The sequence below is a fragment of the Acidobacteriota bacterium genome (assembly GCA_030697165.1).
In the GTDB taxonomy this organism is placed as follows: Bacteria; Acidobacteriota; Vicinamibacteria; order Vicinamibacterales; family UBA2999; genus 12-FULL-67-14b.
The window spans coordinates 1-46678 of sequence record JAUYQQ010000005.1 but is presented as its reverse complement, the minus strand read 5'-3'; the positions used below and the strand labels follow the sequence as shown (position 1 = coordinate 46678).

Genomic DNA, 46678 nt, shown 5'->3' with positions numbered 1-46678 from the left:
GGTTCAATCACGGGGGTTCAATCACGGGGGTTCAATCACGGGGGTTCAATCACGGGGGTTCAATCGCGCGGGTTCAACGCGGCAGTTCGCGGGGTAAGATCGCGCCATGCTGGTGATTCGCGTCGTTCTGGTCGCGCTGGCGGTGCTGGCCCCGGCGTTGAGCGAAGGCGGGCAAACGGCGGCCGCCACCGTGGACGACCCGAAGGCGCGGGCCTTCTACGAATTCCTGATGGCGCGGCGGCTCGAAGCGGCCGGTGACAGCGCCGGCTCGATGGCGGCCTTGCAACGCGCGCAGGAGCTCGATCCCAATTCCGCCGAGATCGCCGCGGAAATGGCTGGTGCCCATGCGCGGCAGGACCAGGCGCGGTCGGCCATTCTGCAAGCCGAGCGCGCCCTCAAGCTGGATGCCGCCAACGTCGAGGCGCACTTCGTGCTCGCGCAGCTCTACGCCGAGTGGGCCGAAGGGGCGTCGCCGCCGGCCGGCGAGACCGCCGCCGGCGCGAGAGACAAGGCCATCGAGCACCTGGTGGCCATTCAGAAGTCTCCCGTGATGGCCGTCGATCCCAACCTGCAAATGACGCTCGGCCGGCTGCAACTGCGCGCCGGCCGCACCGCCGACGCCCTGCCGATTCTCGAACGCGTGGCGGCGCAGGCGCCGTGGGCCGCCGAGCCGCTGGTGCTGCTCTACGAGGCCTACGCGACCAGCGGCCGGTTCGATGAGGCCGAGAAGGCGCTCGTCGGCGCCGCCGAGATCAACCCGCGATTCGGGGCGCAGCTCGGGCAGTACTACGAGCGGCGCAGTCAATGGGTGGAGGCTGCCGGCGCGTACGACGAGGCGCTCAAGCGCACGCGGCAACCGAGCCGCGACCTGCAGCTGCGCCTGGTGACGGCGTTGCTCAATGTCGAGGACGGCGCGCCGCGCGCGCGGGTCGTGCTCGCCGATCTCCTGAAGGCCAACCCGAACGACGTGCGCGCGCTGTACCTGATGTCGAGCGTGGAGCGGGCCGGTGGCGACATGAAGGCCGCCGAGGCCGCGGCGCGCAAAATCATGGCGGCCGATCCCGCCAGCGTCACCGGCCTGTACGCGCTGGTGCAGATCCTGTTCGATCGCTACGACTTCAAGCAGGTGGTCGAGGTCGTCGCGCCGTTCGCCAGGGAACCGGTCAGCCGTTCCAAGGGCCGGGAGATGGAAGGCGCCGCGGTCCTGGTCCAACTGGGCATCGCGCAACAGCAGCTGGCGCAGTGGGATGCCTCGATCGCGGCGTTCATGTCGGCCAAGGCGCTGACCCCGCGCGATCCGGAAATCGACGCGTACCTGGTGCAGGCGCACCTTGCGGCGCGGCGCTTCGATCGCGCCGAGACGCTCGCGCGCGAGAACCTGGCGCGCAACCCCGAACAGCCGCGCATGATCCGGCTGCGCGCCCAGGCCCTGAGCAAGGGCGGCAAGCCGGCCGAAGCGCGGCACCTCATGGAGGCCGGCGCCGCCAAGAACCCGGCGAGCCGCGAGTACGTGGTCGGCCTCGCCGACCTCTACACCGATCAGAAGCGCGCTGACGATGCGGTGCGCATGCTGGAACAGGCGCGCAAGACCTTCGGCGATGACGAGGTGTTGACCATGCGCATGGCGACCGCCTACGAAGTGGGCGGCAAGCTGGCCGAGGCCGAGCAGGAGCTGCGCCGGCTCATGGCGGAGGACCCGTTAAACGCCAACGCGCTCAATTCCCTGAGCTACATGCTGGCCGATCGCGGCCTGCGGCTGCCCGAGGCCGTGGCGCTCGCCGAGCGCGCGCTCACGATCGAACCCGACAACCCGTCCTATCTCGACACGCTCGGTTGGGCGCTGTTCAAGCAGGGCAAGGCCGATGAAGCTGATGCGCCGCTGGCCAGGGCCGCCGCCACGCTGACCGGCAACTCGGTGATCCAGGATCATCATGGCGACGTGCTCGCGCGCCGCGGCCGCCATGCCGAGGCGGTGGCCGCCTGGGAACGCGCCCTCGCCGGTGACGGCGAGCAGATCGATCGCGGCGCCATCGAGAAGAAGATCAAGGCCGCTCGCGCGAAGGCCCGATGAGCCGCCTGTTCGCCGCGCTGGCCACGGCGCTGGCACTGACCGCGTGCGCGGCGCGGCTGCCCACCCGTCCGGCCGGCAGCCCCGGTCCCGACCCTGCCGCCCTTGACGCGTTTACCACGGCGACCGCGGCGTGCCGCGGTTTCCGGTCCATGACCGGCGAGTTGTCGTTGTCGGGTCGTGCGGCCGGTGAACGCATTCGCGGCCGGGTGATTGCCGGGCTCGAGTCCGGCGGGTCGGTTCGCCTCGAAGGGGTGGCGCCATTTGGCCCGCCGGTGTTCATCCTGGCGGGCACGGCCGAGCGGGCCACGCTGCTGCTGCCGCGCGAGCACCGCGTGCTCCCGGACACGGCGGTGTCGGCAGTGCTCGAACGGCTCACCGGTCTCGCGTTAAGCGCCGATGACCTGCGGCTGATGGTGTCGGGCTGCCTTGCCGACAACGCGACGCCGACGGAAGGGAAGCAGTGGCCCGGCGGCTGGCAGGCGGTGACGCTGGCCCCCGATCGCACGGCCTACCTGCGCGTGCAACAGGGGCGGCCGGTGGTCGTGGCCGCTGACTATGGGCCGTGGCACGTCGATTATTCTGAACACCTGAGCGGCTATCCGCGCGTCGTGCGGGTGCGCCGGGCGGGTGATGCGACCACCGACGTCACGGCGCGGGTCGGTGAACTCGAAGTGAACACCACGATCAACCCGCTCGCGTTTACGCTTGAAGTACCATCGGACGCCGAGCCGATGACCCTCGACGAGTTGCGATCGGTCGCTCCGCTCGTTCCCAAGGAACCCTGATGGCATCGGTCAGTCTGCCCGCCTTCGCGAAGATCAACCTCGATCTCCGCATTCTCGGCACGCGCCCCGACGGCTATCACGATCTGCGCACGATCTTTCAAAGCCTGGCGCTGTTCGACAAGGTGACCGTGTCCCACCGGCGTGGGCCGCTCCAGATCGTGTGCGATCAGGAAGACGTCCCGACCGACCGCCGCAACCTCGTCTGGAAGGCGGCGTCGCTGCTGCACCGCGTGGCGACCGGCAAGACCACGGTGCCGCAGGGCGTATCGATTGACCTGCGCAAGCGGATCCCGATGGAAGCGGGCCTCGGCGGCGGCAGCGCCAATGCGGCCATGACGCTGCTGGCGCTGAACAAGCTGTGGCGGCTGAAGTTCGACCTCGCGATGCTCACGCGCATTGGCGCCCGGCTCGGTGCCGACGTGCCGTACTTCCTGGTGGGCGGCACGGCGCTCGGCCTGGGCCGCGGCGACGATATCTACCCGCTGACCGACCTGCCGACCGTGCACGTGGTCATTCTGCGCCCCGGGTTTGGGGTCGCGACGGCCGACGCGTACCAGTGGTTCGATGAGGAAACCCGCCGCACCCGGGAGCCCGCGCCCCGGCCGTACGCGGCCGGTTGGCCCTCGTGGGCGGCCGCACTTCGCAACGACCTGGAGGCGCCGGTGATGCGGCACCATCCCGCAATTGCACGGATTCGCCAGTCCTTGCTCGACGCGGGGGCCAATTTCGCGGCCATGTCGGGGTCGGGATCGGCCGTGTTCGGGCTGTTCGAACGGGCCGACGCCGCGCGCCGCACGGCCAACGACCTGGCCCGGCCGGGCTGGCTGTCACTGCATACCCGCACGATGTCCCGCCGCGAATACGGTCGCCGGGTTGCCGCCGGCCTGTAAACAGTGGTCCGGCTAGCCGCCTTCGCCAAGGCTTCGGCGGGCCAAGAAGCCGGACGCCACCTGTAGCATCCGCCTTTAGGCGGATTCACGGGTTGCCCAACTCCCGTAAACTCGGCTACGATAAGAGTTTCCCCGGGGTGTTGGGGCGTGGCCAAGCGGTAAGGCGCCGGCCTTTGGAGCCGGTATTCGAAGGTTCGAATCCTTCCGCCCCAACCAGTTTGTCAGGCTTCGCCCCGAGCTCCTTTGTGTGGCCCAGCCTCCGGCGGGCACTGTTGATATGCGACCAACCGGTTTTGGTGAACTGAAAATCTTCTCGGGCAACGCTCATCCGCAACTGGCGGCGGAGATTGCCGAGTTCCTTGGCGTGCAGCTTGGGCAGGCACGCCTGCGCCGGTTTCCCGACACCGAAGTCTCGTTTCAGATCGACGAAAACATCCGCGGCACCGACGTGTTCATCCTCCAGCCGACCTGCGCGCCGGTGGATCCCCACCTGATGGAGCTGATGCTCATGACCGACGCGTTCCGCCGGTCGTCGGCGGCGCGCATTACCGCGGTGATCCCGTATTACGGCTATGCCCGGCAGGACCGCAAGGACAAGCCGCGGGTGCCGATTTCCGCCAAGCTGGTCGCCAACGTGCTGACCGCGTCGGGCGTGAACCGCGTGCTGACCATGGACCTGCACAAGGCGCAGATCCAGGGCTTCTTCGACCTGCCGGTGGACCACTTGTTCGCCGCGCCGGTGATCATCGATTACCTTTCGCGCCAGTCGTACGAGAAGCTGACGATCGTGGCGCCCGACGCCGGCGGCGCCGAGCGCGCCCGCGCCTACGCCAAGCGTCTCGACGCTGAACTGGCCGTGATCGACAAGCGCCGCAGCGAAGACGGCACCGCCGAGGTCATGAACGTGATCGGCGAAGTGGCCGGCCGCACCTGCGTGATCGCCGACGACATCATCGACACCGCCGGCACCATCCAGAAGGCGGCGCAGGCGCTGAAGGACAACGGCGCTGAGCGCGTGCTCGCCTGCGCGGTCCACGGCGTGTTGTCGGGCCCGGCGATCGACCGCATCGAGAAGGCGCCGATCGACAAGCTGCTCATCACCAACACCATCCCCCTCACGGCGGATCGTGCGAAGTGCCAGAAGATCGTCGTGCTGTCGGTGGCGCGCCTGCTCGGCCAGGCCATCCGCAGCATCCACGAAGAGACATCGGTTTCTTCGCTGTTTGTGTAGTTCGGACTTAGGGGCCTAGGGGCAAGTCCCTAAGCCCTCGTTTAATTCGGCAAAGGGTGTAGGCCACGGCCGAAGCCCGAGGAAGGTAGTCAGGTCATGGAAGCAGTTCTCGACGCAGTCACCCGTAACACCAGGGGCAAGAACGAAGCCCGGCGTCTCCGCGTTGCCGGCAAGATTCCGGCGGTGGTGTACGGGGCCCAGAAGGCCGGCGATGCGCCCGCACCCGAAGCGGTCGCGGTCGATCCCAAGCCCTTCATGAAGATTCTCCACTCCAGCTCGGGCCTGAACACCCTGATCACGCTCAAGATTGCGGGCGGCAACGAGGCCCGCGTCCTGGTGCGCAACGTGCAGCTGGATCCGATCTCGCAGCACCTGCTCCACGCCGACTTCTACCGCGTGAACATGGACCGCAAGATCACGGTCACCGTCCCGGTCACGCTGCGCGGCGAAGCCCGCGGCGTCAAGGTCGACGGCGGCATTCTCGACTTCGTGCACCGCGAGATCGAAGTCGAAGTGCTCCCGGCCGACATTCCGAACTCGATCGAGATCGACGTCACCGACCTGGGCGTCGGCGGCGCCATCCACGTCCGCGACGTGGCCGCCAACGCCGCCTGGACGCCGGTCACCGATGCCGACCTGATGCTGGTCCACGTCATCACCATCAAGGTCGCCGAAGAGACGCCTGCTGAAGGTGCCGCCGCAGCCCCGGCCGGTGGCGCCGCCGAACCGGAAGTCGCCAAGAAGGGCAAGACCGACAAGGACGGCGACGCCAAGGACGCCAAGGCTGGCGACAAGAAGGACGACAAGAAGAAGGACGACAAGAAGAAGTAACCGGGAGTCGGGAACCGGGAGTCGGGAGTCGCATGAAACTTATTGTCGGCCTCGGCAATCCTGGTCCCGAATACCGCGAGACCCGTCACAACGTGGGCTTTCTCGTCGCTGACGAGTTGGCCCGCCGCTGGCGGCTGTCGGAGGCGTGGCGCGAGAAGTTCGCGGCGCTGCACGTCAGGACCACGGTGGCGGACGAGGCGGTGATTGTCGCCAAGCCGCTGACCTTCATGAACCTCAGCGGGCAGGCGGTGGCCGGGCTCGCGGGGTTCTACAAGATCGACCCGGCCGACGTGCTGGTGGTGACCGACGACGTGGCGCTGCCACTGGGACGGTTGCGGGCGCGGCCTGAAGGCAGTGCCGGCGGGCACAACGGGTTGAAGTCGATCATCCAGCACCTGGGCACGCAGGCCTTTCCGCGGGTGCGGGTGGGGATAGGGCGCGGCGACGATGTCACTAAGGGACATCGCCGCGAATTGTCAGACCACGTGCTCGGCCGGTTCGAACCGGCCGAACACGACACAGTTTTGGCGGCCGTGCTGCGAGCCGCCGATGCCTCGGAGCGATTCTTGTCCGATGGTATCGAACGCGTGATGAGCGCGTTCAACGCAGCAGAGAAGCAAGACCCGGGACCTGCATAACGCAGCCTGGTTCTCCTTGCCACTACGGTGGCCTCGGAGGAAAGCGGATTCAAGGCTTTCCAAGGAGTCCACAAGGAGCAGTAATGAGTAACCGTACGTACGAGTTGATCTACGTCCTCAAGCCGGACGCGCCCGAAACGGAGGTCGCCGACCTGCACCAGCAGGTGGCCGACATCGTCGAACGCATGGGCGGCACCATCGACAAGAGCGAGAACGTCGCCCCCTGGGGCCGGCGCCGCCTCGCTTACGAGATCGGCCATCACAAAGAAGGCTTCTATGTCCTCGAAGTGATCACCGGCTCGGCCGAGTTGATGAAGGAAATCGACCGCCGCCTCAAGGTGACCGAGGGCCTGCTGCGCCACCTGATCGTCCGGGTCGACGAGTCGTCGATCAAGGCCGAGCGGATGCGCACCAAGCGCACCGAAGAGTCGCGCCGCCGCCGCGTGGCGCGTGGCCTGCCGCCCGATCGTCAGCCGGGTGAAGGTCCGCAGGGTGAAGATAACGACGATTCCGGCGACATGATGTTCGACGGCGGGGAGATGGAGGCTTAACATGGCATTCGGTGGACCCAAGCGAGGCGGCCCGGGCGGAGCCCGTGGCAAGGATGCCAAGGACGCCAAGGGTGGCGACAAGCGTCGTGGCGGCGGATTCTTCCGGCGCCGGAAAGTCTGCAAGTTCTGCGCGGACAAGATCGACGACATCAACTACAAGGACGTCAAGCTGCTGAGCGGCTTCGTTCCCGAGCGTGGCAAGGTGTTGCCGCGACGGATTTCCGGGACCTGTGCCAAGCACCAGCGCGGGCTGCGCGTGGCGATCGTGCGGGCGCGCCAGCTGGCGCTGCTCCCGTACGCAGCGGATTAAGGGAGAACAGGAACAATGGAAGTCATTCTCCGGGATCACGTGGATCACGTGGGCAAGCGCGGCGACGTCGTCAAAGTCGCCGATGGCTACGCCCGCAACTACCTGCTGCCGCGGAAGCTGGCCCTGCCGGCGACCGAGGCCAACAAGAACTGGATCGCGCGCGAGCGGAAGATTTCCGAAGCGCGTGAAGGCGAGGAACGCGGCCAGGCCGAGGCGCTGGCCGAGCGGCTGGTGGCCCTCGACCTGCAGATTGCCCGCAAGGTGGGCGACAACGACACGATGTACGGGTCGGTGACGAACGGCGACATCGCGGACCTGCTGAAGGAAAAGGGCTTCGACGTGGATCGCCGCAAGATCCTGCTGCCCGATCCGCTGCGCGCGCTGGGCGAATCGCTCGTCCCGGTCAAGCTGCACCGTGACGTCACGGCCCAGCTGAAGCTGACCATTACCAAGGAAGCGTAAGCGTTTTACGGCCATGGCCGAAATCGCGGCACCAGCACCGCAACGCACCCTGCCTCATAACCTCGAGGCAGAGCGTTCGGTGCTGGGCGCCATCCTGATCGACAACGACACTTACAACGTCGCGGCGGCCATGCTCGACAGCAAGGCATTCTTCCGTGATGCGCACCGGCGCATTTACGAGCGGATGTCCGACCTGTCGGAGCGCAGCCAGCCGATCGATCTGGTCACGCTCAAGGAAGAGCTCGAGCGGGCCGGCGAGCTGGACGAGGTGGGCGGTCCTGCCTACATCGCGTCGCTGGTCGACGGCGTGCCGCGCTCGACCAACGTCGAGTACTACGCGCAGATCGTCAAGGAAAAGGCCACGCTGCGCAGCCTGATCTTCTCGGCCAACAAGATTGTCTCGAACGCCTACGAGGCCGACCAGGAAGCCGACCTGATCCTGGACGAGGCCGAAAGCGCGATCTTCGCGGTGGCCGAGGACCGCATCAAGTCAGGCTTCGTGCACATGCGCGACCTGGTGCGCGAGAGCTTCCCCAAGATCGAGAAGCTGTTCGAGAATAAGACCTTCGTCACCGGCGTGCCGACCGGGTTCGAAGACATCGACCGCAAGACCCGCGGCCTGCAGGCGGGCGACCTGGTGATCGTTGCCGCCCGTCCGTCGATGGGCAAGACCAGCCTGGTGCTGAACATCTGCCAGTACGTGGCCACGCACGGCGGCGTCGCCGGTTTCTTCAGCCTCGAAATGTCGAAGGAATCGCTGTTCATGCGCATGCTCGCATCGGAGGCGAAGATCGACATGTACCGGCTGTTGAGCGGGCAGATCGGCCAGAAGGAATACGGTCTGATTACGCACGCGCTCGAAACGCTCAGCGAAGGCCAGCTGTTCGTGGACGACACCGCCGGCATCGGCGTGATGGAAATGCGCGCCAAGGCGCGCCGGCTCAAGGCCGAGCACGGCCTGAACCTGCTGGCGATCGACTACGTGCAGCTGATGACCGGCCGCGGCCGGTTCGAGAACCGCAACCTGGAACTGGCGTCGATTTCGCGCTCGCTCAAGGGCCTGGCCAAGGAACTGAGCGTGCCGATTATCGTGCTGTCGCAGCTGTCGCGCGCGCCCGAGGCGCGTTCCGACAAGCGCCCCATGCTGTCGGACCTGCGTGAGTCGGGCGCCCTCGAACAGGACGCCGACGTCGTGTGCATGATCTTCCGCGAAGAGATGTACAAGACCGACGACACGCCGGCCGATTCCGACGGCGTGGCCGAGATCATCAGCGCCAAGCAGCGCAACGGCCCGACCGGCACCGTCAAGCTCACCTTCCTGCGCGAGCAGACGCGATTCGCCAACTACTCGGGTCCGGGTTACGCCGTCAGCGACGACTAGTGGGGTCCGGCTAACCGCCTTCGCCAAGGCTACGGCGGGTCAAGAAGCCGGACACTACATCGATGTGGCGTCCGCTCCCACACGATGTGGCGTCCGCCTTTAGGCGGACCACGGCGGGCTATGTTGTAATCAACCGGTGACTCGGTGTACCGCCGCACGCGTCGACCTGCCCGCCCTCGATTCGAATTTCCGCGCCATTGGGTCGTACCTGCAGGACGAGGCCTCGCTCAACCGCGACGCGGGCCGCGGCCCGGCCCGTCCGCCCGGCATCATCGCCGTCGTCAAGGCCAATGCTTATGGGCACGGCGCGCGCCCGGTGGCCAAGGCGCTCGAGGCCGCCGGCGCCACGATGCTGGCCGTCGCCGACATCGAGGAAGGCGTCGACCTTCGGGCTGCCGGCATCCGCGCGCCCATCCTGGTGTTTGGCGCGCTCAGCGTCAGCGACGTCGATGGCGTGTTCGACTACGGCCTCACGCCGACCATCTCGAGCCCCGCGGCCGGGGCCGCGCTGCAGGCTGCCGCGGCGAAGCGGCGGACGAAGCTGCCGTATCACCTGAAGATCGACACCGGCATGAACCGCCTCGGGTTTCGGCACGACAACCTCAGGCGTACTCTTCCCGCGTTGCTCAACAGCCCGAACCTGACACTCGACGCCGTGCACACGCACTTTGGCAGTGCCGACGAGCCCGGCCACCAGCTGTTCGATGAACAACGGACGCGATTCGAGGCGGCCTGCCGCGTGCTCGACGAACTGGCCGCCGGCCCGCGCGTGCGGCACGCCGCCAACTCGGCGGCGCTGCTGCGCGATTCGCGCGTCTGGTACGACTTCGTCCGGCCCGGCTTGCTGCTGTTTGGTTTGGTGCCGCCACCCCTCGGTTCGAACCTGGCCCTCACGCCGGTGATGTCGCTTACCAGCCGCGTCGTCGCCGTGAAGGGCGTGCGGGTGGGGGAGACGGTCGGCTACGGCGGGCGCTTCACCGCCGACCGCCCCGTGACCTTAGCTGTCATTCCCGCCGGTTACGCTGATGGCCTGGATCGCCGCCTCGAGGGGCGGGGCGCGGTGCTGATCCGCGGCCGCCGCGCGCCGATCGTCGGCGCGGTCAGCATGGACATGCTGACGGCCGACGTCACCGACGTTGACGCGGTTGGCCCGGGCGATGAGGTCGTGTTCCTGGGCTCGCAGGGGGCCGCGCCGGAACAGACCATCGATGCCCGCGAGATGGCGGCGTGGATCGGGACGATCCCGTACGAAATCCTCTGCCGCCTCGGTGCCCGCGTCGAACGAAAGTACGCGTAGCCTGACCACGAAGAACACGAAGCAAGCAAACCAAGGACGCGAAGCTAATTGTTCTCGACCGGGACGATGAGAGAATGGCAGTGGGGTTGTTCGTGATCTTCGTGATTTTCTTCGTGATCTTCGTGGTCGCATTTCAAACCACATGAAACAAGCCAACAAACCCGTGTTCGTCTGCCAAGAGTGCGGCACGCAACAGCCGAAGTGGCAAGGCAAGTGCCACGACTGTGGCGCGTTCAACTCGTTTGTTGAGGAGCGCGTGTCTGAGCCCAGTGCCGGACCGGCCGAACATCGCTATTCCACGCCCGGCGTGACCTCGCGCGGGGCGAAGAAGTATGCCGACATCGCGGCCTCGGACGCGGATCGCATTTCCACCGGCATCAACGAGTTCGACCGCGTGCTGGGCGGCGGCATCGTGCCCGGTTCGCTGATCCTGCTGGGCGGCGAACCCGGCATTGGCAAGTCGACCTTGTTGCTGCAGGCGGCCGCCAACTTCGCCCACCACGTCGGTCCCGTGCTGTATGCCTCGGGCGAGGAATCCGAGCATCAGATCAAGTCGCGCGGCGACCGCCTGGGCGTCGGCGACGCGCCGCTCTACCTGCTGTCGGAAACCTGCATCGAGCGCATTCTCGAAGAGGTCGGCCGCGTGAAGCCGGCGCTGCTGGTCATCGACTCGGTGCAGACCGTGTTCTCCCTGAAGTTTCAGTCGGCGCCGGGCAGCATTGGCCAGGTCCGCGAGGCGGCGACCCAGTTCCTGTTCATGGCCAAGGGCCACAACATCCCAACCTTCCTGGTGGGCCACGTCACCAAGGACGGCAACATCGCCGGTCCCAAGGCGCTCGAACACGTCGTCGACACCGTGTTGTATTTCGAGGGCGAGCGGCACCACTCGCATCGCGTCGTGCGCGCGGTGAAGAACCGGTTTGGCGCCATCAGCGAACTGGGGGTCTTCGAGATGACCGGTACCGGCCTGCGCCCCGTGCCGAATCCCTCGGCCATGTTCCTGGCGGAACGTCCCACAGCGACGCCCGGCTCAGCCGTATTGTGCTGCCTCGAAGGATCGCGGCCGCTTCTGGTCGAAGTGCAGGCCCTCGTCAGCACCAGCAGTTACGGCACGTCCCGGCGCATGGCCGTGGGCATCGACCAGAACCGGCTCTCGTTGCTGCTGGCCGTGCTCGAGAAGCGCGCCGGCCTGCACCTGGTGTCGGACGATGTGTTCGTCAACATTGCCGGCGGGATGAGCATCGACGAACCGGCCGTGGACCTGGGTATTGTCGCGGCGGTCGGGTCGAGCCTGCGCAACCGCCCGGTGGCGACCGGAACCGCCGTCTTTGGCGAGGTCGGCCTGGGCGGGGAGATTCGCGGGGTCTCCCAAGCCAACCTGCGCATCCGCGAAGCTGAACAGATGGGCTTCACCCGCATCGTCCTGCCGGCCTCGAACATGGACGCCAGTGAAGAAGTGGGCAAGGCGGAACTCGTGGGTGTCCGGTCGGTCGGTGAGGCCCTCGACATGCTCCTCGCTTGACCTTTGCCCCCAGCGGTTCTAAGGTTGCCGGGTAACTCCCCGCGGTTTCGCGGGACTTTCATATGGCCTGGTTCATACTCGCTCGCCTGGCATTCATCGTGGCGGTGGCGGCGTCGGCATACATGCTGTCCCCGCTTGGCGCCGACGCGTGGCTCAATATCGCCTTCGGCGCCGCCCTGGCCCTGATCGCCGTGGGCTTCGAGTGGCTGCTGCGGCACACCGCGGTCACCAGCATGCTCGGCGCCTTTCTGGGCGGCGCCGTCGGCTTGCTGCTGGCCAAGGGCATCAGCGAGGCGCTGTTCTGGATTGACCACGGCAATCCGCAAGTCGCCTTCCTTCACAGCTTCATCTTGCTCGTGTTCCCCTACATCGGCGCCGTCATGGGCGGCCGGAAGGGGGAGTGGCTGGAGCCGGCCCGGCTGATCGCGCTGTTCCACGCCGCGGGTCCCGAACGGCACTACAAGATTCTCGATACTTCCGTGATCATCGATGGGCGCATTGCCGACTTGTGCGAAACCGGTTTCATCGACGGGGCCATGGTCGTTCCGCAGTTCGTGCTGAAAGAGTTGCAGCTGGTCGCCGACTCGTCCGACTCGATGAAACGCAACCGCGGCCGCCGCGGCCTCGACATCCTCCAGAAGATCCAGAAGATGGCGGGCGTGGAGGTCGTGATCTCCGACGTCGACTTCCCCGAGGTCAAGGAAGTGGACCTCAAGCTGATCGAACTGGCCCGGACGCTCTCGGGGAAGATCGTCACCAACGACTTCAACCTCAACAAGGTGGCCCAGCTGCGCGGCGTCGCCGTCCTCAACATCAACGAACTGGCCAACGCCCTGAAGCCGGTGGTGCTGCCGGGCGAGATCATGAAGGTGTTCATCCTCAAGGAAGGCAAGGAATACAACCAGGGGGTCGCCTACCTTGACGATGGCACGATGGTGGTCGTCGACAACGCGCGCAAGATGATCAGCAAGACCATCGATATTGCCGTCACCAGCGTGCTGCAGACGACGGCCGGCAAGATGATCTTTGGCCGCTATCTCGAGCCGGCCGGCACCCAGGCGCCGGCGCCGCGGCCGGCGGCGGCCACCGGTGCCTCGGCCGCGGTGGCTTCGCCCTCGCCGATCGTCGCGAAAGACCGATAGGCGCTTTGTCGTTTCACCTCGTACGAACCGTCCTGTTCCTGATCCCGGCCATCGCCGTCTACACCATCGTCCTCGGCCTGGCGTCGATCACCTCCAGCTTCTTCGACCGCCGCGGCCATTTCGCGCACGGCTGCGCGCGGGCGTGGTCGTGGCTGATCCTGGCGACGACCGGCGTCGCGGTGGACGTAAAGGGCCTCGAGCGCCTGGTGCCTGGCAAGACCTACGTGTTCGTGGCGAACCACCAGAGCATCTACGACATCCCGGTGTTGTTCTGGTCGATCCCGTTCCAGCTGCGGATCATCGCCAAGGAGTCGCTGGGCAACTTCCCGATGCTGGGGCCGCACCTGAAGCGAACCGGGCACATGCTCGTGGACCGCAGCCGCCCCGACAAGGCGGGCATCATCGGCTGGGCCAGCCGACTCACCGCGAACGGCCTGTCGCTGATCGTGTTTCCCGAAGGGACGCGCAGCCGCACCGGCATGATGGGCAAGTTCAAGGGCGGCAGCATCCTGCTGGCCCTGCAGGCGGGCCTGCCGCTCGCGCCGATTTCGGTGATCGGGAGCCGGCACGTGATGAAGAAGGGCGAGCTGACGACCCGGCCCGGGCAGGTCACGTTGCTCGTGCACGATCCGATCGAGACGCCAGCGAACCCCGAGCCGACGCCGGCCGAGATTCGCGCCCTGGCCGAGCAGGTGCGCGAGGTGATTCGCCCGGCCGTGGAAGCGGAGGCGTCGCGCACGCGGCCGGAGGCCGGTGGTGCGACGTCGCGCCGAAGCTCGGCCGATCCCGGAGCGAAGGCGGACATCGGTGGCTGAATTCACGCTCTCCACAGAACTTTTCTCGATCGTGAGGCCCGGGCTGCTGTGGTGGAGCGGTGCCACGGTCGTGTCGCACGAGCACCGGTTGGATGCGCTGTTGGCCGAGGCCGAGGCGCGCGTGCGGCTGTCGCCCCCGGCCGAGTCGGCGGCTGTGCGGACGATGTACAAGCGCGTGGGCCTCGATCCCACCAAGACGCGGCCGTCGAACGAGGCGCTGCTGCGCCGCGTCCGCAAGGGCGACACCATTCCTCGCATCAACTCGCTGGTCGACATCGTGAACTGGTGCTCGCTCGAGTTCCAGCTTCCGTACGGACTCTACGACCTGTCGAAGATCGCCGGAGCGGTGACGATGCGGCTGGGCGCGGCCGGAGAATCGTACGCGGGGATCCGCAAAGACGATGTGAACGTCGGTGGGCGAATCACGCTGGCCGATACCGCCGGCGCGTTTGGGAACCCGACCTCCGACTCTGCGCGGACGATGGTCACCACGGCCACCACCGAGGCACTTGTGGTCGTCTATGCGCCGGCAGAGCTACCGGCCACGCAGATCGCGCGCGTGCTTGACGCTACTGCCGCCCGCATGGCCGACATCGCCGGCGGCCACGAAACCGCGCGACTGGCGTTGTAGAACAGCCACAGATTACGCAGATTTCACAGATGCGAGTTCGCCGCGCCGGCCTTCGGCCAGCGCTTGGTGCGGCGAAGAACTCCCAGAAATGAGTCGAGTGTGAATTATGGACGACTCATTTCTGGGAGCTCTTCGCCGCACCCGCGACGCGGAGCGTCGCTCGGCGAACTGGTGTCTGACGAGTCGCGCCGCTGGTCAATCCGTGTCCAATCTGTGACCACTCTGTGACCAATCTGTGGCGGTATTTATCTGTGGCTGGCCGGCCCCAACTTGCGGTTGAAGAAGTCGGCCGAGGCCTTGTAGGCCCTCACCCAGTTCTGGTGTCGCAGGAAGTCGTGGACTTCGTCTGGAAAGACCAGCGGTTCGACCTCGACGTTGCGTTTGCGTAACGCGACGATCAAGTTGATTGACTCGATGAACGAGACGTTGCGGTCGTCATCGCCGTGGATCAGCAGCACTGGTGACTTCCAGCCATCGACGGTCGCCATGGGCGAGGACGCGAACGCCGTGCGCGAGAAGTCCGGGTCGTCCAGCACGTTGTATTCGGGAATGAACGTGCGGATGCCCTGGTTCCAGTCGTGCACGCCGTGGATGTCCACGCCCGCCGCGAACAGATCCGAGGCGCGCGACAGGCCCATAGCCGTGAGGTAGCCGCCGTACGAACCGCCCCACAGTCCGATGCGCGACGGGTCGACGTCGGCTCGGCCCTTCATGTAAAGGCCGGCGCCCATCACGTCGTTGAATTCAGCGCCGCCAGTCGCCCCGTAATTCAGCGCCTCGCGAAACTCGAGACCGTAGCCAATTCCGCTGCGGTAGTTCACCGACAGCACCACGTAGCCCTGGCTCGCCAGCCACTGATTCATCGCGTAGGCATTGCGGTAGTAGTAGTTGTAGTGCCAGGTGAGCAGCATCTGCCGCCGCGATCCGCCGTGGAAGAAGATCACCCCGGGCCGCTTCTCGCCGGCTTTCAGATCGCGCGGCACGAACAGCTGCGCGGGAATCGGCATGCCGTCGGTCGCGGTCACCGTGACCGCCTGTGGCTGCACCAGGGCGGCCGGGTCGAAGCCGGCCGGCAGCAGGTTCTCGAGCAGGTTGTGTGCCAGGCCATCGGGCTGGATCACCATCACGTGTGGCGGCATCTGCGCGTCGGCGTGCAGAGCCGCGACATGCCCGTCGCTCGTGATCACCGGCTGCCATTCGCTGCCGTTTGACTTCACCGCGTTACGCGCCGGGTTGGCCGAGCCGTCCACCGGCACGGTCCAGACATGCCGCCGGTCGATGTCGTCCTGGTTGGAGTTGTAGATCATCCGCGTCCGGTCGGGCGAGATGTTCACGTACTCGACCTCGAAGGCGCCGGGCGTCAGCAGCGTGGCCGCTCCGCCGGAAGGATCCCCGCTGCCAATCTTCCCGCCGGGGGCGGGAACAGAGTACAAATGCAGCCAGCCGTCCTTCTCCCACGGGAACACCAGCCGGTCGCCGGCGCCCCAATACAACTGGCTGTCCGACACCACGCCCTGGAACGCGCTGCCGTAGCCGGCATCGGCCTTCCAGGCCTGGCGGGCCTGCCCCGTCTTCACGTCGGCGACGCGAATCGACCACGGCTCGTCAACGGTCCGCCGTGGCGAGAACATGCGGGCCCGGGGCGCGGCGCCCTGCCGAATCCAGGCCAGGCGCGAGCCGTCGGGCGACCACGCCGGGCTGCCATCGCGATCGAGGGAGGGATCGAGGTAGCGCAGCTCGCGCGACGCCAGCGTGAACACGCCAATGTAACTGTGGGTGCCTCGGCCGCTCGAGAAGGCCAGCATCGAGCCGTCGGGCGACCACGCCAGCCCCGACGCGCTGCCGCGCGCGTTGACCAGTTGGGCCGGCTTGTCAGTGGCCAACGCGAGGTCGGCGCTCCAGATCTGTCCGCGGGAGACCCAGGCGACACGCTGGCCCCGGGGCGATGGAACGGGCCCGCTGCCGGCGCCCAGTCGGCGCGGCGTACCGCCAGCGGCGGGAACCGCGAACACCGCTTGCTCGGTGCCGTCCTGCAACTGCGCGGGATTGGGCGACTCGCCCTGGCGATTGGCGCCGTCGCCGCGCACGAAGACGAGGGTGCCGCCATCGCTCGTCCAGCCAAGGTCGGTGATCCAGAGACCGTCGTCGCCCGTGTAGGTGGTGACCGCGCGCCACTGGTGATCGGTGCGTCCGGCCATCGGTCCGGTGCCTGGTGACGGGTCGGCGACCAGCACGTTGTGCACGCCGGTGTTGCTCGACACCCACGCGATCCGCCCGCCAGTGGGTGCGGCCACCAGGTCGGTGGGGAACGGCGTTGCCATCAGCGTCTCGATCGAGAGGGACGGAGCCTGCTGCGCCGCTGGAACCGTGCCGAGTGCGGCGATCAGAGCAAGGCCCGCGAGCAATTGCGTTGAACGTGTCATGTCAGTCACTCCGCTTCCAATTCTTGACTCCACAGCCGCTCGTTCTTCAAGTTCCAGATTGCCGCCGTCATCCGCTTCGTACGCGGATCGATGGTCAGCGTCCCGAAGAACTGCAGGCCTTCACTGGGCGGCCGATTCGGCTTCAAGTTGGCGGGGACGCTGTTGAAGACCTGCGTGCACCCAAACGTGGGGTCGGCGACGCTCGACCCAAACGTGCCGGCGTGCAGCGGCCCGCCAACGAACTCCCAGAACGGCGTGAAGTCCTTGAACACGGCCACCTTGGGGTCGTAGAAGTGCGCCGCGGCATAGTGGACGTCGGCGGTGACCCACACCACGTTGTGCACGCGTTCGCGCTTGATGAACGACAGCACGTCGGCCAGCTCGTGCTCGCGGCCAAGCGGCGCTCCCGGGCCGTTCGCCCACCCTTCCCACGCCGGCACGCCGTCCTTCTGGCCATCGCCGATCAGCAGGCCGAGCGGCATGTCACTGGCGATGATCTTCCACGTGGCGGTCGACGCGGCGAGGTTCTGCTTGAGCCATGCCACCTGCGCCGGGCCCATCATGCGTGTCGCCCGGCTGGGCGTCTCTTCTCGGTTCGCACCATTGGCGGCGCGGTAACTCCGCTGGTCGAGCACGAACACTTCGGCGACGGGCCCATATCGATAGGCACGGTAGACACGCTCCGCTTCGTCCGGGTGCGACCGGATCGGCAGGTACTCGAACATCGCGCGCTTGGCGCGGGCCGCGAGCAGTCCGATGCTGCGCTCGGTGTAGCCCGGCCGAATCGACAGGTCCGTGCCGGGGCTCCAGTTGTTGATCACCTCGTGATCGTCCCACTGCACGACCATGGGCACCTGGCTGTTGAACGCGCGGGCATGCGGGTCGAGCAGGTTGTAGGCGAAGTTGCCGCGGAACTCGTCCAAGGTTTCGGCGACCTTGCTCTTGGCCGGCGTCACCAGGTTCTTCCAGGTGGAGCCATCATCGAGCGTCACTTCGGCCGCGAGCGGACCGTCGGCATAAATCATGTCGCCGGAGTGGATGAACAGGTCCGGGTGGTGCCGCGCCATGGTTTCGTACAGGCGCATGCCGCCGAAGTCGGAACTGAGCCCCCAGCCCTGGCCGACGACGTCGCCGGACCAGCAGAAGGTGAGTGGGCGAGCGGCCGTGGGGGCGGCGCGGAATTGGCCGGTGACCGGAGCACTGCGCAGGCCCGGCCGCGCGAGGTCGTCGAACCAGACGCGATAGAACACGGGCTCGCCGGCGGTGAGCCCGCCGAGATCGAGCTTGGCCGTGAACTGGCTGTTCTCCAGCGCGACCGGCCCCTCGATGAGTCTCGGAGACGTGAAGCGCTCGTCACGGGACAGCTCCAGCATCATCCGCGCCGGGCGATCGGCGGCGCTCCACATCATGGCGCGGGTCGCCGTGACATCGCCGACCTGCACGCCGCCCGGCATGGCCGGCGCGGCCGACTCCTGCAGCACGCGGCTCATCACCGCTGGGGCGGCGAACAAGCCGGCGGTGGTGGACTGCAGAAACGCGCGCCGGTTCATGCCCATGATCCTGCGACTGAGTGCCTAATCCTCAGGCCCGCCCGGCAGCAGTGGCTCGAGCTCGAGCGTCTGCGCGCCGTTCTCGGTGCACACCGCGTAATTGGTTTCGCCGGCGTGATACATCGCCACCCCGGCATACTCGCCGCGCTTGTTCAGCGCGAAGAAGCGGATGTTGAAGTTGGGGTTGCCCTTCGCGTTGAGCAGCCGCGCCTCGACGGTATTGGCGCGGATGCGCCTGAGCGCCTCCATCCCCGCGTCCTTCGGCGACAGGCCGCGGCGCATGCCCTCGACGACCAGGAACGACGACAGGTTGTAGAGGTTGGCTTCGCCGCGACCGGTGGATCCGGCGGCGCCGACCTCGTTGTCCACGTAGAGCCCCGCACCCAGGATGGGGGAGTCGCCGATGCGCCCAGGAATCTTCCACGCCAGGCCGCTGGTGGTGGTCACGCCGCAGAGGTCGCCGGTGGGGCCGATGGCGTCGCAGTTGATGGTGCCCCAGAAGCTGCCTTCGCGGATGAGACCGTCGCGAACCATCGAGCGTCCGGCCGCGAGGCCGCGCGCGGCCAACTCGCCCGGGTCCTTCTCATGCCGCGGCTTGGGCTTGCGCCCGTCGCCGTTTGGATCGAGCCAGCGTTCGGGATCGAGGCGGCGTTTCCACTCACGCCACAGCTGGCGCGAATTGTCGGTGTTGAGGTCGTCTTCGATGGTGAACCCCATCGCGCGCGCGAACTGCTGAGCGCCGTCACCGGCGAGCAAGTGATGGTCGGTGTGATCCATCACGGCCTGGGCCACGAGCGACGGCGTGCGGACGCCCTCGATGCCGGCCACCGCACCGGCGCGTTTCCTGGGGCCGTGCATGCACGACGCATCCAGTTGAATGACGCCGTCGGCGTTGGGCAACGATCCGTAGCCGATGCCGGTCTCGAGCGGATCCAGTTCGGGGATGTTGACGCCGGCGATGAGCGCGTCAAGGACGTCCTTGCCCTCGGTGATCAGCCGGAAGGCGCGCTGCACGGCGTTCTCGGCGCCGCCGTTCTTGAACTCCCATCCCGAGAAATCGGAGATGACGACGGGGCGCACCGTGCGCTGGATGAGCAGTTCCGCCGACAGCGGCGAGGCCGCGGCCAGGGTGGCGGAAGCGGTCTTCACGAAATCGCGTCTGGTAATCATGGTGTGGCTCCACGCCGCATTCGGCGGCGGGCCCCATGCTACCTCAGCGCCGCGATCGTGACAGCAGGGCGCGTGCCCGGCGCCTTGCGGTCGCCCTGACGGTGACCGGCACCGCCTTCGCCCCAGCCGCCCGGCAGGCGCGGACGAGGCGGCGCAAGCCCTGCAGCTTTCTGCGGCACGATTCGCACCCTTGTAAGTGCGCTTCGCAACGCCGGCATTCGGCCGTCGAGAACTCGCCGTCCAGGTACTGCGACCAATGCAGCGGCGTGACCCGGCAGTGTGCCGTCGCCGCCGGCGTCTTCGCCTTGCTCATGCCAGCGCCTTGCGCAGGAGCGTCCGTGCCCGGTGCAGCCGTTGTTTCACGTTGTCTTCGGAAATGCCCACCACCTCGGCCACCTCGCGCGTGGACAGGCCTTCGACGTCTCGCAGGAACGCCACCAGCCGGTAGGGCCTGGGCAACGAGCGGAACGCCTCGCGAAAGCGATGCCGCTGCTCGCCGGCGGCCGTCTGCTCTTCGGGGTTCGGCGCCGCCGACGCCACCTGCTCCGCGCGATCCTCGTCGAGCGAGGCCAGGTGCAACGGCTCGTGCGCGGCGGTGCGGCGCGACATCAGGCACGAGTTTTTCACGGTGCGATAGAGCCACGTTCGAAAGGCGTCGGGTTGGCGGATGCGGCGGGCGCTCTTGTAAGTCTGGAGCAGCGCGTCTTGCATGGCGTCTTCGGCGTCGGCGGCGTTACCGCAGACGAGCAGGCTGAACCGGTACGCCAGGGCCTGGACGTCGGTCAGCAGCTCTTCCATGGCCGGACCATTGCCGTCGCGGCCGATTTCGGCCAGCAAGGCGGCATAACGGGCGCGGTCGGCCTGATGGGGGTCTGACAGTGATTGCGCCATCTCGTGTGCTGTCAACATGATAGCCCGAGCTGTCACCTTTCCGCGGAACCCTGCATCTCTGTGGGCGATGCGATTCACCCTTTCCCTCTCCCTGGCCGCCAGTCTGCTGGCGGCCGCTACCGTGTCAGCCCAGAGCGTGCTGACCTTGGACGAAGCCACGGCCCAGGCCATCGGCGGCAACCGCGCGCTTGAGGCGACCCGCTCGAGCGCCCGAGAGTCCGCCGCGCGCGAAGACGAGGCCAGGTCCGGCTTCTTCCCCCGTCTCTCGTTAATCGAGTCATGGCAGCGCGGCAACAACCCGGTGTTCGTCTTCAGCTCGCTGCTGTCGGCACGCCAGTTCGGCGCCCAGAACTTCGCCATCGACGCCCTGAACCATCCCGAAGCGACGGGCTTCTTCCACGGCGCCGTGGCGGTCGACCAGGTGCTTTTCGACGGTGGCCGCACGGGCGGTGGCGTCGACCTGGCGGCGCACGCACGCAAGTTCGCTGAGGCCGGTCGCGACGAGCAGGCGCTGGGGCTCACGGTGGATGTGGCCCGCGCCTACGGCCGTGTGCTGCGCGGTGACGCCGAGGCCAAGGCCGCTGCCGCCGCGGTCACCGCGGCGCAAGAAGACGTGACCCGTGCCGAGCGCCGGCGTGATGCCGGTACCGTCACGGAGGCCGACGTGCTCTCGATCACCGTGCACCTTGCCGCCATGCGCCAACGCGCGATCCATGCGGCCGGCGAGGCGGCCATCGCGCGCGCCGAACTGAACCGGCTCCGCGGCGTGGCTATAGATGCTGATTTTGCGGTGCAGGAACCGGCGCCACCGGCGCCGGCGGCACTGCCCGCGTGGCCCGCGCTCGTCGCCGAAGCCGAGGCCGGACGGCCCGAGTTGCAACGCGGAGCCGCCGCAGTGGGCATGGCTGAAGCCGGCCGCCGCCAGGCCAAGTCCGCCTGGTGGCCGCAAGTCGCGGCGCAGGCCGCTTACCAGTTCGACGGGATCTCGTTCGCCGATCGCGCCTCGGCGTGGACGATCGGCGGCGAAGTGCGCTGGTCGCTGGCGACCGGCGGCGCCGCGCAGGCATCGGTGCGCGCGGCCACCGAAGCCGAGCAGCGCGCCCGGCTCGCACACGAAGACGCGCGGGCCGCCGTGCAGGTGGACCTGCGCGCCGCGCTCAGCCGGCTGGCGTCGGCGACCGCGCGCGAAGACGTGGCCAGGGCCACCGTCGCCCAGGCCCGGGAAAGCCAGCGCATTGTCCGCAACCGGTATGACGCGGGCATGACCGGCGTGTCCGACGTCCTGGGCGCGGCCACCGCCGTTCTCGAGGCCGAGACCTCGCGGTTGTCGGCGCTGGTCGATCGCATCGAAGCACACGCGGCGCTCAATCGGGCGCTCGGAAGGAGACCGTAACGTGAGGGGCATCGTGAAAGCAGCGGCATTGGTGATGATGGGCGCGGGCGTCGTGACGCTCGCCGCATGTGGGGCGCCCGCCGAGAAACCCGCGGAGCAGCCGCCGGCCTCGGTCGCCGCGTCGCTCGGCCGTGTCGAGGCCGTGGACTGGCCCTCGACCTACGAGGCCGGCGGCGTCGTCCGCGCCCGGCAGGTCGCGGTGGTCTCGAGTCGCGTGGTCGCTCCCGTGGTCGAGGTGCGCGTGAAGGCCGGCGACCGCGTGACCCGTGGCCAGGTGCTGATCCGGCTCGACGCCCGCGAAGTGGGTGCGCAGGCCACGCGGGCGTCGGCCTCGGCCAGCGGCATGCGCCTGTCGATCGAGGCCGCGCAGGCCGAGCGCCGCTCAGCCGAATCGGCTCTGGTGCTGGCCCGGGCCACGCACCACCGCGTGAAGGGCCTCGTCGAGACGAAATCGGCGACCGCGCAGGAACTGGATCAGGCCGTGGCGGTCCTGGCCGGCGCCGAAGCGCGCCTCGCCGGCGCGACCGCGCGCGCGGCTGAAGCCGAAGCCGGCCTGGCCGCCGCCAGGGCCGGCGAAGAAGTGGCGTCGGTAACCGCGTCCTATGCGGTGCTGACGGCGCCCTTCGACGGCCTCGTGTCGAACCGGCAGGTGGATCCCGGCAGCATGGCCGCCCCGGGCATGCCCCTGTTAACCATCGAGGACACCTCGGCCTACCGGCTTGAAGTGCGCGTTGATGAATCGCGCGCTCACCTGGTGCCGCCGGGCACTGCCGCTGAAGTGCGGATCGACCGCGGTACCGCCGGGGAGGATGGCTGGGCGCCGGCCAACGTCGTTGAAGTCGCGAGCGTCGATCCGGCCCTTCACAGCTTCGTGGTGAAGCTCGACCTGCCCCAGTCGGCGGGCCTCCGGTCCGGCGTCTTCGGGCGCGCGCGGGTCATGGGCCCCTCCGAACGCGTGCTGGCCGTGCCGGCCACAGCGGTGGTGCGGCGCGGGCAACTGACGCTGGCGTTTGTCGTCGATACCGACGGCGCCGCGCGCCTGCGAATGCTGTCGCCGGGCCGCGAGAGCCAGGGCCGCATCGAGGTGCTCGCCGGCCTGAAAGAAGGCGACCGCGTCGTGCTGACGCCGACCGACGCGATCGCTGACGGCACGCCGATCACCGGCGCCGCGGGAGCACGTCAATGAGCGCGCCGCGCGGGATGGCCGGCAAGCTGGCGGCCGCATTCATCCACTCTAAGCTGACGCCGCTGCTGATCGTGGCGTCCCTGTTGCTGGGCGTGTTCGCCACCGTGGCGCTGCCTCGTGAAGAAGAGCCGCAGATCATCGTGCCGATGATCGACGTATTCGTGGACCTGCCCGGCGCGTCGCCCGCGGAAGTGGAGCAGCGCGTGACGCGGCCGCTCGAAAAACTTCTGTGGGAAGTGCCCGGGCTCGAATACCTCTATTCCACCTCCAGTCCCGGCCGCGCGATGCTCGTCGCCCGCTTCCTGGTTGGCGAAGACGAAGACCGCGCGCTGGTGCGGCTCAACCAGAAGCTGGCCACCAGCCCCGAACTCGTGCCGGACGGCGCCTCGGCGCCGATGGTGCGCGCGCGTTCGATTGACGATGTGCCGGTCATGGCGCTGACGCTGTGGGGCGAGGGCTACGACGACCAGCAGTTGCGGCGGCTGGCGGCGCAACTGCAGGAATCGGTCAAGGAAGTTCCCGACGTGTCGGAGGTCACCATCATTGGCGGCCGGCCACGGCAGGTGAGCGTCGATCTGGATCCGTCGGCGCTGTCGGCGCGCGGGCTCGACCCGCTGCAGGTGCAGCAGTCGCTGGTGCGGGCCACGGCCCGCGGCGTTACGGCCGACCTGGTGTCGGGCAACCGCAGTACCCGCGTCGAAGCCGGTGGCTACGCGACGACCGCTGGTGAACTCGCCGCCCTCGTGGTGGGCTCGGCGGGCGGACCGGTGCGCCTGCGCGATGTCGCCACCGTGACGGATGAAGCCGGCGAACCCACCGACTACGTTTATTACCACCCCAAACGCGGCCAGGCCTTTCCCGCGGTGACGCTGTCGATTGCCAAGCGGCGTGGCGTGAACGCCATTGAACTGACCCGCGCCATCGACCGCAAGGTCGAGACGCTGCGCGGCTACATCCTCCCGCAGGACCTGCAGGTCACGGTGACGCGCAACTACGGCGAGACTGCCGAGCACAAGTCGAACGAACTGTTGTGGCACATGCTGATCGCCGTGATCTCGGTGTCGGCGCTGATCTGGTTCGCGCTGGGCCGCCGCGAGTCGCTGGTCGTGCTGACCGCCATTCCGGTGACGCTCGCCCTGACGCTGTTCGTGTTCTATCTCTATGGCTACACGCTCAACCGCATCACGCTGTTCGCACTGATCTTCTCGATCGGCATCCTGGTGGACGATGCCATTGTGGTGGTGGAGAACATCGTGCGGCACATGCGCCTGTCGGGCGGCAGCCGCTCGATCGAGGACGTCGCCATCCGCGCAGTCGATGAAGTGGGCAACCCCACCATCCTGGCCACGCTGACCGTGGTGGCGGCGATCCTGCCGATGGCCTTCGTCGGCGGGCTGATGGGTCCGTACATGCGGCCGATTCCGGTCGGTGCCACGGCCGCCATGCTGTTCTCCTTGGTGGTGGCCTTCATCGTCACGCCGTGGGCCGCGGTGCGCCTGCTCAAGCAGCCCACCGGGCATCACCACGAAGTCGACGACCGGCTCACCGCGCTCTATCGCCGCGTGATGGCGTCGCTCATCACCAATCCGACCAGCCGGTGGGGGTTCCTCGGTGGCGTGGCCGCGCTCCTCGTGGGCGCGATGGTGCTGGTGCCGGCGAAGCTGGTGACCGTGAAGATGCTGCCGTTCGACAACAAGAACGAGTTGCAGGTGGTGGTGCGGATGCCCGACGATACCCCGCTCGAGACGACCGCGCGCGTGTCGTCGCTGCTGGCTGACGAGTTGCTGCGCGACCGCGACGTCGTCAGTGTGCAGAGCTACACCGGCACGGCATCGCCGTATACCTTCAACGGACTGGTCCGTCACTACTTCCTGCGGCGTGAGCCGCACATGGCCGACCTCCAGTTGATGCTCACCGCGAAGGACGAGCGCAGCGACCAGAGCCACGCCGTCGCCGGCCGGTTGCGCACGCAACTGCAGCCGTTGGCGAAGACGCTGGGCGCCGAGGTGCAGGTGGTGGAGATCCCGCCAGGACCGCCGGTGCTGCAGACGCTCGTGGCCGAGGTGTACGGACCCGACCCCGACAAGCGGCTGGCCCTGGCCAAGCAGGTGCGCGACGTGTTCACTGGCACGGCCGGTGTCGTCGACGTGGACTGGTACGTGGAGTCACCACGGCCGAAGACCCGGCTCGCAGTCGACAGTGAGAAAGCGGCCGCGGCCGGGGTGTCAGCGGCCGAGGTGATGGCGGCGGTGCGAATGGCCGGCGCCGGGTCGCCGGCCGGATTGCTGCACGACCCCGCCTCGCGAGAGCCGGTGCCGGTGGTGATGCGGTTGCCGCGCGCATCGCGCGGTTCGGGCGCGGCGGTGTCGGCGCTGCGGCTGGGCGGCGGCGTGTCGGTGGGGGAACTGGTCGAGACCAGCACCGGCGTCGAAGACATCAGCATTTATCACAAGAACCTGCTGCCGGTGACGTACGTTACCGGCGACGTGGCGGGCGCGGTGGAGAGCCCGGTCTACGCCATCCTCGACATGAACCGCGCGCTCGAGGCATTGCAGTTGCCCGAGGGCTACGGCTTCGAGATCTTCAACACCCGGCAGCCGTCCGACAGTTCGAAGTACGCCATGAAGTGGGATGGTGAGTGGCACATCACCTACGAGGTGTTCCGCGACCTGGGCATCGCCTTCGCGGCCGTGCTGGTGCTGATCTACATCCTGGTGGTCGGCTGGTTCCAGTCGTTCATCACGCCGGTCACCATCATGCTGGCGATTCCGTTCTCGCTGGCCGGCATCCTGCCGGCGCACGCGGCGATGGACGCCTTCTTCAGCGCCACCTCGATGATCGGCTTCATCGCCGGCGCCGGCATCGTCGTCCGCAACTCGATCATCCTGGTGGACTTCATCGAACTGCGCGTGGCCGAGGGCATGCCGCTCGAAGAGGCCGTGGTCGACGCCGGCGCGGTGCGCTTCCGTCCCATGGCCCTGACCGCCGCCGCCGTCATTGTCGGCTCGGCGGTGATGCTTTCCGACCCGATCTTCCAGGGCCTGGCGATCGCGCTGATGGCCGGTGAAGTGGCCTCGTTGCTACTGTCCCGCATGACGGTGCCGATCACCTATTACTTGACGCACCGCAAGCCCGCGGTGACGGCGCCCGTGTTGGTAGAACCCGCCGCGGAAGGCGCCTGAGGACGACATGACGATACTGCCCAAGAAGATCCTGGTGGCCGTGGACTTTGGCGACGCGTCAGCCCGCGCGGTGGCGATTGGCGGCGAACTCGCCGCGCGCACCGGCGCCGCGCTGTGGCTGATGCACGCCGAGTCGCTCGATGTGCCGCCGTACTTCACGCCCGCTCAGTTGCAGGCACTCGAAGGCGAGGAGCGGGCCAACCGGAAGCGAGCCGGCGAGTTCCTGCTGAAGTTCGGCAAGCGCCAGACGACCCAGGCGTTCACGACCATCGTCGAGAGCCGGACCGCGGTCGATGCCATCCTGCACGCGGCAAGAGACGCGGACCTGATCGTGATGGGGACCCATGGCCGGCGGGGGCCGTCACGATGGTGGCTGGGGTCGGTGGCCGAGCGCGTGCTGCGGGAGACGCCAATACCGCTGCTGGTGGTGCACGCCAGTGAGGCGGCGGACCGACCGCAGGAGTTGTTTGCCCGCGGCTTGCTGCTGGTCGATGCTCACACCCCGGCCGAGCGCACCCGGCAACTCGCCGGCGAGATTGCCGCGCGGGTCGGCGGCACCGTGACCGAAGTGGCTGGCGAAGATGCGCCGGCCGCCCGGGCCCGGGTCAATGCCACGTGGGCGGCCATCCCGGTGCCCGTCCCCAGGACCGCGAACTGGCGATCGCATGTTGGCGAGCCGTTGTTACAGAATTGCGCGATTCCCGTGCTGTTCATTCCCGAGGCCGGCGGAGGGCCTGTCCGATGACCGTAGAACCGATGTTGCGATTGATCGCCGGCGCCTTCGTGATGGCCAGTGTGCTGTTGGGGATGTATGTGCATCCCGGCTTCCTGTGGTTCACGGCGTTTATCGGGCTCAACCTGTTCCAGTCAGCGTTTACCCGCTGGTGCCCGATGATGGCCTTCCTGCGCATGGCCGGCGTCAAGGGCTGAAGCGCGGGCCGGCGGGCCCGCAACGGCCGGAGTACAATCGGCAGCTTCATGCACGTAGCCGCCATCATTGCCGCCGGGGGCCGGGGCGTCCGGCTCGGCGCCGATCGCCCCAAGCAGTTTCTTGAACTCGGCGGACGTTCCATTCTCGACTTGAGCATCGACGCCCTGGTGGCGAACGATCGCATTCACGAGATCGTGGTGGCGGTGCCGCCGGATCACCTGGCGAGCGCGGCCGCCGCCTGGGCGGGCGGCGCCGGCAAGCCGCTGACATTCGTGGCGGGCGGGGCGCGCCGGCAAGACTCGGTGAGCCAGGCGTTTGCGAAGACCGCGGCCACGGCCGACATCATCCTGATCCACGACGCGGCGCGTCCTTTCGTGACGGCCGCCGTGATCGACCGCGCGATCGATGCGGCCATCGCCCATGGCGCGGCGATTGCGGCCATCCCGGTGCGCGACACGGTCAAGCAGGCTGGGCCCGGCATGGCCGACGGCTCGCGGCCGATCACCGCGACGGTGCCGCGCGAGTCGGTGTTCCTCGCCCAAACGCCGCAAACCTTTCGCCGTGACGTGCTGGCCCGCGCGCTGGCCGCCGGCAGCGAGACTGACGTGACCGACGAGGCCATGCTCGTCGAGCGCCTCGGCCTGCCGGTTCACATCGTTGAGGGCGATCCAGGAAACATGAAGATCACGACGCCAGAAGATCTAGCGACGGCTAAAGCCGTCGCTCTCCAGGCGGGCCGACGTTCGGAGGGCGATGGCTTTAGCCGTCGCCTTATCCGCATCGGCAACGGCTACGATCTGCACCGGCTGGTCGCGGGCCGGCCGCTGATCCTGGCCGGCGTGACCATTCCGTACGAACTCGGCTTGGACGGCCACTCCGACGCCGACATCGTCTGTCACGCCGTGACCGACGCGGTGCTCGGCGCGGCAGCCGCGGGCGACATTGGCCGGCTGTTTCCGGATACTGATCCGAAGTGGAAGGGCGCCGACAGCATCGCCTTGCTGCGCGGTGCGCTCGCACACGTGCATGCCGCCGGCTATCGCGTTTCGAACGTGGATGTGACGGTGATTGCGCAGAAGCCGAAGCTGCTGCCGTTCTTGCAGGCGATGCGGGAGAACCTGGCCGCCGCGCTACAGGTGGAGGTGGCCGCGGTCAGCGTAAAAGGGAAGACCAATGAAGGGGTCGATAGCATGGGCCGCGGCGAAGCGATGGCGTGCCATGCGATTGCGCTCCTGACTGGCGCTTAGAGCGCAGCAAGGTGCCAGGGTACCAAGGTGCTAACGGTGCCAAGGTGCTCGCACTTTGGCACCCTGGCACCCTGGCACTTTGGCACTTAGCTCCCCGGCGTCATGATGTGCGCCGCGGTCGTGCCCGCGGCCATGATCCACGCGCCGCCCATCTTGTTGTTGTCCGGAAGGCCCAGCGATGCTGCCGTGGCGCCCGGCACCGCGATCGTGACGTGCAAGCGGGTGGCGGTCGCATCCTTGCCCTGCCGCGTGAAGAACACCGAGCCGAATTCCGGCTTCACCCGCGTGCCGGCCTTTTCGAGCTCGGTCAAGGCCGCTTCTCGGGCCGCGCGATCGGCGATCTTCGCTTCGTAGATCTTGTTTTGCTTGACGCGTTCGAGATTGCCAACGCTCGTGCACTGCGACGAGACCGGCTGTTCGCCGGCGTCGCCGGACTGGTCGTAGCACATCAGCCGGTTGGTGCCGGGACGGAGCGTGTCGTACGAGCCGTCCGCCTTCCACTTGATGACCATCGCGCCGTCGCGCATGTTGGCCGGGGCGGCGGCGAGCGCCGCGTCGTGCGGGCCGGGGGTCGCGGCGGCCGTCGGGGCCTGCGCGAAAGTGGGGCTGGCCAGCGCCAGCAGGCCGGCTGCCATCAGGATTGTTCGTTTCATGCGTAACCTCCAGGTCACAAACTTCCGAAGGCGCCGAATCGCGCCCCAAGGAGGATACGCCAACGGCCTCGATTCAAGCTGATAAGATCGGCCGCACCTCATGAGAGTCCGTTTTGCCCCGTCGCCCACCGGCCACCTGCACGTTGGCAATGCCCGCACCGCGCTCTTCAACTGGTTATTGGCCCGCGGGCAGGGCGGCACGTTCATCCTGCGGATTGAGGATACCGACCTCGAGCGTTCGACGAAGGAATCGGAGCAGGCCATCCTGGCCGATCTGCGGTGGATGGGCCTGCAGTGGGACGAAGGCGTGGAGGCCGGCGGCGACTACGGCCCCTATCGGCAGACCGAGCGCATGCAGACCTATGCCGATCATGCAGCTCGACTGTTGGCCGAGGGGAAGGGCTACTACTGCTTCTGCTCCGCGGAGACGCTCGACGCGCAGCGCAAGGCGCAATTGGCCGCGTCGCTGCCGCCGAAGTACGCCGGCACCTGCCGCGATCTGCCGCGTCCCGACGCCGAGGCGCGCCGTGCCAATGGCGAGGCGGCCGTCATCCGCTTGCGCGTGCCCGAAGGGCGCGAGGTCACGTTCAACGACGTGGTGCGCGGTCCGGTCACGTTTCACACCGACGTGATCGGCGATCCGGTGCTGGTGCGCTCCGATGGCATCCCGGCATACAACTACGCCGTTGTCATAGACGATGAGTTGATGAAGGTGACGCATGTGATTCGCGGCGAGGATCACATTTCGAATACGCCGCGGCAGATCCTGCTCTACGAGGCGTTCGGCTACACCCCGCCGGCGTTTGCGCACCTGTCGCTGGTCATGGGGCCGGACCACGCGCCGCTGTCGAAGCGGCACGGCGCCACCTCGGTGCGCGAGTTCCGCGAGAAGGGCTACCTGCCGGAAGCGCTGGTGAACTACCTGGCGCTGATCGGCTGGTCGCCAGGGCAGAACGAAGAGTTGTTGCCGGCCGACGAGCTGGCGCGCCGCTTTCGCCTGGAGAGCGTGGCGCACAGCGCCGGCGTGTTCGACGAGGACAAGCTGGCGTGGGCGAATCGTCACTACCTGAAGCTGTGCCCGGCGGGCCGCCTGGCGGACCTGGCCGAGCCTCACTTGCGCGCGCGCGGACAGATCGTCGGTCCCGTGTCGGCTGAAGGCCGCGCGTGGCTTGAAAGCGTGTTGCCCGCGATGGCGACGTCGGTGGATCGGTTGCCGCAGCTCGCCGATCGGCTCGAGAGTGTGTTCCTCGAGGCCGCGGCGCCGCTCGAGAACGAAGCTGGGCTGCCGGAAGTCGCCGCGGCATTGGCGGCGGAACTGTCGAGTGGCTTGCGGCTGGTGGACAAAGAGACGTTCCGCGCCATGGCTGGTCGTGTGAAGGACCGCACCGGCCTCAAGGGCAAAGGGCTGTTCCACCCGATTCGCGCGATCCTGACTGGCGCCGCCGAAGGCCCCGAACTCGATCTGATCGTCCCGGCCATCGATCGGGCTGCCGACCTGCGCAACTCGGGACTGGCGCCCGTGGCGAGTTGCCAGGAGCGGGCCGCGTTCGCGGCGAGGATGTTGGCGTGAGGAGAATTACCATGGACCACGATCACTCGAACACTCAAGTTAGTCGCCGTGACGTCCTGCAGATTCTGACGGCCCTGGGATTCTCCGGTGTCGTGGCTGCGGACCTGGCGGCGCAGGCCACGCCGCAGGTGACCGGCGCGGCGCTTCGCAGCGCGGCGTCGTTGCTGTCGGGAAGCTTCGATGAGCAGCGTCTCGAGGTGAGCCGCATCGCGGTCCAGCGCAATCTCGATCAGACCCAGGCCGTTCGTGACCTGGCGATTCCAGACGCGGTCGAGCCGGGTCTGGTGTTCCTGGTGAGGCGCTAGTCATGGCACTCGACGCGGCCGTCCTGTTTCAATCCGCGGCGGAGCAAGCCGCGCTGATCAAGGCGAAGAAGATCTCGCCGGTGGAACTGACCAACGCGTATCTCGCGCGGATTGAGGCGCTCAATCCGAAACTGAATGCGTTCATCACGGTGACGCCCGAGCAGGCGCGCGCGGCCGCCGCCGCCGCCGAACAGGAGATCGTGCGCGGACGCTACCGCGGCCCGTTGCACGGCATTCCCTACGCGCCCAAGGACATCCTGGCCACCAAGGGCATTCGCACCACGAACGGTTCCAAGGTCACCGCGACGCAGGTGACGGATTTCGAGTCCACGATCACCGCCCGGTTGGCCTCCGCCGGCGCGATCCTGGTCGGCAAGCTGAACCTGCTCGAGTTCGCCATGGGGAGCGGCGTGGTCTCGGGCTTCGGTCCGTCGCGCAACCCGTGGGATCCCGCACGGACGCCCAGCGGGTCCTCGAGCGGATCGGGCACGGCGCTCGCGGCGCACATGGTGCCGCTGTCCATCGGCACCGACACCGGCGGCTCGATTCGTGGTCCAGCCGCGTTCTGCGGCATCGTCGGATTGAAGCAGACCTATGGCCGCGTCAGCCGGCACGGCGTCACCACCCTGGCGTGGACGCTGGATCACGCCGGGCCGATGACGCGCAGCGTCAAGGACGCGGCCGCCATGCTGCAAGTGATCGCCGGCGCCGATCCGTTGGATCGCACCTGCACGCGCGACGCGGTGCCGGACTACGTCCAGGCACTGGGCGGCGGGTTGAAAGGCATCCGGATCGGGGTCCCGACACGGTACTTCACCGAGGGCGCACAAGCGGACAGCGCGCGTGCTTATGCTGAGGCCGTGGCCACGCTGCGTTCGCTCGGCGCCACCGTGGTGGACGTCGACGTGCCCCACGCGCAGTATGCGACGTCGGCTGGTTGGATCATTGCGATGGCGGAAGCCGCGCAGTATCACGAGAAGCGCCTGCGCGAGACCCCGGAACTGTTCGACCCGATCGTCCGCGAGCGGCTGGATGCGGCGCGGTTCTATCCCGCCACCGACTACATCAAGGCCCAGCGCATTCGGACGATGCTGATGGACGAGATGGCCGCGGTGTTCACCAAGTGCGACTGCATGGTGGTACCCGCGAACACCGCGGTGGCCGGTTTGCTCGAGACTCCCGAGGCGGCTGCCACCGACGTCAAGCCGGGCTCGACCCCGGCGCGCTTCCGCGGCGGCAATTCGTTTCTGGGCAACATGACCGGCCTGCCCGCGCTGGTGCTGCCGTGTGGCTTTTCGGCCGGACCGCCGGTGCTGCCGATCGGCCTGCAGCTGTATGGCCGCGCCTTTGACGAAGCGACGCTGTTGCGAATTGGCGACGCCTATGAGCGCGCGACCGAGTGGCACCGCCGCCGGCCACCGATTTAAGCAACACAGCCGCAGATGTCAGGAAAACACAGCCGCAGATTTCACGGATTTCTCGGATCCACAAGTTCCACTAAGTCAACAGGAGGGCTGGTGACCACTCGCCGCGTCGCGCTTGCTACCGCTGTTCTGCTGTCGGTCGTGTCCTGGCCAGGGGTGGCGCAGCGCCCGCCGCGGGTGGCTCCGGCGGCGGCGCCGATCGATGTCACCGTCAGCGAGGGCACCTCGATGTCGGTGGCCGTCTCGCCCGACCGCACCACGCTCGCCGTTGACATGCAGGGCAGCATCTGGACGCTGCCGGTCACCGGCGGAACGATGACGCGCATCACCGATCCGTTCAACGATGCGCGCCAGCCGATGTGGTCGCCCGACGGCCGCACCATTACGTACTTCGGCTATCGCGATGGCGGCTACGACATCTGGTCGATCAACCCCGATGGCACGAACCAGCGCCAGCTGACGTGGGGGACCTTCGACGATCGCGAGCCGATCTGGTCGCACGACGGCACGCGCGTGGCCTTCTCGTCCGATCGCGGCAACCCGATGGGCAGCGACTACAACATCTGGATGCTCGACACCCGGACCGGCGCGATCACCCAGGTGACGAAGGACCCCGGCGAAGACTTCATGCCGAGCTGGTCGCCGGACGACACCGAGATTGCGTTTGCCTCGTCGCGCGATGCCTACAACGGCGTCTGGGTGATCAACCTGGCCACCGGTGCCGAGCGGAAAGTCCGCACTGTCGCGGGCGCGCGTGTCGACGCGCCGTCGTGGGGGCCGGGCGGCCAGCTGCTGTATCACGTGACCGCGGGCCGTGAGACGCGCTTCGAACTGGACGGCAAGCCCGTGACGGGCGCCGAGAACGTGTTCGCGTTCCGTGCCGCCTGGGCCTCGTCCTCGGAAGTCATCTACGTTTCGGACGGCAAGATCCGCCGGCGGTCGCTGGCCGGCCTGCCCATGCAAACGCTCGACTTCGCGGCCACCATGCAGGTGACCCGTCCGCAGTACACCCGGCGGGTTCGCGATTTCACCTCGACGGCGCCGCGCAAGGCCCTGGGCATCGTGCGGCCGGTCATCTCTCCAGACGGCTCGCAGATCGCCTTCGCGGCCGTCGGCGACATTTACGTGATGCCGATTGGCGGCGCCGCCGTCAACGTGACGAAGGACGCGGCGCTCGACACCGATCCGTCGTGGTCGCCGGATGGCTCGTCGCTGGTCTACTCGTCGGACAAGGACAGCGCGCACCTGCAGCTCTGGATCCGCGACATGAAGAGCGGCCAGAGCCGCAAGGTCACGAACTTGACCACGCAGCCCCAGGGGGCCTCGTTCTCGCCCGACGGCAAGCGAATCGTGTTCTTCAACGTCGACGGCATGTGGCGAGTGGCCGAGATGTCGATTCTCGATCTCGAGAGCGGCCGGGTGACTCGGATCCACGAGTCGCTGCCGCAGCCGGGCACGCCGACGTGGTCGCCCGACGGCACGCGCATTGCGCTGGCCGGCATCGCGCCCATGACCGTGCGCTTCCGCGAGGGCACCAACCAGGTGCAGACCATCTCGGCCGCGGGCGGCGACGTGAAGTGGTACGCCCCCATCCCGATGCTGTCGATCGACTCGCGCGGCGGTGGTGGCCCGGTGTGGTCGCCCGACGGCACCAAGATGGCAGCGATCTACGAGGGCGTGCTGGCGGTGTGGCCGGTGGCCGCCAGTGGGGAGCCGCTTGGCCCGCCGCGCCGCGTCACCAGCGAGAGCGCGCACGCGCCAAGCTGGCAGGGCGACTCGCGCCACATCCTGTACCAGTCACTCGATCAACTGAAGATCGTGGACCTCGAGACCGGCGCGACCCGGACGGTTCCGCTGAACCTGACGTGGACGCCGGCGATCCCCAAGGCCCGCACCGTGATTCATGCCGGCCGCCTGCTCGACATGAAGACCGCGGCGCCGCGCACCAACGTTGACATCACGGTGGTGGGGAACCGGATCGTGTCGGTGGTGCCGCACGCGGCCGCGAACCACGCGCAGGCAACGGTCGTCGACGCCTCGGACCTCACGGTGATGCCGGGCCTGGTCGAGTTCCACTCCCACTTGCAGAAGGACTTCGGCGAGGCGCACGGCCGCGCGTGGCTGGCCTTTGGGGTGACCACCGTCAGGAGCCCTGGCAACACGCCCTACGAAGCGGTCGAGGATCGCGAGGCGAACGAAGCCGGGGTCCGCCTCGGGCCGCGTGTCTACGGCACCGGCTACCTGATGGAATGGAACCGCGTGTACTACAAGATGGGCATCGCCATTTCGAGTGTCAGCCAGTTCGAGATGGAACTGCAGCGCGCGCAGGTGCTCGAGCACGACCTGCTCAAGAGCTACGTCCGCCTGCCCGACCTGCAGCAGAAGCGCATGGTCGAGTTCGCGCACAGCATCGGCGTGCCGGTGGCCACGCACGAGATTTGGCCGGCCGCGCTCGTCGGCGTCGACAACACCGAGCACACGGCGGCCACCAGCCGGCGCGGCTACTCGCCGAAGCAGGCGACGTTGCAGACCGCCTACCAAGACGTGGTGCAGTTGTTTGGCAAGAGCCAGCGCATCTTCAGTCCGATGATCTCGGGCGGCGGGGCGCGCAAGTTGTTCGAGGATGATCCGGCCTTGAAGCAGGACCCGCGTTTTACCCTCTATCCGGGTTGGATGCAGCGCCAGGTCGCGGCGCAGCCGAATGCTCCAGGCCCGAGCGGCGGCGTCGATCCCACCGGTGGTCACGGCAAGATGGTGCTCGACATCATGAAGGCCGGCGGCCTGGTCGTGGCCGGCACCGACACGCCGAACGGCATCAACTTGCACGGCGAGCTGATGTCGTATCGCATGGCCGGCATGGCGCCGTTCGACATCCTGAAGACCGCCACGGTCAATCCGGCCCGGGCCCTTGGTCTCGAGGCCGGCACGATCGAGGCGGGCAAGCTCGCCGACCTCATCATGATCGACGGCAACCCGCTCGAGGACATCGCCAACACCGTGAAGGTCCGGAAGGTGATGGCCAACGGGCGCCTGCATGACGTCGGGCAGCTAGTCGCTGCGAGGCCCTAGAATTCACAGGAGTCAAGGAGATCAGGAGTAAAGTTTTTGAAATGCCTACTCCTGATCTCTTGACCTCCTGTTTAGTCTCCTGACCCACCATGATCATTTACGGAATCAACCCGGTCGCCGAGGCGATCAAGGCTGGCAAGGTGCGCGAGATCCGCGTCGCCGAGCGGGCCGACGATCGCCTCCAGCGCCTCCTGGACGATGCGGCGCATCATGGGGTGAAGGTGAGGCGGGTGTCGCGGGACGTGCTGGATAACGAGTCGCGCGGCGGCTCCCATCAGGGAGTGGTCGCCGAGGTGGCGAGGCGCGCCGACGTGACTCTGGACGAGCTGGCCAGCGGCGCCACCGGGACGCCGCTGATCGTGGTGCTGGACGAGGTCGAGGATCCCCAGAACGTGGGGGCAATCCTGCGGACAGTGGATGCTTCTGGTGCGACCGGGGTGGTTCGCCAGACCCGGCGGGCGGCCGCCCTGGACGGCGCCGCCGCCAAGGCGTCTGCCGGGGCCGTGAACTACGTGCCGGTGGCCGACGTCGTGAACATCGCCCGGAGCCTCGAAGAGCTGAAAAAGGCGGGGGTCTGGACGTTGGGACTCGACGCGGACGCGGAAATGTCCTACTATGAGTGGGATCTCACTCTTCCAACGGCGCTCGTAGTGGGCGCCGAGGGTCACGGGCTGCGACGGCTCGTGCGGGAACGGTGCGACCAGGTGGTCAGCATTCCCATGCTGGGCCACGTGGGTAGTCTTAATGTTTCGGCCGCAACTGCGATCGTCTTGTATGAGGCGGTCAGGCAGAGGCGGAGCCGGAGCCGGGGGAGGCCAGAAAAGCCCTGAATCAGGGTTCGGCCGCTCGCACCCCGGAGGAGATAGGATTGGTTCGCAGAGGCGAGCTCCGGGACGGAGCTCCAGGAAAAGTCTTCCTTCCGTTTGCATAGCTGGCACAAGACGTGCTAGCATTCCCGTTTTGTCTAGGCTGGCGTAGCTCAGCCCGGTAGAGCAGCTGATTTGTAATCAGCCGGTCGGGGGTTCAAATCCCTTCGCCAGCTCCATCTTTTTTGAGCGCGCTGGAGCCAGGACGGATTAAGCAAACAGGGGAGCATCCTCATAAGTCAGACCCGGCTCGGAGAGCCGGCGATTAAGGGGCAGGTGGCGGAGCGGTCAATCGCAACAGACTGTAAATCTGTCGCCCCAGTGGCTACGAAGGTTCGAATCCTTCCCTGCCCACCAGCCTTCGCTCTCGGGCTTAAAACGAGGCGAGCTTCGGCCGGGCCAAGCCCAGTCGGGGGAGCGAGTGGAGTGAAGATGGGGACAGCGGGTTTACCACGCCGAAGTCCCGAGTAAGCGAAGGTAGCGAGGGACGAAGGCGGGAGTAACTCAGTGGTAGAGTCACAGCCTTCCAAGCTGTTGGTCGCGGGTTCGATCCCCGTCTCCCGCTCCACTCGACGCGCCGTGCGGCCCGCCTCCGGCGAGCCGCAGGCTCGCTCGTGGCAGGCCCTGTGACGGGTCGAGTGTCCTGAGCGAGTGAGCGAACGGCTTGTGCCGTTCGATCGCGAGTCGAGGGGCATTGGCGGAGTCGCAAGGCGAAGGCTGATGTAGCTCAGTAGGTAGAGCACGTCCTTGGTAAGGACGAGGTCACCGGTTCGATCCCGGTCATCAGCTCCATCCTTCGCTCGTGCACTTCTGGGCGAGCTGCGGATGGCAGGCCATGCCGGTGACGGCAGGCAGATTTGATTGTAGGTAGTCCGGCTTGTCCACCATAGCGACGAAGTCGCGACGGTGGAATGGGCAGTAACACTCTAAACCGACGCGGCACGACGCCGGGTCGTAAGGAAGCGAGCGCAGACGAGTCATGGCGAAAGAGAAATTCGATCGGTCCAAACCCCACGTTAACGTCGGCACCATTGGCCACATCGACCACGGCAAGACGACGCTCACCGCGGCGCTGACCAAGGTTTCGGCCGACAAGGGCTGGGGCAAGTACGTGTCGTACGACCAGGTGGCCAAGGCGTCCGAGTCGCAGGGCCGCCGCGACGACACCAAGATTCTGACCATCGCGACGAGCCATGTGGAATACAGCACGGCGAACCGTCACTATGCTCACGTCGATTGCCCGGGCCACGCCGACTACATCAAGAACATGATCACGGGCGCGGCGCAGATGGACGGCGCCATCCTCGTGGTCAGCTGCATCGACGGCCCGATGCCGCAGACCCGCGAGCACGTGCTGCTCGCCAAGCAGGTCAACGTGCCGTACCTGGTCGTCGCCCTGAACAAGGTCGATGCCGTGGACGACACCGAACTGGTCGACCTGGTCGAACTCGAAGTCCGCGAGCTGCTCAAGGGCTACGGCTTCCCTGGCGACGACGTCCCGGTGGTCCGCGTCTCGGCGCTCGGCGCCATCAACGGCGACCCTGCTGGCGTCGAGTCGGTCCAGAAGCTGATGGAGGCGCTCGATACCTACATCCCGCTGCCGCAGCGCGACGTCGACAAGCCGTTCCTGATGCCGATCGAAGACGTGTTCTCGATCTCGGGTCGTGGCACGGTGGTCACCGGCCGCATCGAGCGCGGCCAGGTCAAGGTCGGCGAGGAAATCGAGATCATCGGCTTCAAGCCCAGCGAGAAGAAGGTGGTCACCGGCGTCGAGATGTTCCGCAAGCTGCTCGACTCGGGCCAGGCGGGCGACAACGTCGGCGTGCTGCTGCGCGGCGTGGAAAAGGACGACATCGAGCGCGGCCAGGTGCTGGCCAAGCCCGGTTCGATCAAGCCGCACACCAAGTTCAAGGCGGAAGTGTACGTGCTCTCGAAGGACGAGGGCGGCCGTCACACCCCGTTCTTCAACGGCTACCGTCCCCAGTTCTACCTGCGGACCACCGACGTGACCGGCACGCTCAACCTCAACGAAGGCGTCGAGATGATCATGCCGGGCGACAACACCAGCGTCACCGTCGAGCTGATCGCCCCGGTGGCGCTCGAGCAGGGCGCGCGCTTCGCGATTCGCGAAGGCGGCCGCACGGTCGGCGCCGGTTCGGTTACCGAAGTTATCGCCTAGTTAGTGACGGGAGTCGGGAACCGGGAACCGGGAGTCGAAATTCGATTCCCGACTCCCGACTCCCGACTGCCGACAAGGATCAGCAATGAGAGACATCATTCAAATGGCGTGCGGCGAATGCAAGCGCCGGAACTACAGCACGACCAAGAACAAGAAGAAGACGACCGAGCGGTTGGAAATGAAGAAGTACTGCCGCTTCTGCCGTAAGCATCAGCCGCACAAGGAGCAGAAGTAGCTCGTAGGCCAGTAGCTCAATTGGCAGAGCACCGGTCTCCAAAACCGGGGGTTGGGGGTTCGATTCCCTCCTGGCCTGCCATCCTGCGCCACGGCACGCGACCATAACTGCGAAGCAGAAAGAACACTGCGAACCGATGAGCACCGAGATTATTGAACAGCCCGGCGAGCGGACCCTGCGCGGGCCCCTGGGCTGGTGGCAGCGCGCGACGGAGTTCTTCTCCGAGGTGCGCAACGAGATGAAGCGGGTCACGTGGCCGACGCAGCGCGAGGTCTACGCGACGACCGTGGTGGTGATTCTGTTTTCGGTGTTGGTCGGGCTGTATTTGTTTGGCGTGGACCTGCTGTTCGGCCGCGCGGCCGAATGGGTGTTCCGCAGCTTCGGGGGCGCGTAATGACCGACGTCGCCACCAAGAGCTGGTACATCGTCCACACCTACTCGGGCTTCGAGAAGAAGGTGTCCGAGTCGCTCGCCGAGCGTAAAAAGGCCTACGGTCTCGCCGACGAAATCGGCGAGATCCTGATCCCGACCGAGGACGTCGTGGAGATGCGCGGGGGCCGCAAGGTGGTCTCGTCGAAGCGCTTCTTCCCCGGCTACATCCTGGTCGAGATGAACATGACCGACAACGCGTGGCACGTCGTCAAGAACACGCCCAAGGTCACCGGATTTGTCGGCGCCGGCGCCAAGCCGACGCCGCTCAGCAAGGAAGAGGTCGAGCAGATCCTCGACCAGGTCAAGACGGCGGCGGAGAAGCCGAAGCCGAAGTATTCGTTCGACAAGGGCGACCAGGTGCGCATCAACGAGGGTCCGTTCACCGGCTTCAATGGCGCCGTGGACGAGGTCAACGTCGAGAAGAACACGCTGAAGGTCATGGTGACCATCTTCGGCCGCGCCACCCCGGTGGAGCTCGATTTTCTGCAGGTTGAGAAACTGTAATGGCGAAAAAAGTTCAGGCGATGGTGAAGCTCCAGATTCCCGCAGGCAAGGCCACTCCGGCCCCGCCCGTGGGCACGGCGCTCGGTCCGCACGGCGTCAACATCATGGACTTCGTCAAGGCCTTCAACGCGAAGACGGCCAAGGACGATGGGCTGATCATCCCCGCGGTGGTGACGATTTACTCGGACCGTTCGTACACGTTCATCACCAAGACGCCGCCGGCGTCGGTGCTGCTCAAGAAGGCGGCGAACCTCGCTAAGGGGTCCGCGGTGCCGAACAAGAACAAGGTCGGCCAGGTGACGGCGAAGCAGGTCGAAGACATTGCCAAGCTGAAGATGCCCGACCTCAACACCGATTCGCTCGAATCGGCGGTCCGCACCGTGTCCGGCACGGCGCGATCGATGGGACTCGACGTAGTCGGATAGGCAAGTGGGAGGTCCGCTGCGGCGGCCCGTTAACACCACGGTTGGAGAAACATGAGAACACACGGCAAGAAATACACGGCGGCCCGCGAGCAGGTGGAGAACAAGCTGTATCCACTGGCTGACGCGCTCCCGCTCGTGCAGAAGGTGAAGTTCGCGAACTTCGACGAGACCGTCGCCCTGTCGATTCGTCTCGGCGTTGACCCGAAGCATGCCGACCAGATGGTGCGCGGCACGGTGGTCCTGCCGCACGGCCTGGGCAAGTCCAAGAGCGTGCTGGTGATTGCCGGCCCCGACAAGCAGAAGGAAGCGCTGGAAGCCGGCGCCGACATCGTCGGCGGCGAAGAGTTGGTCGAGAAGATCAACGGCGGCTGGACCGACTTCGACGCGGTCGTCGCGACGCCCGACATGATGCGCGCGGTCGGCAAGCTGGGCAAGGTGCTCGGCCCCCGCGGCCTGATGCCGAACCCGAAGACCGGCACGGTGACGCCGAACGTGGCGCAGGCCGTGAAGGAAATCAAGGCCGGCAAGGTGGAGTTCCGCGTCGACAAGACCGGCATCGTCCACGCCCCGGTCGGCAAGATCTCGTTCTCGGCCGAGAACCTGGTCGACAACGCGACGGCGCTGATCGACAGCATCGTGCGCGCCAAGCCGGCGGCGGCGAAGGGCAAGTACCTGAAGAGCATCACGGTGTCGTCCACCATGGGCCCCGGCGTCAAGATCGATGAGAGCGGCGTGGAAACTGCCGCCAAGAAGTAGGCGGGAACAGACATCATGGCAGTGACACGAGCCGACAAGACCGCCACAGTGGAAACACTGGAAGGCATGTTCAAGGGCGCCGAAGTGGCGATCCTGCTGGACTACAAGGGCATCAACGTGCCGCAGGTGACCGAGCTTCGCTCGCAGCTGCGCAAGTCGAAGGCCAACTACAAGGTCGTCAAGAACTCGCTGGCCAAGCGCGCCCTCAAGGGCACGGCCTACGAAGTGCTGTCGTCGCACTTCGAGGGCACCACCGGCGTTGTCTATACCGATGGCGATCCGGTGGCGCTGGCGAAGACGCTGACCACCTTCATGAAGACGGTGCCGGCGCTGCAGATCAAGGCGGCGGTGGTCCAGGGCCAGACCCTGAAGGCGACGGAAGTGGCGAGCCTTGCCACCATGCCGGGCAAGCCGGAACTCTACGCGAAGCTGCTCTTCCTCCTCCAGGCGCCGATGACCAACCTGGTGCGCGTGCTGAGCGCGGTCCCGAGGGACCTGATGAGCGTGCTCGTGCAGGCGGAAGAGAAGCGCAAGGAATCGTAAGGGACTGGCACCAGCCTCAAGCCCGAAGTCTTAGGTTTACTTTTAAGGAGCGATAGCAATGGCCGACGTGAATCAGCAGCAGGTGATCGAATACATCAAGGGCATTTCCGTGATGGAGCTCTCGCAGCTCGTCAAGGCGCTCGAAACCGAACTCGGCGTGTCCGCCGCGGCGGCCATGCCGATGGCGATGCCGATGGGCGGCGGCGGCGCGGCCGGCGGCGGCGCGGCGGCGGCGGAAGAGCAGACCGAATTCACGGTGACCCTGACCGACGTGGGCGGCAACAAGATCAACGTGATCAAGACCGTTCGCGAAGTCACCAGCCTCGGCCTCAAGGAAGCCAAGGACCTCGTCGAGGGCGCGCCCAAGCCGATCAAGGAAGGCGTGACCAAGGAAGAGGCGGCCGCCATCAAGAAGAAGTTCGAGGACGCCGGCGCGAAGGTCGAAGTCAAGTAACACCTCGACCGACGCGGACAGTTTACGACCGTGGTGACGGACACCAGGGGTGCGCCCCTGGTGTCCGCCGTACTTTTTTTCACCTCCCGGGACCCCGAGCGACGCATGTACAGCCTTCCGAAAAACGTCTACCGCGAGCGTAAGGACTTTTCCAAGATCAAGACCACGGTTCCGATTCCGAACCTGATCGAGATTCAGCGGAAGAGTTACGAGCGCTTCTTGCAGATGAACCGTCTGCCCTCGGAGCGCGAGGACCAGGGCCTGCAGTCGGTGTTCAAGTCCGTGTTTCCGATCAGCGACTTCCGAGAGAACTCGTCGCTCGAGTTCATCGAGTACTCGATCGGGAACTGGGAGTGCAAGTGCGGCAAGCTGCAGGGCTTGCACCACCTGCGCAAGCCGTGCAAGAGCTGCGGCCACACCCTGATTTGCGACCCGTACGGCGACAAGGATGTCCTGTGCCCGAAGTGCGGCACCGGCAACCACGCCCGGGGTGACATGTGCGACATCTGCGGCAACGCGGTCGCGCTCAAGCTCAAGTACGACGTCGACGAGTGCCAGGAGCGCGGCATGACCTACGCCGTGCCGCTGAAGGTGACGATCCGGCTGGTGGTCTGGAACAAGGACCCCGAGACCGGCGTCAAGACCATCCGCGACATCAAGGAGCAGGAGGTCTATTTCGGCGACATCCCGCTGATGACCGACAACGGCACCTTCATCATCAACGGCACCGAGCGCGTGATCGTCTCGCAGCTGCACCGCTCGCCGGGCGCGTTCTTCCACTCGGAAGACAAGAACCTGTACGTCGCGCAGATCATCCCGTATCGCGGTTCGTGGGTCGAGTTCGAGTACGACACCAAGAACCTGCTCTACGTCCGCATCGACCGCAAGCGCAAGTTCCTCGCCTCGGTGTTCCTGCGCGCCCTCGGGCTGCGTGGCGCCGACGAGATCATCCGCACCTTCCACCAGGTCGATCGCCTCAACCTGCGCGACAACGCCCTCTACTGGTCGGTCGGCGAGGGCCTGGTCGGCCAGCGCTCGCGCAAGGACGTCAAGGCCGGCGACGTCTCGATCGGTGAAGGCAAGAAGATCACCAAGACCCACATCGAGGGCCTGCGCAAGGCCGGGGTCAAGGACATCGCGATTACCGACGAAGCGCTCGAAGGCGCGTTCGCGGCCGCCGACATCGTCGATCCGGCGACCGGCGAAGTGCTGCTCGAGGCCAACGACGAGTTGAGCCAGCGCGTGGTGGCGATGGCGCACGAGAAGGGCGTCGAGAAGATCGACGTGTTCTTCCCCGAGCGCGACGAGGTCGGGCCGATCATGTCGGCGACCCTCAAGAAGGATCCGATCCGCACCCACGAAGAGTCGCTGATCGAGATCTACCGCCGCCTGCGGCCGGGCGACCCGCCCACCCTCGACAGCTCGCGGTCGCTGTTCGAGAACATGTTCTTCAACCCGCAGAAGTACGACTTCTCGCGCGTCGGCCGGTTGAAGCTGAACACCAAGCTCAAGCTGACGACGCCGCTCGACGAGCGGATCCTGCATCCGCAGGACTTCTACGAGGTGATCAGCTACCTCCTGAAGCTGCGCAAGAACACCGCCAACGTCGACGACATCGACCACCTGGGCAATCGCCGCGTCCGCTCGGTCGGCGAGCTGCTCGAGAACCAGTTCCGCATCGGCCTGGTCCGCATGGAGCGCGCGATCAAGGAGAAGATGTCGGTCTACCAGGAAATGGCCACGGCCATGCCGCACGACCTGATCAACGCGAAGCCCGTGATGGCGGCGATTCGCGAGTTCTTCGGGTCGTCGCAGCTGTCGCAGTTCATGGACCAGACCAACCCGCTGTCGGAAGTCACCCACAAGCGCCGGCTGTCGGCCCTTGGACCGGGCGGTCTGTCACGCGAGCGCGCCGGCTTCGAAGTCCGCGACGTGCACCCGACCCACTACGGCCGCATCTGCCCGATTGAGACGCCGGAAGGCCCGAACATCGGCCTGATCTCGTCGCTGTCGTCGTACGCGCGGATCAACGAGTTCGGCTTCATCGAGTCGCCGTACCGCAAGGTCAAGAACGGCCACGTGATCGACTACGTCATGGTCACCAACGCCGGCGGCAACCCGAAGTACAAGAACGGTGAAATCGTCGAGGCCGACGAGCTGGTCGGCGCCGATGGCCGGGCAAAGAAGAAGGGCGTCGAGTTCGAGCCGTTCTGCTTCTACCTGTCGGCGTGGGAAGAAGACCAGTACATCATCGCGCAGGCCAACGTCGAGCTCGACGAGAACATGCGCATCAAGGGCGACCGCGTCAATGCCCGCCAGACCGGCAACTTCATTCTCGCTCCCCGTGAGCAGGTGCAGTTCGTTGACGTCTCGCCGAAGCAACTCGTGTCGGTGGCCGCCTCGCTCGTGCCGTTCCTCGAAAACGACGACGCGAACCGCGCGCTGATGGGCTCGAACATGCAGCGCCAGGCCGTGCCGCTGCTGCGCGCGCAGGCGCCCTACGTGGGCACCGGCATGGAATACATCACCGCCCGCGACTCGGGCGCCGTGGCCGTGGCCCGGCGCACCGGCGTGGTCGACTTCGTCGACAGCACGCGCATTGTCGTGCGGGTCGAGTCGGAGTCGGACATCAACGAGGACATGGGCGCGGACATCTATCCGCTGACCAAGTTCAAGCGCTCGAACCAGAACACCTGCATCAATCAGAAGCCGATTGTGCGGGAGGGCCAGCGCGTGCAGAAGGGCCAGGTCCTCGCCGACGGTCCGTGCACGGAGCTCGGTGAACTGGCGCTCGGCCGCAACGTGCTGGTGGCCTTCATGCCCTGGCGTGGCTACAACTTCGAGGACGCGATTCTCGTGTCCGAGAAGATGGTGCGCGACGATTACTACACCTCGATCCACATCGAGGAGTTTGAAATCGAGGCGCGCGACACCAAGCTCGGGCCGGAAGAAATCACCCGCGACATCCCGAACGTGTCGGAAGGCTACCTGCGCGACCTCGACGACAGCGGCATCATCCGCATCGGCGCGGCCGTCAAGCCCGGCGACATCCTGGTCGGCAAGGTCACGCCCAAGGGCGAGACCCAGCTGACGCCGGAAGAAAAGCTGCTCCGCGCGATCTTCGGCGAAAAGGCCGGCGACGTGCGCGACGCCTCCCTGATCTGCCCCCCGGGCATCGAGGGCATCATCGTCGGCGTGAAGATCTTCTCCCGCAAGGGCATCGAAAAGGATGACCGCGCGAAAGCAATCGAGCAGGACGAGCTCGACATGATGGAGAAGAACCTGCAGGACGAAATCCGCATCCTGCACGACGAGACCAAGAAGCGGGTCGTCAACATGCTGCAGGGCCAGACCCTGCGCGCCGACCTGTTCGACGAGTTCGGCCGCGAGCGCCTGCTCAAGAAGGGCCAGCAGCTGACGATCGAGGCGATGCAGCCGGTGCCGTTCCTGGCGCTGGTCCGCTCGAAGATCCAGACCGACGATGCGGCGATGGAGCCGGATCTGCGGCTGGTCGAAGAGCGCACCGAACGGCAGGTCGAGGTCGTCAAGCAGCTGTTCGAAGAGAAGAAGGAAAAGATCCGCCGGGGCGACGAACTGCCGCCGGGCGTGATCAAGCTGGTCAAGGTCTATGTCGCGATGAAGCGCAAGCTGTCGGTCGGCGACAAGATGGCCGGCCGCCACGGTAACAAGGGTGTCGTGTCCAAGATCGTCCCGGTCGAAGACATGCCCTACATGGCCGACGGCACACCGTGCGACATCGTGCTGAACCCGCTGCGCGTGCCATCGCGCATGAACGTTGGCCAGGTGCTCGAAGTGCATCTGGGCTGGGCTGCCAAGGGCATCGGCCAGCGCATCGGGGACATGCTGCAGCAAGAGGCCAAGCAGGCCGAGCTGCGCAAGTTCATGGACCAGCTGTACAACAGCTCGGGTCGCAAGGAAGACTTGCCCAAGCTGACCGACGAAGACGTGATCGAGATGGCCACTGAACTGTCCAAGGGTGTGCCCTTCGCGACGCCAGTGTTCGACGGTGCGTCCGAAGAAGACATCCGCGGCATGCTCAAGCTGGCGTACCCGGAAGAAATCATGAAGATGAAGGGCCTGACGCCCAACCGCACGCAGGCCATGCTGTACGACGGCCGCACCGGCGACCAGTTCGAGCGTCCGGTGACAGTCGGCTACATGCACGTCCTGAAGCTTCACCACCTGGTGGACGACAAGATGCACGCCCGCTCGACCGGTCCTTACTCGCTCGTTACCCAGCAACCGCTGGGCGGCAAGGCGCAGTTCGGCGGCCAGCGTTTCGGCGAAATGGAAGTGTGGGCACTGGAAGCGTACGGCGCTGCCTACACGCTGCAGGAAATGCTGACCGTGAAGTCTGACGACGTGCAGGGCCGCACCAAGGTGTACGAGTCCATCGTCAAGGGCGAACACGCCATCGAAGCCGGCATGCCGGAATCGTTCAATGTCCTGGTCAAGGAAATCCGTTCCTTGGGCATCGACATGGAACTCGAGCGTTCGTAATCGAAGGGAACAGACACATGAAATCATTACTCGACCTGTTCAAGCAATTCACGCCGGACGAGCATTTCGATGCCATCAAGATCGGCCTCGCAAGCCCGGAGAAGATCCGCAGCTGGTCGTTCGGTGAGGTGAAGAAGCCCGAGACCATCAACTACCGCACCTTCAAGCCCGAACGCGACGGCCTGTTCTGCGCCAAGATCTTCGGGCCCATC

Annotated in this window: 42 protein-coding genes and 6 tRNA genes; 42 read left to right on the top strand and 6 right to left on the bottom strand. The window is 66.6% G+C overall.

The annotated features are described in order from the left end of the window. The first annotated feature begins 106 nt into the window (after positions 1-106). The 16 genes from Q8T13_06145 to Q8T13_06070 all read left to right on the top strand — a co-directional run bounded on the left by Q8T13_06145 (position 107) and on the right by Q8T13_06070 (position 14557). Positions 107-2071, top strand: a complete 1965-nt coding sequence (locus Q8T13_06145; protein MDP3717332.1) for a tetratricopeptide repeat protein — start codon at positions 107-109, stop codon at positions 2069-2071. Next, the gene (locus Q8T13_06140) at positions 2068-2856 is read left to right on the top strand and encodes a hypothetical protein (protein MDP3717331.1); all 789 of its coding nucleotides are present in this window, start codon (positions 2068-2070) and stop codon (positions 2854-2856) included. The genes Q8T13_06145 and Q8T13_06140 overlap by 4 nt, the downstream gene beginning before the upstream one ends. Continuing rightward, complete coding sequence (gene ispE / locus Q8T13_06135) at positions 2856-3746, top strand: 4-(cytidine 5'-diphospho)-2-C-methyl-D-erythritol kinase (GenBank protein ID MDP3717330.1); 891 nt, start codon at positions 2856-2858, stop codon at positions 3744-3746. The genes Q8T13_06140 and ispE overlap by 1 nt, the downstream gene beginning before the upstream one ends. Before the next feature lie 141 nt (positions 3747-3887). Then, a tRNA-Gln gene (locus Q8T13_06130) sits at positions 3888-3962 on the top strand. 61 nt (positions 3963-4023) lie between these two features. Further along, entirely contained in the window at positions 4024-4977 is a 954-nt protein-coding gene (locus Q8T13_06125) for a ribose-phosphate pyrophosphokinase (protein ID MDP3717329.1), read from the top strand. 96 nt (positions 4978-5073) lie between these two features. Beyond that, on the top strand, positions 5074-5808 hold the full coding sequence (locus Q8T13_06120) for a 50S ribosomal protein L25 (GenBank protein ID MDP3717328.1): 735 nt from the start codon (positions 5074-5076) through the stop codon (positions 5806-5808). Positions 5809-5840: 32 nt separating this feature from the next. Then, positions 5841-6446 (top strand): aminoacyl-tRNA hydrolase, encoded by a 606-nt coding sequence (pth, locus tag Q8T13_06115; GenBank protein ID MDP3717327.1) that lies wholly within the window; start codon positions 5841-5843, stop codon positions 6444-6446. 83 nt (positions 6447-6529) lie between these two features. Then, positions 6530-6997 (top strand): 30S ribosomal protein S6, encoded by a 468-nt coding sequence (rpsF, locus tag Q8T13_06110; GenBank protein ID MDP3717326.1) that lies wholly within the window; start codon positions 6530-6532, stop codon positions 6995-6997. A 1-nt stretch (position 6998) separates the two neighbouring features. Then, on the top strand, positions 6999-7307 hold the full coding sequence (gene rpsR, locus Q8T13_06105) for a 30S ribosomal protein S18 (protein MDP3717325.1): 309 nt from the start codon (positions 6999-7001) through the stop codon (positions 7305-7307). A gap of 15 nt (positions 7308-7322) precedes the next feature. Then, on the top strand, positions 7323-7769 hold the full coding sequence (gene rplI, locus Q8T13_06100; GenBank protein ID MDP3717324.1) for a 50S ribosomal protein L9: 447 nt from the start codon (positions 7323-7325) through the stop codon (positions 7767-7769). 13 nt (positions 7770-7782) lie between these two features. Then, positions 7783-9150 carry a replicative DNA helicase gene (gene dnaB / locus Q8T13_06095; protein ID MDP3717323.1) on the top strand — a complete coding sequence of 456 codons (1368 nt, stop codon included), beginning with the start codon at positions 7783-7785 and terminating at the stop codon, positions 9148-9150. 136 nt (positions 9151-9286) lie between these two features. Next, positions 9287-10447: an alanine racemase gene (gene alr / locus Q8T13_06090; protein ID MDP3717322.1), complete on the top strand. Its 1161-nt coding sequence runs from the start codon at positions 9287-9289 to the stop codon at positions 10445-10447. A gap of 142 nt (positions 10448-10589) precedes the next feature. After that, positions 10590-11969, top strand: a complete 1380-nt coding sequence (gene radA, locus Q8T13_06085; protein ID MDP3717321.1) for a DNA repair protein RadA — start codon at positions 10590-10592, stop codon at positions 11967-11969. A 62-nt stretch (positions 11970-12031) separates the two neighbouring features. Further along, positions 12032-13111 (top strand): PIN domain nuclease, encoded by a 1080-nt coding sequence (locus Q8T13_06080; GenBank protein ID MDP3717320.1) that lies wholly within the window; start codon positions 12032-12034, stop codon positions 13109-13111. Positions 13112-13116: 5 nt separating this feature from the next. Then, positions 13117-13926: a lysophospholipid acyltransferase family protein gene (locus Q8T13_06075; protein MDP3717319.1), complete on the top strand. Its 810-nt coding sequence runs from the start codon at positions 13117-13119 to the stop codon at positions 13924-13926. After that, on the top strand, positions 13919-14557 hold the full coding sequence (locus Q8T13_06070) for a phenylalanine--tRNA ligase beta subunit-related protein (protein ID MDP3717318.1): 639 nt from the start codon (positions 13919-13921) through the stop codon (positions 14555-14557). Before Q8T13_06075 ends, Q8T13_06070 begins: the two co-directional genes overlap by 8 nt. Positions 14558-14802: 245 nt before the next feature. On the opposite strand, the gene Q8T13_06065 is transcribed toward Q8T13_06070, so the two are convergent. The 5 genes from Q8T13_06065 to Q8T13_06045 are packed head-to-tail and all read right to left on the bottom strand — an operon-like array spanning position 14803 to position 20609. After that, a complete protein-coding gene (locus tag Q8T13_06065) occupies positions 14803-16980 on the bottom strand; it encodes a prolyl oligopeptidase family serine peptidase (protein ID MDP3717317.1) in 2178 nt (725 codons plus the stop codon). A 5-nt stretch (positions 16981-16985) separates the two neighbouring features. After that, on the bottom strand, positions 16986-18530 hold the full coding sequence (locus Q8T13_06060) for an alkaline phosphatase D family protein (GenBank protein ID MDP3717316.1): 1545 nt from the start codon (positions 18528-18530) through the stop codon (positions 16986-16988). Positions 18531-18554: 24 nt separating this feature from the next. Continuing rightward, positions 18555-19700: a N(4)-(beta-N-acetylglucosaminyl)-L-asparaginase gene (locus Q8T13_06055; protein MDP3717315.1), complete on the bottom strand. Its 1146-nt coding sequence runs from the start codon at positions 19698-19700 to the stop codon at positions 18555-18557. Positions 19701-19743: 43 nt separating this feature from the next. Continuing rightward, the gene (locus Q8T13_06050) at positions 19744-20013 is read right to left on the bottom strand and encodes a zf-HC2 domain-containing protein (protein MDP3717314.1); all 270 of its coding nucleotides are present in this window, start codon (positions 20011-20013) and stop codon (positions 19744-19746) included. Further along, the gene (locus tag Q8T13_06045) at positions 20010-20609 is read right to left on the bottom strand and encodes a sigma-70 family RNA polymerase sigma factor (protein ID MDP3717313.1); all 600 of its coding nucleotides are present in this window, start codon (positions 20607-20609) and stop codon (positions 20010-20012) included. The genes Q8T13_06050 and Q8T13_06045 overlap by 4 nt, the downstream gene beginning before the upstream one ends. 49 nt (positions 20610-20658) lie before the next feature. On the opposite strand from Q8T13_06045, the gene Q8T13_06040 reads away from it, so the two are divergent. The 6 genes from Q8T13_06040 to ispD are packed head-to-tail and all read left to right on the top strand — an operon-like array spanning position 20659 to position 28530. Then, positions 20659-21984 carry a TolC family protein gene (locus Q8T13_06040; GenBank protein MDP3717312.1) on the top strand — a complete coding sequence of 442 codons (1326 nt, stop codon included), beginning with the start codon at positions 20659-20661 and terminating at the stop codon, positions 21982-21984. 1 nt (position 21985) lies between these two features. After that, on the top strand, positions 21986-23170 hold the full coding sequence (locus Q8T13_06035; GenBank protein ID MDP3717311.1) for an efflux RND transporter periplasmic adaptor subunit: 1185 nt from the start codon (positions 21986-21988) through the stop codon (positions 23168-23170). Further along, entirely contained in the window at positions 23167-26352 is a 3186-nt protein-coding gene (locus Q8T13_06030) for an efflux RND transporter permease subunit (protein MDP3717310.1), read from the top strand. The genes Q8T13_06035 and Q8T13_06030 overlap by 4 nt, the downstream gene beginning before the upstream one ends. Before the next feature lie 7 nt (positions 26353-26359). Then, positions 26360-27097: a universal stress protein gene (locus Q8T13_06025; protein MDP3717309.1), complete on the top strand. Its 738-nt coding sequence runs from the start codon at positions 26360-26362 to the stop codon at positions 27095-27097. Continuing rightward, the gene (locus tag Q8T13_06020; GenBank protein ID MDP3717308.1) at positions 27094-27282 is read left to right on the top strand and encodes a DUF2892 domain-containing protein; all 189 of its coding nucleotides are present in this window, start codon (positions 27094-27096) and stop codon (positions 27280-27282) included. The genes Q8T13_06025 and Q8T13_06020 overlap by 4 nt, the downstream gene beginning before the upstream one ends. A gap of 48 nt (positions 27283-27330) precedes the next feature. Next, positions 27331-28530 carry a 2-C-methyl-D-erythritol 4-phosphate cytidylyltransferase gene (gene ispD, locus Q8T13_06015; protein MDP3717307.1) on the top strand — a complete coding sequence of 400 codons (1200 nt, stop codon included), beginning with the start codon at positions 27331-27333 and terminating at the stop codon, positions 28528-28530. A gap of 86 nt (positions 28531-28616) precedes the next feature. Here the strand turns inward: ispD and Q8T13_06010 are convergent, their stop codons facing one another. Continuing rightward, positions 28617-29183 carry a hypothetical protein gene (locus tag Q8T13_06010; protein MDP3717306.1) on the bottom strand — a complete coding sequence of 189 codons (567 nt, stop codon included), beginning with the start codon at positions 29181-29183 and terminating at the stop codon, positions 28617-28619. Between the two features lie 100 nt (positions 29184-29283). Here Q8T13_06010 and gltX point away from each other — a divergent pair, with 100 nt between their 5' ends. The 20 genes from gltX to Q8T13_05910 all read left to right on the top strand — a co-directional run. Continuing rightward, positions 29284-30753 carry a glutamate--tRNA ligase gene (gltX, locus tag Q8T13_06005; protein MDP3717305.1) on the top strand — a complete coding sequence of 490 codons (1470 nt, stop codon included), beginning with the start codon at positions 29284-29286 and terminating at the stop codon, positions 30751-30753. Continuing rightward, positions 30750-31058 (top strand): hypothetical protein, encoded by a 309-nt coding sequence (locus tag Q8T13_06000; protein MDP3717304.1) that lies wholly within the window; start codon positions 30750-30752, stop codon positions 31056-31058. Before gltX ends, Q8T13_06000 begins: the two co-directional genes overlap by 4 nt. Positions 31059-31060: 2 nt before the next feature. Next, positions 31061-32485 carry an amidase gene (locus tag Q8T13_05995; GenBank protein ID MDP3717303.1) on the top strand — a complete coding sequence of 475 codons (1425 nt, stop codon included), beginning with the start codon at positions 31061-31063 and terminating at the stop codon, positions 32483-32485. Positions 32486-32575: 90 nt separating this feature from the next. Then, complete coding sequence (locus Q8T13_05990; protein MDP3717302.1) at positions 32576-35551, top strand: amidohydrolase family protein; 2976 nt, start codon at positions 32576-32578, stop codon at positions 35549-35551. 89 nt (positions 35552-35640) lie between these two features. After that, on the top strand, positions 35641-36381 hold the full coding sequence (gene rlmB / locus Q8T13_05985; protein ID MDP3717301.1) for a 23S rRNA (guanosine(2251)-2'-O)-methyltransferase RlmB: 741 nt from the start codon (positions 35641-35643) through the stop codon (positions 36379-36381). Between the two features lie 138 nt (positions 36382-36519). Next, a tRNA-Thr gene (locus Q8T13_05980) sits at positions 36520-36596 on the top strand. A gap of 91 nt (positions 36597-36687) precedes the next feature. Next, positions 36688-36774: transfer RNA gene (locus Q8T13_05975), tRNA-Tyr, on the top strand. 136 nt (positions 36775-36910) lie between these two features. Next, a tRNA-Gly gene (locus tag Q8T13_05970) sits at positions 36911-36985 on the top strand. Between the two features lie 148 nt (positions 36986-37133). Further along, positions 37134-37209, top strand: a tRNA-Thr gene (locus Q8T13_05965). 187 nt (positions 37210-37396) lie between these two features. Next, positions 37397-38596 (top strand): elongation factor Tu, encoded by a 1200-nt coding sequence (gene tuf, locus Q8T13_05960; GenBank protein ID MDP3717300.1) that lies wholly within the window; start codon positions 37397-37399, stop codon positions 38594-38596. 85 nt (positions 38597-38681) lie between these two features. Further along, positions 38682-38831, top strand: coding sequence for a 50S ribosomal protein L33 (rpmG, locus tag Q8T13_05955; GenBank protein MDP3717299.1), 150 nt, complete (start codon positions 38682-38684; stop codon positions 38829-38831). Positions 38832-38836: 5 nt separating this feature from the next. Continuing rightward, positions 38837-38912: transfer RNA gene (locus Q8T13_05950), tRNA-Trp, on the top strand. 55 nt (positions 38913-38967) lie between these two features. After that, positions 38968-39225, top strand: a complete 258-nt coding sequence (secE, locus tag Q8T13_05945; protein MDP3717298.1) for a preprotein translocase subunit SecE — start codon at positions 38968-38970, stop codon at positions 39223-39225. Then, entirely contained in the window at positions 39225-39767 is a 543-nt protein-coding gene (gene nusG / locus Q8T13_05940) for a transcription termination/antitermination protein NusG (protein MDP3717297.1), read from the top strand. The genes secE and nusG overlap by 1 nt, the downstream gene beginning before the upstream one ends. Continuing rightward, positions 39767-40192 carry a 50S ribosomal protein L11 gene (rplK, locus tag Q8T13_05935; GenBank protein MDP3717296.1) on the top strand — a complete coding sequence of 142 codons (426 nt, stop codon included), beginning with the start codon at positions 39767-39769 and terminating at the stop codon, positions 40190-40192. Before nusG ends, rplK begins: the two co-directional genes overlap by 1 nt. Positions 40193-40243: 51 nt before the next feature. Next, positions 40244-40948, top strand: a complete 705-nt coding sequence (rplA, locus tag Q8T13_05930; protein ID MDP3717295.1) for a 50S ribosomal protein L1 — start codon at positions 40244-40246, stop codon at positions 40946-40948. A 15-nt stretch (positions 40949-40963) separates the two neighbouring features. Beyond that, on the top strand, positions 40964-41491 hold the full coding sequence (gene rplJ / locus Q8T13_05925; GenBank protein ID MDP3717294.1) for a 50S ribosomal protein L10: 528 nt from the start codon (positions 40964-40966) through the stop codon (positions 41489-41491). 58 nt (positions 41492-41549) lie between these two features. After that, positions 41550-41945 carry a 50S ribosomal protein L7/L12 gene (gene rplL / locus Q8T13_05920; protein ID MDP3717293.1) on the top strand — a complete coding sequence of 132 codons (396 nt, stop codon included), beginning with the start codon at positions 41550-41552 and terminating at the stop codon, positions 41943-41945. Positions 41946-42050: 105 nt separating this feature from the next. Beyond that, positions 42051-46466, top strand: a complete 4416-nt coding sequence (gene rpoB, locus Q8T13_05915) for a DNA-directed RNA polymerase subunit beta (protein MDP3717292.1) — start codon at positions 42051-42053, stop codon at positions 46464-46466. Between the two features lie 17 nt (positions 46467-46483). After that, positions 46484-46678 (top strand): hypothetical protein (locus Q8T13_05910; GenBank protein ID MDP3717291.1); only part of this gene is annotated, 195 nt, incomplete at its 3' end.

Bases quoted from the DNA above. Each gene is read 5' to 3' on its own strand.
- Q8T13_06145 (MDP3717332.1), top strand. From the start codon at position 107: ATGCTGGTGATTCGCGTCGTTCTGGTCGCGCTGGCGGTGCTGGCCCCG.
- Q8T13_06140 (MDP3717331.1), top strand. From the start codon at position 2,068: ATGAGCCGCCTGTTCGCCGCGCTGGCCACGGCGCTGGCACTGACCGCG.
- ispE (MDP3717330.1), top strand. From the start codon at position 2,856: ATGGCATCGGTCAGTCTGCCCGCCTTCGCGAAGATCAACCTCGATCTC.
- Q8T13_06125 (MDP3717329.1), top strand. From the start codon at position 4,024: ATGCGACCAACCGGTTTTGGTGAACTGAAAATCTTCTCGGGCAACGCT.
- Q8T13_06120 (MDP3717328.1), top strand. From the start codon at position 5,074: ATGGAAGCAGTTCTCGACGCAGTCACCCGTAACACCAGGGGCAAGAAC.
- pth (MDP3717327.1), top strand. From the start codon at position 5,841: ATGAAACTTATTGTCGGCCTCGGCAATCCTGGTCCCGAATACCGCGAG.
- rpsF (MDP3717326.1), top strand. From the start codon at position 6,530: ATGAGTAACCGTACGTACGAGTTGATCTACGTCCTCAAGCCGGACGCG.
- rpsR (MDP3717325.1), top strand. From the start codon at position 6,999: ATGGCATTCGGTGGACCCAAGCGAGGCGGCCCGGGCGGAGCCCGTGGC.
- rplI (MDP3717324.1), top strand. From the start codon at position 7,323: ATGGAAGTCATTCTCCGGGATCACGTGGATCACGTGGGCAAGCGCGGC.
- dnaB (MDP3717323.1), top strand. From the start codon at position 7,783: ATGGCCGAAATCGCGGCACCAGCACCGCAACGCACCCTGCCTCATAAC.
- radA (MDP3717321.1), top strand. From the start codon at position 10,590: ATGAAACAAGCCAACAAACCCGTGTTCGTCTGCCAAGAGTGCGGCACG.
- Q8T13_06080 (MDP3717320.1), top strand. From the start codon at position 12,032: ATGGCCTGGTTCATACTCGCTCGCCTGGCATTCATCGTGGCGGTGGCG.
- Q8T13_06065 (MDP3717317.1), bottom strand. From the start codon at position 16,980: ATGACACGTTCAACGCAATTGCTCGCGGGCCTTGCTCTGATCGCCGCA.
- Q8T13_06060 (MDP3717316.1), bottom strand. From the start codon at position 18,530: ATGAACCGGCGCGCGTTTCTGCAGTCCACCACCGCCGGCTTGTTCGCC.
- Q8T13_06055 (MDP3717315.1), bottom strand. From the start codon at position 19,700: ATGATTACCAGACGCGATTTCGTGAAGACCGCTTCCGCCACCCTGGCC.
- Q8T13_06050 (MDP3717314.1), bottom strand. From the start codon at position 20,013: ATGAGCAAGGCGAAGACGCCGGCGGCGACGGCACACTGCCGGGTCACG.
- Q8T13_06045 (MDP3717313.1), bottom strand. From the start codon at position 20,609: ATGTTGACAGCACACGAGATGGCGCAATCACTGTCAGACCCCCATCAG.
- Q8T13_06040 (MDP3717312.1), top strand. From the start codon at position 20,659: ATGCGATTCACCCTTTCCCTCTCCCTGGCCGCCAGTCTGCTGGCGGCC.
- Q8T13_06030 (MDP3717310.1), top strand. From the start codon at position 23,167: ATGAGCGCGCCGCGCGGGATGGCCGGCAAGCTGGCGGCCGCATTCATC.
- Q8T13_06025 (MDP3717309.1), top strand. From the start codon at position 26,360: ATGACGATACTGCCCAAGAAGATCCTGGTGGCCGTGGACTTTGGCGAC.
- Q8T13_06020 (MDP3717308.1), top strand. From the start codon at position 27,094: ATGACCGTAGAACCGATGTTGCGATTGATCGCCGGCGCCTTCGTGATG.
- ispD (MDP3717307.1), top strand. From the start codon at position 27,331: ATGCACGTAGCCGCCATCATTGCCGCCGGGGGCCGGGGCGTCCGGCTC.
- Q8T13_06010 (MDP3717306.1), bottom strand. From the start codon at position 29,183: ATGAAACGAACAATCCTGATGGCAGCCGGCCTGCTGGCGCTGGCCAGC.
- gltX (MDP3717305.1), top strand. From the start codon at position 29,284: ATGAGAGTCCGTTTTGCCCCGTCGCCCACCGGCCACCTGCACGTTGGC.
- Q8T13_05995 (MDP3717303.1), top strand. From the start codon at position 31,061: ATGGCACTCGACGCGGCCGTCCTGTTTCAATCCGCGGCGGAGCAAGCC.
- rlmB (MDP3717301.1), top strand. From the start codon at position 35,641: ATGATCATTTACGGAATCAACCCGGTCGCCGAGGCGATCAAGGCTGGC.
- tuf (MDP3717300.1), top strand. From the start codon at position 37,397: ATGGCGAAAGAGAAATTCGATCGGTCCAAACCCCACGTTAACGTCGGC.
- rpmG (MDP3717299.1), top strand. From the start codon at position 38,682: ATGAGAGACATCATTCAAATGGCGTGCGGCGAATGCAAGCGCCGGAAC.
- secE (MDP3717298.1), top strand. From the start codon at position 38,968: ATGAGCACCGAGATTATTGAACAGCCCGGCGAGCGGACCCTGCGCGGG.
- nusG (MDP3717297.1), top strand. From the start codon at position 39,225: ATGACCGACGTCGCCACCAAGAGCTGGTACATCGTCCACACCTACTCG.
- rplK (MDP3717296.1), top strand. From the start codon at position 39,767: ATGGCGAAAAAAGTTCAGGCGATGGTGAAGCTCCAGATTCCCGCAGGC.
- rplA (MDP3717295.1), top strand. From the start codon at position 40,244: ATGAGAACACACGGCAAGAAATACACGGCGGCCCGCGAGCAGGTGGAG.
- rplJ (MDP3717294.1), top strand. From the start codon at position 40,964: ATGGCAGTGACACGAGCCGACAAGACCGCCACAGTGGAAACACTGGAA.
- rplL (MDP3717293.1), top strand. From the start codon at position 41,550: ATGGCCGACGTGAATCAGCAGCAGGTGATCGAATACATCAAGGGCATT.
- rpoB (MDP3717292.1), top strand. From the start codon at position 42,051: ATGTACAGCCTTCCGAAAAACGTCTACCGCGAGCGTAAGGACTTTTCC.